Below are 56,724 nucleotides of genomic sequence, written 5' to 3'. Positions count from 1 at the left end.
ATGTACGGCATAAAAAATTGCGACACCATAAAAAAAGCGCGCCGCTATTTAGACGCCGCCGGCATCGACGTTGAATTCCATGACTACCGCGCCAGCGGGCTGAGCGATGCGCTGCTGTCGCAGCTTATCGATCAGTCAGGCTATCAGACGCTGCTTAATACCCGCGGTACCACCTGGCGCAAGCTGACGGATGCCGAACGCGAGGCCGTTGTTGATGCTGAGAGCGCCAAAGCGCTGATGCTGGCGCAGCCTGCCCTTATCAAGCGCCCCGTGCTGCGCGCGCCAGACGGCACGCAGCTGGTCGGCTTTAGCGAGACCGCTTACCACGCGTTTATCCAGGAGAAGTCATAATATGTTCTGTCCTGTAATCGAACTGGCGCAGCAGCTTATCCGCCGCCCCTCGCTCAGCCCGGATGACGCAGGCTGCCAGGCGCTGCTGATTGCGCGTCTGGAGGCAATTGGCTTTCAGGTTGAGCCGATGGTTATCGACGACACGCTCAACTTCTGGGCGACGCGCGGCCAGGGCGAAACCCTGGCGTTCGCCGGCCATACCGATGTGGTGCCGCCGGGCGACGCCAGCCGCTGGATCAATCCGCCTTTCGAACCCACGATCCGGGACGGCATGCTGTTTGGCCGCGGCGCGGCGGATATGAAAGGATCGCTGGCGGCGATGGTGGTCGCGGCGGAGCGCTTTGTCGCCGCGCATCCCAGCCATAAAGGCCGCCTGGCGTTTTTGATCACCTCCGACGAAGAGGCGAGCGCGAAAAACGGCACGGTAAAAGTGGTCGAGCGGTTAATGGCGCGCAACGAGCGTCTGGATTACTGCCTGGTGGGCGAGCCGTCCAGCACCGAAGTGGTGGGCGACGTGGTGAAAAACGGGCGTCGCGGCTCGATGACCGCGAACCTGACTATCCACGGCGTGCAGGGCCACGTTGCCTATCCGCATCTGGCGGATAATCCGGTGCATCGCGCCATGCCGGCGCTCAACGCGCTGGTCGCCACCGAGTGGGACAGCGGCAACGCCTTTTTCCCGCCGACCAGCATGCAGATCGCTAACGTGCAGGCCGGCAGCGGCAGCAACAACGTTATCCCCGGCGAATTCTTCGTGCAGTTCAACTTCCGCTTTAGCACCGAACTCACCGATCAAATGATTAAGGATCGCGTGGCGGCGCTGCTCGACAGCTATCAGCTGCGCTATACGCTGGAGTGGAACGTTTCTGGCCAGCCGTTCCTGACCTCGCGCGGCAAGCTGGTTGACGCCGTAGTCAGGGCGGTATCGCACTATAATGAAATCAAGCCGCAGCTGTTGACTACCGGCGGCACCTCAGACGGACGCTTTATCGCGCGGATGGGTGCGCAGGTGGTCGAGCTTGGCCCGGTGAATGCCACCATTCACAAAATCAATGAGTGCGTGAAGGCAGCCGATCTGCAGACGCTGAGCCGCATGTATCAGCGCATTATGGAACAGCTGGTCGCCTGATCGCGATCAAGAGGAGCAGGCAAATGGAATTTATCAAAGATTACTGGTGGATCCTTGTGATCCTGTTGCTGGTCGGCGTGTTGATGAACGTTTATAAAGATCTGAAGCGCATCGACCATAAAAAATTTATGGCGAACAAGCCCGACCTGCCGCCGCATCGCGACTTTAACGATAAATGGGACGATGAGGACGACTGGCCGAAGAAGAAGTAACGGGCCTTTTTAGTCGCGCCATCGTCCTGAAACGCCCTCGCCTGCGCGAGGGCGTTTTTACATCATCATAATGACATCGTCGTCGCCGGGTTTCGCGCCGCTCAGCGCCTCGTCGAAATAGCGCTTCGGCACGGTATAGTGCAGATGCTTCAGCGCCAGCGCCATGCTGCGGTCGTCGACCGCGTGCGGCAGATCCTCAACGATATCAAGCGTCACGTCGCCGCCCAGCGCGGTTAGCCGCTGCGCGGCCTGCTCGGCGTGCTGCATCGGAATCTGCTCGTCATACTCGCCGTGGATCAGATGAATGGTGGTGCGCGTCGAGGCGTGCTCCGGCAGCGTCGCATAGCGTCCGCTAAAAGCCACCACGCGGCCCGCCAGATCCGGCTGCGCCTTCACGCCCTCCAGCACCATGGTGCTGCCCTGCGAAAAGCCCACCAGCGCGGTCGCGTCGGCGCGCACGCCGCTTTGCTCCTGCCAGTGCCGCACCGAATCGACGAACTGCGGCAGCACGGCGTTAATCCGCTGCTGCTCGCTCTGGTCGTGCTGCGCGGTTTCGCTGAACCAGTAGTGGCCCGGCGACGGCGCGCCTACCGCCACCACCTGCGCCTGCGGGAACTCGCGCGCGAACCAGCTGCCCAGCTGCGCCATTGAGTGGGGATTGTCGCCGACGCCGTGATAGAGCAGGAACAGCTGTTGCGCTTCCGCGCTCGGCTGCTGAACAATTACATATTGCAGTGTCATAGTGACCTCCTCTAATCACTATACGCCGCCCTGCGCAGAGCGCTATTGGGAATATTTGAACAAGTCTGTGGATTTATTCTACTTGCCGACGCAGCCGGTCGGCGCGCGCGGCGTCCAGCGCGGTCAGGGCGGCACCCGCTTCAAGACGCAGCCGGGCGATCAGCGCCTTGCGCCCGGTCAGCCCCGCCTGCTGCGCCAGCGCGACCGGGTCCGCCTGGGGTTGCAGCGCGGCCTGCAGCAGCGGCGGTACAGAGGCGCAGGCGGCGAGCCGAGACAGCACCGGCAGGCTCGCCTCCAGCGGCCGCTGCGCCCAGGCGAATCCCGCCGTCAGCCAGGCATCTTCGTCGGTAAAGGTCAGCGGCGCGTCCGGTAGCCTGATCGGCTCGGCAATCTGCTGACGCAGCTGCGCCCAGTCGCGCGCCAGCCGCGCCGCGGCGCGCTGCTGTAACGCTCTGCCTGCGGGCGTCAGCGCCAGCATCGCCATCGCCGCATAGCAGCCGCTGCTCGCTTCGCGCTGCGTGCCGACACGCACCAGGCTAAAGCCGCAGGCGCGCCAGAAGGCCCACAGCGCCTCGGTGTAGCCGAAGCTGACGGAGAGAAAGTCCACATCCTGCTGCCTCTGCGCGGCGGCGACCAGTGCCTGGCCAATACCCTGCCTGCGCTGCTCTGCCGCCACGGCGATACGGCTGATGCGTCTCGATCGCAGGGTTGCCGCCTCGACGAAGCCGGCGTGCGCCGCCAGCGACTGCGCCACCAGACTGCCGCGCGGGCGTCGCCTGCCCGCCCAGACCGCCTGCGCCAGCTCAGGCGTTAACCCGCCCTCCTCCACCAGCCAGAGCGCGCCCTGCAGCGCAGGCGCTTCGCCGCTCAGCCACAGCGTCATGCCGGGTGCATCCATTAAGCGGCGCAGATCGAGCGGCGAGGTGCGGTAGTGAGCGCTCGCCAGTAGCCGATAAGCGGCGGCCGGCTGCACGGGATCGCGCTGCCAGACGTCGGCGGGCAGAGGGCGCGGCGCGCCAGGGAGGGAGAGCGGCGCGGGCGCGGCGTCTTCAAACAGCAGCGCCTGATTAAGCCAGGCTTCCAGCGGGTCCTGACGCGACCAGCGCAGCGGCTCGTCCAGCGTGAAGTAACGTACCTGTTCCAGCGTGGCGCAGAACTTCAGGATAAAGCCGCGGCCGGTGCCTTCGTAGCCCTGTACCGTGGTGGTCAGCAGCACGCGCGGAAAGCGCGCCACCAGCTGCGTGAGGATCGGTGCCGGGATCGCCGCCGCCTCGTCGACGATGAGCCAGTCGGCAGCAGGCAGATGCGGCTGGGCGAGAATGGCGTCGGGCGCCATAAAGTGAAAGTGATCTTGCGCAAAGCGCGACAGCACGTCGGTTGCGGCCTTCGCCGGGGCGGCGATCAGCGCGCGCGGGATCTGCTGTGCCAGCATGCCCGCCAGCGCCGATTTGCCGCGCCCGCGCGGCGCGGTCAGCACCGCGACGCCTGGCGGCATCGCCAGCAGCTGCTGAAGAATCGCCCGCTGCTGCTGCGGAGCGCGACACTGCCAGCGCGGCATCTGCGCCAGCGGCGCGATACGCGGTGGCGCATCCTGACGCAGCAGCGCCACGGCGGGATCGGCGAGCAGCCTCTGCTGCAGATGGCGGACAAAGTGCGGCGTCGGGAGAGGGTCGGCAACGTCAGCCCAGCGCAGGCTGTCCTCGTCGGGCTGTTGCGCCCAGCACGACCACGGCGGCGTCAGCAGCAGCAGCCAGCTTCCGGCGCGCAGCGTGCCCGCCAGCGCGGCAAACGCCTCGGCGTGGAAACCGCGGCGCGCGTCGAAAATAGCGTGGGTGAATTCGCGACCAAGCAGCGTGCGCAGCGCCGACGGCGCGCAGTGCGGCAGCCCCGCCATCGGCGCGTCGCCTACCACCAGCCAGTCCCCCGGCAGGGCGGCGCGCCACTCGGCGGCGCGCGCCAGAGACCACGCCGCGTCGCCGCTGATTGCGCAAAGCCGCCTGACGCCCGCCAGCTGCATCTGCTGGCTAAGCTGCTCAGGCGACATCAGTTAGCGGCGAAGGTGTTGCACTGTCCCGGATCGCCGCCGTCGAAGCCGCGTTTAAACCAGGTGTAGCGCTGCTCCGAGGTGCCGTGGGTAAAGCTGTCGGGTACCACGCGTCCCTGGCTGCGCTGCTGCAGACGGTCATCGCCGATCGCCTGCGCCGCGTTCAGCGCCTGCTGCAGGTCGCCGGTTTCCAGCCAGTTGTCTTTGCTGACGTAGTGGCCCCAGACGCCGGCGAAGCAGTCCGCCTGCAGCTCCATTTTCACCGAGAGCTGATTGATCTGCGTCTGGCTCGCTCCCTGCTGCATCTCACGCACTTTCGGCTCGATACCCAGCAGATTCTGCACGTGGTGTCCCACCTCATGCGCTACCACGTAGCCCTGCGCGAACTCGCCGCCCGCGCCGAGCTTGTTTTTCATTTCGTCATAGAAGGAGAGATCGATGTAGACGCGCCGATCGGCCGGGCAGTAGAACGGGCCCATCGCCGTCTGACCGGTGCCGCAGCGGGTCTGGGTCGCGCCGCGGTACATCACCAGCGTCGGCGCGCTGTACTCTTTGCCCATCTGCTGGAAAAGTTTGCTCCAGGTATCTTCGGTGGAGGCGAGAATGACGCGGGTAAATTTTGCCGCCTCGTCGTCATTGGCGCTGACGCGCTGCTGCTGCTGGCTGGTGGGGGCGACCCCGCCGCCGGTGAGCAGTCCCGTCAGGTCATAACCGTAATAGCCGGCAACCGCGACCACCACTAACAGAATAATGCCGCCCTTGCCGCGCGGGATACGAATCTGCCGTCCGCCGCTGTAGGCTGGGCTTTGATCCCGACGGTCTTCTACATTGTCGCTCTCGCGACGTCCTTGCCAGCGCATAATCTGCTCCTGATTGAGATAGTTTTCCGTGATTTTAGTTGCGCGGCGAGACAACTACCAGCCTTGCGGCCAAATGAAAAAAGGAGAGCCGCGGCTCTCCTCTCTCCTTCTGACAAGGGGTTAGCTTAGTCGAGCTTAACGCCCAGACGCTGCGCCACCTCTTCATAGGCCTCGATCAGGCCGCCGAGGCTCTGGCGAAAACGGTCTTTGTCCATTTTATCCATCGTCTCTTTATCCCACAGGCGCGCGCCATCCGGCGAAAACTCGTCGCCCAGCACCACTTCGCCTTTGAACAAGCCGAACTCCAGCTTGAAATCGACCAGGATCAGGCCCGCGTCGTCAAACAGCTTGCTCAGCACCTCGTTGGCTTTGAAGGTCAGCTCCTGCATGCGCGCCAGGTTCGCTTTGCTGACCCAGCCGAAGGTTTCGCAGTAGGATTCATTGACCATCGGATCGTGCTTCGCGTCATCTTTGAGGAACAGATCGAACAGCGGCGGATTGAGGATCATGCCCTCTTCCACGCCGAGACGTTTTACCAGCGAGCCAGCCGCGCGGTTGCGCACCACGCACTCCACCGGCACCATCTCCAGCTTTTTCACCAGCGCTTCGTTGTCGGAGAGCAGCGCTTCCATCTGGGTCGGAATGCCCGCTTCCTGCAGTTTGGTCATAATGAAATGGTTAAACTTGTTGTTTACCATTCCTTTGCGATCGAACTGCTCGATTCGGGCTCCGTCGCCTGCTGACGTATCGTTGCGGAACTCGAGTACCAGCAGATCCGGATTGTCGGTGCTGTATACGGTTTTCGCTTTACCGCGATACAACTCAGCTCGCTTTTGCATCTTGTTAACTCCAGACTTGAAAATTACGGGTGTTCTGCGACGGCGGGCCGCTGGGGGATTGCCGCGACGCAATCGTTTACTTCGCCGCGCGCTATTATGCCAGAGACGAAAAAAAAAGGCCGGAGAATCTCCGGCCCTGAGGCGATTTATTTGTTAAGGGCCGCCTGGAACACGGCCACCAGCGCATCGTTCTGCGACTGGGTGAGCACATGCCCTTTCGGATCGATAAACTGCAGGCTGCTGCGGTTATCGAGATCGCCGACCTGCACTTTATAGTCGCCGTTCGGCAGCTCTGGATCTTTCGCGCCGACCTCATCCCACGCGCCGCTGCCCGGCGACTTGTAGGTGACGTTCATGCTGCCCTGCGAGCGATTGCTGTCGGTGACTTCCATACCGACGCGCTGCATCGCCTGCGGCAGACGCTGCCAGGCAACGCTGAACGGCGTACGCAGCACCAGCATCGGCAGTCCGGTATCGTCCGCGCCGCTCTGTACGTCAATGCTGCCGCTGGCGCGACCGGCCGCTGCGTTTTCGCTGGCGACGTCAATTTTGTCCAGCCCGGCGCTGATGGCGTTAAGCATCTGCGCGGTATAGCGCTGGATCTGCACCGGCGCGGTAACCGCTTTATCCTGCTGCTGCAGCTCAAGCAGACGCACCGTCAGCACCTGCTGGTAGCTCTGCGACTGCACGCTGATCTCGTAGCGGCCGCGATACTGGTTATCTTCGTCGGCGCGATTCCACTGCACCCAGTCGGTGGTCAGCTGCTGACGCGCATCGTTGCGCTGCGCAATGGGGAAATTGTTCGACTCAACAACTTTGGTCACCTGCGACCAGACGGCGCCGCGGCTGTTTTCCAGCATCAGCACGCCGGTGTTGCCGGTGAACTGCGCGCGGGCGCCGTTTACCAGCGCCAGCGGCTGCGCCGGCGGGCGAATGTCGAGCTGCTTGCCGACGTTGCCGCTGGCGGCGGTGTGCGGCACGTCGTAGTCGCCGTGCGCCACCGGCAGGATCATACCGGCGGGTGCCTTCAGATCCTGCAGCTCGCTCGCCTGTAAATAGGACTCGTCACCGCTTACCTGACGTTTGTAACGCTGATCGCTAGAGCACGCCGTTAACAGCATCGCAGTAGACAGCGCCACGACGGTCGCAACCGTTGAGCGCTTTACAGAATGATTCATTGAAACTCCCTAACTTATCGCAAACCCGCTTTAATCAGCGCCTGTTCAACTTTTGGTATGGCCGCTGAACTCAGCGGCGTCATCGGCAGACGCAGCGTGTCGCTGGCGATTAATCCTAACTGTTTCGCCGCCCATTTTACCGGGATCGGATTGGGTTCACAGAAAAGCGTCTGGTGCAGATGCATCAGACGCTGATTCAGGCGACGCGCCTCGATGAAATTGCCCTGTTGCGCCAGCGCGCACAGCTCAGCCATTTCACGCGCCGCGATGTTGGCCGTGACCGAAATGACCCCCTTGCCGCCCAGCTGCATCAGGTCCAGCGCGCTGGCGTCGTCGCCGCTGACGATGATAAAGGCTTCATCGACCAGTGCTTGGATCTGACTAACGCGCGATAAGTTCCCGGTCGCCTCTTTGATTCCGATAATATTTTTAATTTCAGCCAGGCGCGCAACGGTTTCCGGCAGCATATCGCAGCCGGTGCGTGAGGGGACGTTATATAACATTTGTGGCAGCGCCGTGCTTTCCGCGATCGCTTTAAAGTGCTGGTAGAGCCCTTCCTGGGTCGGACGGTTGTAGTAGGGCGTCACGGTCAGACAGCCGACCACGCCGCTGTTTTCGAAACGTTTGGTGAGAGAGATGCCTTCTGCGGTGGCGTTGGCCCCGGTGCCGGCGATCACCGGGATACGCCCGTCCGCCAGCTCCAGCGTCAGCATCACCACGTCGCCATGCTCTTCATGGCTCAGGGTCGCGGATTCGCCGGTGGTGCCGACGGAGACGATCGCCGCGGTGCCGCTGGCGACGTGATAATCAATCAGTTTTTTCAGACTCGCACGGCAGACATTACCTTTGTCATCCATTGGCGTAACGAGTGCAACAATACTTCCCGTGAACATTGGCGATCCCCTCGACAAACAAGTGCTTCATGGTACGTTTTACTTCTGTTGAAAAGCAAGCAGGCCACGCCCCTCCTGCGCTTGTCAGCAGTTTTTTTTATGTTTACCTTATAGTTATTAGCGAATGAACAGGAAATCCCACTTTGCCGCAGTCTCAGCCCCACCATTTGGTGATCACCGCTCTGGGTGTTGACCGTCCGGGTATCGTCAATACTATTACCCGTCACGTCAGCAGCTGCGGATGCAATATCGAAGACAGCCGTCTCGCCATGCTCGGGGATGAGTTCACCTTTATTATGCTGCTCTCCGGCAGCTGGAACGCTATCGCGCTGATTGAGTCGACGCTGCCGCTGAAAGGCGCAGAGCTGGAGCTGCTGATTGTGATGAAGCGCACCCGCGCCAGAACGCGTCCGCCGATGCCGGCGACGGTGTGGGTGCAGGTTGAGGTGCCTGATTCGCCCCACCTAATTGAGCGCTTTACCGATCTGTTTGACAAACATGCGATGAACATCGCTGAACTGGGGTCGCGCATTAAGCCGGGTCAGGCGGATCAGACGCCGACGCTCTATATTCAAATCACGGCGCACAGCCCGGCGGGCGTCGGCGACTCTCAGTTTGAGCAGGCGTTTTACGCCCTGTGTCGCGAACTCAACGCCGACGGCACGCTGCGTTTCTACAGCCTGGCCGACGACGATGCGGCGACGCTGCAGGGTTCACGCTAAGCTGTAAATAAGCCGGGGCTATTCCTCCACATCACTGTTGTCTGGCTATGTGGCGCAATATCCCCTGATGGCGGCTTTTCGCCTGGCGCGGTTTGTCAGGCGGTCTGTCGCCCACAGCATAAAGAAAAAATGGAGAGTAGTGATGAATCCACTGAAAGCCGGTGATACCGCACCGAAATTTAGCTTGCCCGACCAGGATGGCGAACAGGTAAATTTAACCGACTTCCAGGGACAGCGCGTTCTGGTCTATTTCTACCCGAAAGCGATGACGCCGGGATGCACCGTGCAGGCCTGCGGCCTGCGCGACAATATGGATGAGCTGAAGAAAGCGGGCGTGGAAGTGCTCGGCATCAGCACCGACAAACCTGAAAAGCTGTCGCGCTTCGCCGAAAAAGAGCTGCTGAACTTTACCCTGCTCTCTGATGAAGATCATCAGGTCTGCTCGGCGTTCGGCGTCTGGGGTGAAAAGACCTTTATGGGCAAAACCTATGACGGCATTCACCGGATTAGTTTCCTGGTGGGCACCGACGGCACGATTGAAAAGGTATTCGACGACTTTAAAACCTCGAACCATCACGACATCGTGATGGATTACCTGAAGTCGGCGTAACGCGGCGCGGATGCGGCCTTGCGCCGCATCCCGCCTTCTCTCTTTTACGGCGTCAGGCTCTCTGACCGCCGCCCCTCCGCGACCCGCACGCAGTTGCGCCCGTCATGTTTCGCCTGATAGAGCGCGGCGTCAGCCTGCTTCAGGCTTTGCTCCAGCGGCTGCGCCTCATCCTGCCAGGCGGCTACTCCGACGGAAAGGGTAATGGCACCGACATCAGCTATCGACGCCTCGGCGATGCTGGCGCGTATACGTTCGGCAATGCGGCTCGCCTCATCAATCTCGGTCATCGGCAGCAGCATCAGGAACTCCTCTCCGCCGTTGCGACACACCACGTCGCTCTGACGCGCGCTGGCGCTCAGCGTCTTCGCGACCTGCTTAATTACGCGATCGCCAACGTCATGTCCCCAGCTATCGTTGACCCGCTTGAAGTGGTCGATATCAAGCGCCAGCACGGCGAACGGCTGACGCAGCGTATGATAGAAGTCGAGCACCGCGCTCAGGCCGCGCCGGTTAAGCAGCTGGGTGAGCGGATCGGTCTGCACCTCTGACTTCAGGCGGCCGATTTTGTCCTGCACCAGCCCGATGCCGGTCAGCAGCGCGCGTTTTACCTGCGCCGCCTCAAAATACCAGGCATGAATCGTGTCCAGCTCCATTGAGACGCCCGGCGCATCCATCTGACGCGCCTTACGCGCCAGCTGCCAGAGCGGCAGCGCGATCAGCCGCGCCAGCACCACCGCCACCAGCAGCGTCAGCAGCGCGAAAGGCACCGAGTGCTTCAGCACCTGCATCAGCAGACCAGAGAGCGGCTCCAGCGTAACGGCGGTCGGCTTCAGCGCCACCACCGTCCAGCCGGTGGTCGGCACCACGGCGTATCCGACAAGGCGCGGCGGCTCGCCCGCCGTCCGCAGCTGCAGCGAGCCGTTGGTGGTTTCACCGCGCCCGCTCAGCAGCGCGGGCAGGGTTTTGCCAACCAGCTGCCCGTTCTGGTGATAGAGCACCTGGCTGGTGCTGTCGAGCACGTAGACGCTGGTGCCGTCGCGATAGTACTGCTCGCCGAGCAGCGTATTTAAGATGCTTTTCTTTTTCAGGTAGATGGTGCCGCCCACGTAGCCGAGATAGCGGCCGTCGCGGCTCCAGATGGGCCAGGAGACAAAAATAATCAGGTTATTGGCCGCTGAGATGGTCGGCTTGCTGATGGCGGGCTGGCGCGAGCTGAGCGCCTCACGCGACGCATCGCTGGTCAGGTGCATGCCCTGCAGCATCAGGGATTCCGGTGAGATAGCCTTGACCACGCCGTTAGCGTCGACCACCGCTACCGAGTTAAAGCTGCTGGTCTGCTCGCGCAGGCGATCGACCTCCTGACGCAGCAGCGCGGGATCCTCAAAGTTTTCGCCGAGCAGCCTGGCGCTGTAGTGCAGCTGCGACTGCGCCAGCTGGAAAAAGATTTCGGTGGTGGAGGCGAGCTTGGTGGCGTAAGCGCGGTTCGCCTCCAGCGTGCTGTCGATCAGCGCCATACGCTGCACGCGCCAGGTAGCATAGAGCGCGTTGGTGAGCGTAACCACAATGCTGACGATGGCGAGCAACGCGATAAGCGTGCGTAGATCGGTTCGGGGACGCAGGCGCATTAACATAGCGCACCCGCCGTAAAAGATAAGTACATGCTGAAAGGCCTGAGAATGTCGTTTTTGTTGGAGGTTGTCTGCCCTGGTGAGGCAAGAGGCAAGTGTACACGCTGTCGCCCGCCTGAGCACCCCTCAAGCCCGACATTCTCAGAAACCGCCTGTTTACCCCTGGCGCTAATCGATCAGCCCCTGCTCATCGTAGAAGGGCCAGGGGCCAGAATAATCACCAATGGCGCACTGATGCGTCACCATGCCCTGCCCCGGCTGCCAGCGGTGCAGCAGAAAACCAGGCGGCTCCAGCACGAAATGGGCCGGGCCGTCGGGCTGCAGGTCAAAGGCCACCTGATGGGAGAGGCCCGGCGCGCACACCGCCAGGGTACCGGCAAAGCGCGTCTGCAGGCTGCGATGCAGATGGCCGCACAGCACCCGCTCTACCTGCGGATAGCGGGCGATCACCGCCGCCAGCGCGCCGGGGTCGCGCAGCCGCTGGCGATCCATATGGTCGATGCCGCAGATAAAAGGCGGATGATGCAGCATCACCAGCGTCGGCGCGGCGGGTTCGCGCGCCAGATGTTGCTCCAGCCACCTCAGCTGATGCGCATCGACCTCGCCCCAGGGCTGCCCCGGCACGCTGGAGTCGAGCGCAAGCAGCTGTAGCGGCCCGACCTTTAGCTGCCAGTTCAGGGTGACGCCGTGCTGAAGATAGAGGTGATCGGCAAACACCTCGCGCAGCGCCTGGCGATCGTCATGATTGCCCGGCATCAGGCGGAACGGCAGCTGCAGGCGGCGCAGCAGCTGCCGCAGCGTCTGATACTCCTCCACCGCGCCGAAATCGACCAGATCGCCCGTAATCACCACCATATCCGGCTGCGGTCGCAGCGCGTTAAGGGTCTCGATGGCGCGCAGCAGCGCCGCCTGGGTATCGACTTTTTTATAGGACAGGCGACCGTTCGCCTTGATATGCAGGTCGCTGATCTGCGCGATCAGCGTAGGGTTGTCGGACACGACGCTCTCCTTAATAACCGGTAAAATCCAGCGCGGCGCGCGGCGCCAGCGTCCAGGTGACGTGCTGCCCGGCATGCCAGGCCTCTCGCGCATGACGATCGACCTGAATCGGCGCGGCAAGCCCGATATCGATATGCAAACGCTGCGCGGCACCCAAAAAGGTGCTGCCGACGATATAGCCGTGGCGTGCGTAGCGGGTGTCGTCCGCCAGCAGAATATCCTCCGGGCGGCAGAACTGATGCGGCTCCCCCCGGGCGTCGGTTGCGATGCAGTTGATCGCCCCGACAAAGTCGGCAACGAAGCGCGTCGCCGGACGCTGATAAATCATCTGCGGCGTGTCGATCTGGGCGATGCGCCCCTGCTCCATCACCGCAATGCGATCACCGAGCGCCATCGCCTCCTGCTGATCGTGCGTGACATAGACGGCGGTAATCGCGAGCCTTTTCAGCAGCGCGCCGATCTCAAGCCTCAGACGCTCGCGCAGTTTGGCGTCGAGCGCCGCCAGCGGTTCATCAAACAGCAGCACTTTCGGCCGCGCGGCCAGCGCGCGCGCCAGCGCCACGCGCTGCTTCTGTCCGCCGGAAAGTTTGTCGATGGCGCGGTTCGCCAGCGCGCTGAGATCCACCAGCGCCAGCATCTCCTGCACGCGCGCCGCGCGCTCGCCGCGCGCCACGCCCTGTACCTTCAGGCCATATTCCACGTTCTGCGCCACGTTCATATTGGGAAACAGCGCGTAGTTCTGGAACACCATACCGACGTTGCGCTTCTCAATCGGCAGCGCGGTGACGTCGCGATCGTCAAACCAGACCTCGCCGCCCTCGTCGCTGCTTTCCAGCCCGCTGATAATGCGCAGCGTCGTGGTTTTGCCGCAGCCGGACGGCCCGAGCAGCACCAGGGTTTCGCCGGCGTGAACGGTAAGATCGAGGGGATGCAGCGCGGTATGTTGATGAAAGCGGCGCGCGCAGCGGCGCAGCGTGACGTTAACGGCAGCGTTATTCATGCCAGCTCCTTAACAGCGTTTCGCGTCGTCTGGCGCGCCAGCCAGTGATTGCAGGCGTTGAGCATCAGCAACAGCGGTAAAATCATGACGATAAAGATCAGCGTATAAGCCGATCCCACTTCCAGCCGCATCGAGGCGTAGCTGTCCGCCAGCCCGACCGGCAGGGTTTTGGTCAGCGGCGTGTGCAGCATCCAGGTAATATTGAACTCGCCTACCGACAGGGTAATTACCATAAACGCCCCCGCCAGAATGCCGTTGCGGCAGTTCGGCACCACCACGGTGAAGAAGCGGCGCCAGAAACCGGCACCGAGGCTGGCGGCCGCCTCTTCGAGGCGCGGCAGCTGAATCGCCTGCATCACCGCCAGCACCGGCCGGATCATAAAGGGCAGCGTAAAGAGCACATGGCCGATCAGAATAAACAGCCAGCTGTCACGCAGCGCGTCAAACCGGCCGTAAAGCAGAATAATCCCGAGCGCGGTCGCGAGGCCCGGCAGCGCCACCGGCAGCATCAGGCACTCCTCGATGCGGGCGGCCCAGCGCGGCGGCGCCTTGAGCAGCCCCCAGGCGGCAGGAATACCCGTCACCACGACGATCGCCAGACAGCAGAGCGCAATCAGCAGCGACAGCCAGAAGGTATCGGCGTAGAGCGCCCACACCTGCCCGACCCACTTCAGCGTCAGGCCGCTGCGCAGGCCAGCGAAGTAGTTTTCTGTCACGCCCGCCAGCATCGACAGCACCACCGGCACAATCATAAACAGCGCCGTCAGCGCGGTGATCCCGGCCTGCAAACAGAACAGCGTGCGACGCTTCATGATGATTTCTCTCCCGAATGGTGCGTTAAGGCGCGCGCCACTATCAGACCCAGCCAGGCGACCGCGCCCATCACCACCGACAGCGCTGCAGCGGTGGCGAAATTGGCGTAGTTGGTGAACTCGCCGTAAATGGTCAGCGGCAGCACGCTAAGGCTGGTGCCGAGGGTAAAGGCGGTGCCGAACGCACCCATGCTGGTGGCGAAGCAGAGCGCGCCGCTGGAGAGCAGCGCCGGCCTGAGTCCCGGCACGATAACGTCCCAGGTGATGCGCCACTGGCTGGCCCCGAGCGAGCGCGCCGCCTCTTCCAGCGAGCGATCCAGCTTTTCGCTGGCAGCCACCAGCGTGACGATGGCGCGCGGCAGCGAGAAGTAGAGATAGCCGATAAACAGGCCGCTGAGCGAATAGGCGAGCGTCCAGCGTTCGTGAAACAGGCTCATGCTCAACTGCGCCAGCAACCCCTGCCGCCCCACCAGCATTACCACCAGAAACCCCACGACCACGCCGGGAAAGGCGAGCGGAAAGGTCAGCAGCGCCAGCAGCGTGCCGCGCCCGGCGAAACGCTGACGCGCCAGAAAACAGCCAACCACGGCGGCGATCAGAAGGGTTATCAGCGTCACCGCCAGCGACAGCAGCAGGGTGTTGAGCAGGCTTTGCAGATAGTGCGGCTGGGCGATCGCCGTCCAGTAGCCGCTCTGCCCGGTGGTGCGATCCGGCGTCAGCCCAGTCTGCAGCAGGCGCGCGAAAGGCAGCAGCCAGAAGGCGGCGAAAAAGAGCAGCACAGGCAGCAGCATCCAGGGCCAGCGCGCGCCCTGATGCGCCCGACGGCGCAGGGCCGTCGGCGCGCCGCTGCGGGTTTCCAGCAGCGACATTAACGGATCTCACTCAGGTAGCGGGCGGAAAAGGCTTTCTGCACATCGGCCATCTGCTGATAATTCACCGTGGTCGCGCGGGCATAGTCGCTGTCAGGCAGGAATTTCGCCTTGGCCTCGGCGGAGATCGCCGACGGACGCACCGGGCGCAGGTAGGCGTTGGCCCAGATCGCCTGACCTTTATCCGAGAGCACATAATCGATCACTTTCCTGCCGTTGGCAGCGTGCGGCGCGTTCTTCACCAGGCTGATAACGTACGGCACCGTAACCGTCCCCTCCTGCGGGATCACGAAGGCGACGTTGGCGTGATCTTTATACTTTGCGCGGTAGGCGTTGAAGTCGTAGTCGAGCAGAATGGGGATCTCGCCTGAAATCAGGCGCGCGTAGGCGGTCTGCTTCGGCACGATCGGCTGGTTGGCCTGTAGCTTTTTGAACCAGTTCAGCGCCGGGGTGAAGTCCTGCAGCGATCCGCCTTTCGCCTGATTCACCGCCACGGCGGTGACGTAGCCAACAAAGGCGCTGGAGGGATCGAGATAGCCGACCATGCCCTTATATTCCGGCTTCAGCAGATCATCCCAGGAGGTCGGCAGCGGCGCGCCGCCCAGCGCATCGACATTGACCATAAAGCCCAGGGTGCCGGAGTGCAGCGCCACCCATTTCCCGTCAGGATCTTTCATGCCTGCCGGCACCTCGTCCCAGCGCGCCGGCTTATAGTCGGCGATAACGCCAGCGCCCGCCGCCTGAATGCCGAAGCTGACGCCGTAATAGACCACGTCGGCGACCGGATTGCCCTGCTCGGCGACCAGCTGCGCCAGCGCCTGGCCAGAGTTTTTATTGTCCTGCGGCACCTGGACGCCGGTGTCGTGGGCGATAGCTTTCAGCTGCGCTCCCCAGTCCGCCCACTCCGGCGGACAGTTGTAGCAGATGGCGCTTTCCGCCGCGTGGGCAGCCTGGCTCGCTATACCGCATACAACCAGCAGCGCCGCAGCGCTTAACATTTTCATTCTCTTGTGCGTTGACATGTGGATTCCCTGGAATTAACGAAGGTAGAGCGCGGTGCGGGCGCGATGCTTTCGCCCAGCCGCAGATGGTGCGCCAGCATGCGAAGCCCGCCGCTGGCGTGTTGTAACAGCATATCGATGGCGCAGGCACCGAGCAGATCGCTGGGCTGCACCACCGAGGCAAGCGAGGGCGTCAGATGCTCGCCGGTTTCAATGCCATCGAAGCCCATAACGGAAAGCTGCGTCGGCACCTGAACGCCCGCGCGCGCGGCGGCGCCCATCAGGCTGATGGCCAGCAGGTCGTTACTGCAGATCACCGCGGTCAGCGGATTAGCCCCCTGCAGGCGCGGTTGCAGCTGTTGAAAGTCGGAGCGCGTATGGCTCGGCATCTCGATCAGCGGAAAGGGTTTCAGACCCGCCTGCCGCATGGCGTCGCAGTAGCCGAGAAAACGCTGCTGCGCCCGATCGGACTGCCAGACAGGGCCGGTCACCATGCCGATATGGCCGTGCCCCAGCCCCAGCAGATGTTCGACCGCTTCGGCCATCGCGCGCCGGTTATCGACGCAGACGCTCGGCCAGCTGGCGCACTGCGGCACGTTGTGCGCCAGCACAAAGGGCATCTGCGCCGCGGCCAGCGTCGGCAGCACCGCGCTGCGGTCCGCGTCAGCCACCGTTAACACCAGCCCGGCGACGCGCTGACGCAGCATATGTTCGACGATTGCCGCCTCGCGCTCGGCCTGATAGTCGCTGGTGGCGACCAGCAGCCCGAAGCCGGCCAGCCGCGCCTGACGCTCCATCGCCTGCAGCTGATGAGCAAATACCGGATTGAGCAGCGAAGGCAGCAATACGCCAAGGGTGGTGGAGTGCTGGGTGCGCAGCTGTCGCGCGATATGGTTAGGGCGGAAGCCGAGCTGGTCCGACGCCGCCAGCACCCGCTGCAGCGTGCTCTCTTTCAGCAGATGGGGATCGGAGAAGGCGCGCGCCGCCGTGGCGCGCGAGACGCCCGCCAGTTTCGCTACGCTTATCAAATCGGTCATTTTCTTCCCCTGATACGCTGATGAGAACGATCTCACTGGCGCTCAAACTAAAGGGGTTGTATGACAGAACAATCGCAGCGGAATGACGAACAGATGACAGCGGCACGGGGCCGCTGTCGAGGGGGGTTACAGCATCAGGAAGGCGTAGCCTTCGTTCTGCAGCGTCGCCACCGTGGTGCCGCTGGAGATAGTGTGGGTCACGCGCTGATCGATCCAGTCGCGCTGCAGATTGTGAAAGGCCACCGACTGGTCGCAGATCGAGACCTGCACGCCCGCCTTCTTCAGCTCGTCGATCAGTTTAAGGTTAGGGTTATCCACGCCGTAGGCCTTATGGAACTGATCGTTATTCAGCGCCGCCGGCACCGCATCGCTGTTGATCGACACCACGAATTTCAGCTGATCCAGCGGCACGCCTGCGGCGTAATAGAGGTTGGTCACGCGGGCAACGCGCTCCAGACCGAGATTCGGCTGACGAATATCGCCCTCATTGCGGTTAATCTGGAAAACAATTTTATTGCTCAGGCCCGGCACGGTACCGGGTTTAAAAGCGGGCGTGTCGACGTAGTGAATTTTGCCAAAGCCTTCAATTGCAGGCGTACTCCAGAAATCTGCTGGCTGTGTCGGGGTACTGGCAAATTTGCCGCTCACCTTGTCATATAATTCCGGCAGCTGTAATACATTACCGCCAATAAAACCGGCTATCGCTGCCACCACAATATAGGCCGCTGGACGCATCGTTATTCTCCTGCTCGTTATTTTTAAAGTGTGATTACATCTGTAGCCATGCGTAACCCTGATTTTCCAGGGTTGAGACCGTCGTTGGACTGGAGAGCGCATGAACCACTGATTTATCGATCCAGTCGTTGGGGTAATGGTGGAAAGCCACCGACTGATCGCAGACGGAAACCTTCACGCCCAGCTTATCGAGCTGGCTGATCAGCTTGAGGTTGGGGTTATCTACGCCGTAAAACTGTTTGAAGTGGGCGTTATCCAGCATGGCAGGCGTTGCGTCGCCCGTTACCGAGACAACGAATTTCAGATCTTCCGCCGGCACGCCGGAGGCGACATAGAGGTTGACCACGCGCGCCACGCGCTCCAGGCCAAGGTTGACGTCGGTCATGGCGCCGTCGCTGCGGGTGATCTGGAAAACGATCTTATTACTCAGGCCCGCAACCGGCTTAAAGGCGGCATCCGGCTCGTAGTGGATCTTGCCGTAGCCGTCAACGGCGGGCGTGCTCCAGAAGCCGTCGGGATCGCTGGGTTTGGCGGCGAAATGGTTAACGACTTTTTGATAGAGCGCGCCGCTTTGGGTAACGCCCGCGCCAACAGCACCGCCAATAATGGCGATGAGCGCGTAAGATACAGCTGAACGCATAAATTATCTCCGGATAACAGCGTAGTGCTGGTTCACATCCCGAATTGGGTGAGCTATCTATACCACAGCCCCGCCGTGGCAAAAGGGCGCGGCGCTGACCGCCTGCGGTGCGTTAATTGCCAGGTGAACTATTCATTCTGCTAATTGATAAAGGCTTTCGATGGCGAAGCGCGCGCCTTTTAACATTGAAGTGGATCGATATTTATGCAGGGAGTGGCCTTAAATAAAATTAATTAGCCTGAAACTGATACCAGCTATTTATATTTACCGCAGAGGCTTCAGCGGCCATACCATAAAACTTATTGATTTTCGCTTTCGCGCCTTTTGCGCTGATAACGCGCTTTTTTCAGAGTAAGCCTGGAAAAAAACATGCCACATTCAGTTTTTTTGAGTAAATTTACATATCTTTAATTAAAAAGGGTGCTGAGGATCTCGCGCATTTATAATAATGAGCTGCCCTCTCCGGCTCGCTTAAAAAAGCGACGCCTGTTACGGCGCTGCTATACCGGCGTTTCCCTTTTATGAAATAAATGCGCGTTTGGTTTTTCAACGAAAGCGCACCCGCCCGTAACGTTCAATTTTTTGCTGCAAAAGCGTCGCTGTAGCGCAGATTAATAGCGGATCAGACCGTTTCTTTCTTTTAAAGCTCTGGTTAAGATAGGCGCGACGCGTCTTTTACCCTGAAAAAGCACATTGTATTTTCCAGGCCGCAGAGTTTCTCTACAGGATCCAGGCATGTTGAACCGGTTAAAGAAAACGCTACTCGCCGCGCTGCTTCCCACCCTGATGCTGATGCCGCACGCGTCCGCCTGGGCCGACGTCAGCGACTCGCTGCCCGATATGGGCACGACCGCAGGCTCGACGCTCTCTATTGGCCAGGAGATGCAGATGGGCGACTTTTACGTGCGTCAGCTGCGCGCCAGCGCGCCCTTGATCAACGACCCGCTGCTTAATGAGTACATCAATCAGCTCGGCCAGCGACTGGTTGCCCATGCCGATTCGGTAAAAACGCCCTTTCACTTCTTTCTGATCCAGAACGACGAGCTTAACGCCTTCGCCTTCTTCGGCGGCAACGTAGTGCTGCACGCCTCGCTGTTTCGCTTTACCGAGAATGAGAGCCAGCTGGCGTCGGTGATGGCGCATGAAATCTCCCACGTCACCCAGCGCCATCTGGCGCGCGCGATGGAAGATCAGAAGCGCAACGCACCGCTGACCTGGGTCGGCGCGCTGGGCTCGATTCTGCTGGCGATGGCCAGCCCACAGGCGGGTATGGCGGCGCTGACCGGTACGCTGGCAGGCACCCAGCAGGGCATTATCAGCTTCACCCAGGGCAACGAGCAGGAGGCGGATCGCATCGGCATTCAGGTGCTGCAGCGCGCCGGATTCGATCCCGAAGCGATGCCCAACTTTTTACAGAAGCTGGCCGATCAGAGCCGCTTCTCGTCGAAGCCGCCGGAGATCCTGCTGACGCATCCCCTGCCCGACAGCCGTCTGGCGGACGCGCGCAACCGCGCCAACCAGATGCGCCCGGTAATGGTGCAGTCCTCGCAGGATTACTACATGGCGAAAGTGCGCGCCCTCGGCATGTACGCCACCGGCCGTAACCAGCTGACCGACGAGCTGCTGGAGAGCTATAGCCACGGCAACAGCCGCGAACAGCAGGCGGCGCAGTACGGCAAAGCGGTGCAGTTTTTACAGGCGAAAAGTTTCGCCAGCGCGAAAAAGATCATCGAGCCGCTGCTGGCGAAGCAGCCCGACAACGTCTGGTATCTCGACATCATGACCGATATCGATATCGGTATGAATCAGCCGCAGCAGGCGATCGCCCGGCTTAACGCCGCGGGCGCGGCTAAAAACAGCCCGGTGGTACAGCTAAATCTGGCGAATGCTTACGTCGAGGCGAAACAGCCCGCTAACGCCAGCCGCATTCTGAATCGCTATACCTGGGCGCATCCAGACGATGTGAACGGCTGGGATCTGCTGGCGCAGGCGTCGGCGCAGCAGGGACTGAATGATGAAGAGATGTCGGCGCGCGCCGAAACGCTGGCGCTTAACGGTCAGCTCGATCAGGCGATTACTACGCTGAGCAGCGCCAGCGCGCAGGTGCCGGTCGGCAGCCTGAAGCAGGCGCGCTACGACGCGCGTATCGACCAGCTTCGTCAGCTGCAAACTCGCTTTAAACAGTACCAAAAAGGATAATCGAGCATGGTCACCCTTTATCACAACCCGCGCTGCAGCAAGAGCCGCGAAACCCTGGCGCTGCTGGAGGCGAACGGCGTTAAGCCAGAGATTGTCCGCTATCTTGAGACCCCGCCCGATCGCGAGACGCTGCAAATTCTGCTGCAAAAGCTCGGCATGAGCAGCGTCCGGCAGCTGATGCGCACCAAAGAGGAACTTTATAAAACCCTGCGGCTGGAAAACGCCGATGAAGCGCAGCTGCTTGACGCGCTGGCGGCACATCCGGCGCTGCTGGAGCGGCCGGTGGTGATTAACGGCGATCGGGCGCGCATCGGCCGACCGCCGGAAGCGGTGCTGGCGATCCTTTAAAGCCCGAGCGTCTCTTTTACGAAAGGAATGGTGAGTTTGCGCTGCGCGCTGATCGAGGCGTGATCGAGGCGATCCAGCGTTTCGAACAGGGTGCGCATTTCGCGATCGAGGCGTTTCAGCATAAAGCGCCCGACATCTTCCGGCAGTTCAAAGCCCCGCATACCGGCGCGCAGCTGCAGCGCCTGCAGTTTGTCTTCATCGCTCAGCGGCTGCAGACGATAGATCTGGCCCCAGTCGAGGCGCGACGCCAGGTCAGGCAGATTAAGGTTAAGCTGCCGCGGCGGCCGGTCGCCGGTAATCAGCAGCCGGGTTTTACCGGTTTCCAGGATGCGGTTATAGAGATCGAAGATCGCCATCTCCCACGCCTCTTCGCCGGCGATGCACTCGATATTGTCGATGCAGACCAGCGCCAGATGCTCCATGCCGTCCAGCACGTCCGGCACAAACCAGGTGCGCTTATCCAGCGGCACATAGCCGACCGCCTCACCGCGCGCCGACATTTCCGCGCACGCCGCGTGCAGCAAATGGCTGCGGCCACCGCCTTCGCGCGACCAGAAATAGAGATAGCTGCCGTGTTGCTGACTGAGGGCGCCTTTCAGCGCGGCGATAAGCGACGGATTTTCCCCCGGCCAGAAGCTGGCGAAGGTCTCGTCGTCCGGTAAGTAAAGTGGCAGTGACAGTTGTGCCGGCGTGTTCAGAAGCACCTCAAAGAGAACAGGCAAAAAACGGGGCAAGTCTACCACAGTTTTCGCCGGGTGAGGATAACGGGCATCCCTGCCCGCACCGACTCAGTGACCGCCCTTCTCTTCAGCGTCCAGCACCACCTCTTCCGGGCGCAGCAGCGAGATAACGCGGAAGATCAGCGCCAGCAGCACCCCCACCAGCGTTGCCAGCGCCATGCCTTTCAGTTCGGCGGCGCCGATATGTACTTTCGCGCCGCTGACCCCGATGATCAGGATAACGGAAGTGAGGATCAGGTTTTGCGCCTTGCTGTAGTCCACTTTGGATTCGATCAGCACGCGAATGCCCGATGCGCCGATAACGCCATAAAGCAGCAGCGACACGCCGCCCATGACCGGCACCGGGATCGCCTGAATCGCCGCCGCCAGCTTGCCGACGCAGGAGAGCAGAATCGCGATGATTGCCGCCCCGCCGATTACCCAGGTGCTGTAGACGCGGGTAATCGCCATCACGCCGATGTTTTCGCCGTAGGTGGTATTCGGCGTCGAACCGAAGAAGCCGGAGATCACGGTGGAAAGACCGTTAGCGAACATTGAGCGGTGCAGGCCGGGATCGCGGATCAGATCTTTTTTCACGATATTGGCGGTCACCACCAGATGCCCGACGTGCTCGGCGATCACCACCAGCGCGGCGGGCAGAATGGTCAGCATCGCCGCCCACTCAAAGCGCGGCGTATAGAAGGTCGGCAGCGCGAACCAGGGCGCGTTATAGACCGGCGTCCAGTCTACGATGCCCATAGCGAAGGAGAGCGCATAGCCCACGACCACCCCGACCAGTATCGGAATGATGGCGAGGAAGCCGCGAAACAGCACCGAGCCAAAAACGGTAACGGCCAGGGTGACCAGTGAAATAGTGATGGTGGTACCGTCAGCGCTGCTGCCTTCTGCCGGCAGCAGCCCCGCCATATTGGCCGCCACGCCCGCCAGCTCAAGACCGATCACCGCCACGATAGCGCCCATCGCCGCTGGCGGGAACATCACGTCGATCCAGCCGGTGCCGGCCTTTTTCACAATCAGCGCCACGATGCAGAACAGCAGGCCGCACAGAATAAAACCGCCCAGCGCCAGCTCATAGCCAAGCGGCAGCAGCAGCAGCACCGGCGAGATAAAGGCGAAGCTGGAGCCGAGATAGGCGGGAATCTTGCCCTTACAGATAAAGAGATAAAGCAGCGTGCCAACGCCGTTGAACAGCAGCACCGTCGCCGGGTTGATATGAAACAGAATGGGCACCAGCACCGTTGCGCCGAACATGGCGAACAGATGTTGCAGGCTGAGCGGTATGGTTTGCAGTAGCGGCGGACGTTCACTAACGCCGATGGCGCGTCGAGTCATCATTTATCCCCTTAAAATGGTCTGTTTTTGCCAAAAAAAAGCCGACTCTCTGGTCGGCTGATGCAGTTATTTAGTTCCGAAAATTTTGTCGCCGGCATCGCCCAGCCCCGGAATGATATAACCTTTTTCGTTTAAGCCCTGATCGACAGACGCGGTATAAAGCTCAACGTCCGGATGCGCTTTCTCCAGCGCGGCGATGCCTTCCGGCGCCGCCACCAGCACCAGCACCTTAATGCTGCTGCAGCCCGCTTTCTTCAGCAGATCGATCGTGGCGATCATCGAACCGCCGGTGGCCAGCATCGGATCGACCACCAGCGCCAGGCGCTCTTCAATGTTGGAGACCAGCTTCTGAAAATAGGGTACCGGCTCCAGCGTCTCTTCGTCGCGATAGACCCCGACTACGCTGATGCGCGCGCTCGGCACATGCTCCAGCACGCCTTCCATCATCCCCAGACCGGCGCGCAGAATCGGCACCACAGTGATTTTTTTACCTTTGATTTGATCGATTTCTACCGGGCCGTTCCAGCCTTCAATAGTAACGCGCTCGGTTTCCAGGTCGGCGGTGGCTTCATAGGTCAGCAGACTGCCAACTTCCGACGCCAGCTCGCGGAAGCGTTTGGTACTGATATCGTGCTCACGCATCAAGCCCAGTTTATGTTTGACCAGCGGGTGTTTGACTTCCACGATCTTCATTGGTGTTCTCCCGGAATGAGTTGAGCTAAAAAAAAATCGCGGGATTATACCGCCTTTTTGCAAGCGCGCCATATGTCGTTGCGCAATGAGGCGACGTTTCGATCCGTTATTCAAGGATTGATGAAAATCGTCCGGCGCGCAATTTGACCTGGCAATGGGACTCGCAAACGTTTGCCTGCGCTGTTAGAATTGCCGCGCTTTTTGTTAACCACCAACCGCAATCGCGTGGGGATTCCGCAGTGACCGACAAGACCTCTCTCAGCTACAAAGACGCCGGCGTTGATATCGATGCTGGTAATGCTCTGGTTGATCGTATTAAAGGCGTAGTGAAAAAGACTCGTCGCCCGGAAGTGATGGGTGGGCTCGGCGGTTTCGGCGCCCTTTGCGCGCTGCCGCAGAAATACCGCGAGCCGGTGCTGGTCTCCGGAACCGACGGCGTCGGCACCAAGCTGCGTCTGGCGATGGATCTGAAACGCCATGACGCTATCGGCATCGATCTGGTCGCCATGTGCGTGAACGATCTGGTGGTTCAGGGCGCGGAACCGCTGTTTTTCCTCGACTATTACGCCACCGGCAAGCTGGACGTCGAGACCGCCTCTGCCGTTATCACCGGCATCGCCGAGGGCTGCCTGCAGTCCGGCTGCGCGCTGGTAGGCGGCGAAACCGCGGAAATGCCGGGCATGTACCACGGCGAAGATTACGACGTGGCGGGATTCTGCGTCGGCGTGGTTGAGAAATCTGAAATTATCGACGGCTCAAAAGTGCAGGACGGCGACGTGCTGATCGCGCTCGGCTCCAGCGGCCCGCACTCCAACGGTTATTCGCTGGTGCGCAAAATCCTTGAGGTGAGCCAGACCGATCCGCTGACCAAACAGCTGGACGGCAGGCCGCTGGCGGATCACCTGCTGGAACCGACCCGCATCTACGTGAAAAACATTCTGAGCCTGATCGAGCAGGTCGATGTGCATGCCATTGCCCATCTGACCGGCGGCGGCTTCTGGGAAAACATTCCACGCGTGCTGCCGGATAATACCCAGGCGGTCATCGACGAGAAGAGCTGGGAGTGGCCGGTGGTGTTTGACTGGCTGCAGCAGGCGGGCAACGTCAGCCGTCATGAGATGTACCGCACCTTTAACTGCGGCGTTGGCATGGTAATCGCGCTGAGCGCCGCCGAGGCGGACAAGGCGGTTGAGCTGATGCGCGCCGCAGGCGAAAAAGCCTGGAAGATCGGCGTCATCAAGGCGTCAGATGCCGAAGAGCGCGTGGTTATCAACGCATGAAAAAGCTGGTTGTACTGATCTCCGGTAACGGAAGCAATCTTCAGTCCATCCTCGACGCCTGCGCAAGCGGGCGGATTAACGGCAGCGTCGCTGCCGTTTTCAGTAATAAATCGACCGCTTACGGCCTGACGCGCGCGCGCGAAGCGGGCGTGCCGGCCCACGCGCTGGCGGCCAGCGATTTTGCCGACCGCGAAGCGTTCGATCGTCAGCTGATGCGGGAGATCGACGCCTACGCGCCGGATCTGGTGGTGCTGGCGGGCTATATGCGCATCCTGAGCAGCGCCTTCGTCGCGCACTATCAGGATCGCCTGCTGAATATTCACCCCTCTCTGCTGCCGAAATATCCGGGCCTGCACACTCATCGTCAGGCGCTGGAGAATGGCGACGCCGAACATGGCACCTCGGTGCATTTCGTTACCGACGAGCTGGATGGCGGCCCGGTGATCCTGCAGGCCCGCGTGCCGGTCTTCCCCGACGACACCGAAGATGAGATCACCGCGCGCGTGCAGCATCAGGAGCATGCGATCTATCCGCTGGTGATTAGCTGGTTTGTCGAAGGTCGGTTAGCGATGCGTGAAGGTCGGGCCTGGCTGGATAATCAGCCGCTGCCGCCGCAGGGCTACGCGCACGACTAGCCGATGCCCGACGGCTCACTCAGTCACAACGCAGGCGACATCAACTGAAGAGCAAAGCGTCCCGCGACAGGGGCAAAAACGCCGGGCGCGTTTTTGCCCAACCCTGCGCGCTGGCCCGGCAACGGGCGCGCTTCAGGGACGGGGTGCATCGTCGCGCGGGCCGGACGCGCAGGAAGGCAATGGACTTTGCGAGCGGGTGACGACCTGGGTAAGCCCCCTCTGCTAGCCGTAGCGGCCGGTAATATAATCCTCGGTGCGCCGGTTGCGCGGCGAGGTAAAGATGCGATCCGTTTCATCAAACTCCACCACCGCCCCCTGATGCATAAAAGCGGTGTAGTCGGAGACGCGCGACGCCTGCTGCATATTGTGGGTAACCAGCACCAGCGTAAAGTGCTGCTTCAGCGTGGTCATCAGCTCCTCAATCACCAGCGTCGAGATAGGATCGAGCGCCGACGTCGGCTCGTCCAGCAGCAACACTTCCGGTTCAATCGCGATGGCGCGGGCGATCACCAGACGCTGCTGCTGGCCGCTGGAGAGCGTCAGCGCGTTCTGCCCCAGCTGATCTTTCACCTCGCCCCACAGCGCCGCAGCGCGCAGCGCGCGCTCGCACGCCTCGTTCAGCACCCGCCTGTCGCGCACGCCCTGCAGCCGCAGGCCGTAGACGACATTTTCATAGATCGACTTAGGAAAGGGATTGGGCCGCTGGAACACCATGCCGATGCGGCGGCGCAGCGCCGAGAGATCCTGCGACGGCTGCATAATAGCGTGGCTGCCCAGCAGGATCTCGCCCTCAATGCGACAGTTGTCTACCACGTCGTTCATGCGATTAAAGCAGCGCAGCAGCGTCGATTTGCCGCAGCCGGAAGGCCCGATCAGCGCGGTGATGCGCTTCTCAGGGATACGCAGCGAAATATCATGCAGCGCCTGACGATCGCCATACCATAACGAAAGGTGGTTTAGCGTCAGCGCCGTTTCGGTATCGGGCATCATAGTCATCATCTTTTATTGGGTCATCAGGCGATAGCGTTCGCGCAGCCGATGGCGCAGCGCCATCGCCAGCAGGTTGAGCGACAGAATAATTGTCACCAGCAGCAGCGCCGTAGCGTAGACCAGCGGGCGGTCCGCCTCGACGTTGGGACTCTGAAAGGCGAGATCGTAGATCTGGAAGCCGAGGTGCATAAATTTGCGGTCGAGATGCAGCCAGGGAAAAACCGCGTCAACCGGCAGCTCCGGCACCATCTTCACCACGCCCACCAGCATCAGCGGCGCGGTCTCTCCTGCGGCGCGCGCCACCGCCAGTATCAGGCCGGTGAGCATCGCCGGCAGCGCCATCGGCAGCACCACGTGCCACAGCGTCTCCGCCTGGGTGGCGCCCAGCGCCAGCGAGCCCTGACGCAGCGAGTCGGGGATGCGCGACAGCCCCTCTTCGGTGGCGACGATCACCACCGGCAGCGTCAGCAGCGCCAGCGTCAGCGACGCCCACAGTAGCCCCGGCGTGCCGAAGGTAGGATTGGGCAACGCGCGGGAAAAGAAGAGCTGATCGAGCGTGCCGCCGACCAGCCAGACGAAAAAGCCCAGCCCGAACACGCCATACACAATTGACGGCACGCCCGCCAGATTGACCACCGCAGTGCGCACCAGCCGCGTCAGGGCGTTGCGGCCGGCATATTCATGCAGCCAGATAGCGGCGATAACGCCGAACGGCATCACCACCAGCGACATCAGCAGCACCATCAGCACGGTGCCGAAAATCGCCGGAAACGCGCCGCTGTCGCTTTCACCATTTGCGGGCGAATCGCTGACGAAATGCCAGATCTGACGCAGCGCGTGGGTTAGCTTCTGCTGCGCGTTCATGGCGTTAGGACGCCAGGCTTCAACCACCTGTGCCAGCGGAATGGCGTGCTCGCGCCCCTGCGCGTCGCGCAGCATCAGCACGTCACGCTGGCTCTGGCGCTGTAAATCAGCCAGCTGGCTGCTGAGCAGGACGAAACGGCGCTGCAGCGCCGCCTGGTTGGCCTCAAACTCCGACAGCGCGCGCGTATCGAACTGCTGCTGCTGCCGCAGCCGATCGGCACGCGCGTCCAGCGCCGCCAGCTGATCGTTGAGCCGCGTCAGATCGACGTGGCGAATGCGGTTGATTTTATGCAGCAGTTCGCGCACCTGCCCCAGCCGCTGATGCAGCAGCGCATCGGGATCGCGCGCCGTCAGCGCCTCATTATCTTCGCGCAGGCCAGTAAACCAGCCGTAGGCGTTGCCGCCGCCGCGCCGCTGCAGCACCATGACCTCTTTTGGCTGGCTCACCCTCAGCGCTTCGCGCGCATAGATTACGCGGAAATCGGGCGCATCCCAGTCGCGGTTGCCGGTTTTAATCAGGTAGCGATGGAGATGGCTGACCGGCGGCGACGCCCCGCTCTCCGCCGCGGGGGCGGGAAAATGTGGCTGATGCTCAAGGGTTTCCCCCAGCAGCGCCGTTGTCTCCCCTTCCGGCTGCGTCAGCTGGTAGAGATCAACGCGCTGCGGCCAGAAGGCGCGCATGCCCTGCCAGGCCAGCAGCGCAATCAGCAGGGTAAAGGCCAGCAGGCAGACGGCGACCGCGCCTGCGGTCAGCCAGCGCCAGCGGTCGTTTTGTCGCATCGCCTTCATGCCTGGCCCTCGTGCTGGCTGTATCGCTGGCGCAGGCGCTGACGGATCAGTTCGGCCAGGGTGTTGATTATCAGGGTAAAGAGCAGCAGCACCAGCGCGCTGAGAAACAGAATCCGGTAGTGGGCGCTGCCTGCCGCGGCTTCCGGCATCTCGATGGCGATATTAGCGGAGAGCGCGCGCAGCCCGGAAAAGAGGCCACCCTGGCTCTGCGGCGTATTGCCGGTCGCCATCAGCACGATCATGGTTTCACCCAAAGCGCGGCCAAAACCGATCATCAGCGCGGCGAAAATTCCCGCCGACGCCCCCGGCAGCACCACGCGCGTCAGGGTCTGCCACGGCGTCGCGCCCAGCGCCAGCGACCCCTGCCCCAGCGCCGCGGGCACGCTGAACAGCGCATCTTCCGACAGCGTGAAGATCAGCGGCACCAGCGCGAAGCCCATCGCCAGTCCCGCCACCAGCAGGTTGCGCTGCTCATAGTGCGGCAGCCATTCCGCAGCGTCGCGCATCAGAAAGGTCGGGATAATCAGCGTGGCCAGCGTGACAATTAGCAGCAGCGGCAGCAGCAGCATCACCTCGCGTCCCGGCTGGCGCCAGCGCGGCGGCAGATGCCGGCTGAGTGCGCCGCAGATCAGCAGCGTCGCCGCCAGCGTCAGCGGCAGCAGCAAGACGCCGAGCAGCGCCTGGCTAATATGCGGTGCCAGCCAGAGTCCAGCGATAAGCCCGATCACCACGCTGGGCAGCGCGCCCATCATCTCAATCGCCGGCTTGACCCAGCGTCGCAGGCCCGGCGACATAAACCAGGCGGTATAGATCGCCGCCGCCAGCGCCAGCGGCGTGGCGAACAGCAGCGACAGCGCCGCCGCTTTCAGGGTGCCGGTGACCATCGGCATAAAGCTGAACTTGGCCTGATAGCTGTCTGCAGCGTTGGTGGACTGCCAGACCCAGTCCGGCGCGGGGTAGTTCTCATACCAGATTTTTTGCCAGAAGCTGCGCCAGCTCACGTCCGGCCAGGGGTTGTTAATGCGCAATAGCTGCCAGCTGCTGGCGCGCTCCAGCAGCAGCGCGTCGCCGCGCGGCGAAAACGCGGCATGCTCGACGCCCGCCGCCAGCTGGCGCTGCAGGATCGGGCCTGGCTGCTTGCTGGCGAAGAGCGCCAGCGCGCCGTCAGGCTCCAGGGTAGCGAAGACGCGGCGCTGCGGTTCCGTTACCACGGCGGCGGTCGGGCTGCTTCCGGCGAAGGTGCGGATTTCATGCAGCCGCGGCCCTTCCGCCCCGGCGATAGCGAACCACTGCGTTACGCCGCGTCCATCCTGAATCAATAAACTGCGCCCGCTCGCCAGCAGATGCAGGCTGCGCGGCGGCTGCGCCAGCGTCACGGTTTCGCGCAGCGTCGCGCGATCGTCGTCGAGCTGCCAGACGCGCAGCACATCGCCTTCGCTGGCATAGAGCAGATCGCCCTGCGGCGACAGCAGCAGATGGTCGGCATGGGCCTGCGGCAGATCCACGGCGCGCGGCGCCTGCTGAGGGGCCAGCGTCAGGACGCTGAGGCCCCTCTCGGTGACCAGAGCAATACGCCATCTGTTTTCGTTCAGCGTCGCCAGCGCCATCGCGTTCACCGCGCCGCCAGGGAGCCGCAGCGGCGTCTCGCCGAGCGGGAAGCGCCATTCGCCGTCGACGGGCTGCAGCAGCGTCAGCGCGCCCTGGGCGCTGAGCAACAGGGTGCGCCGGTCGGCGCTGCTGACCGCCCGCTCAGGCGCTGGACGCAGCATCAGCGGCGCTTCGGCGGGCTGCCCGTTAAGCGGAATAAAGCGCGCCGCGCCGTCGCGTCCGATACGCCAGCCGCGATCGCCCTGATTGCCGATTATCAGCGCCGGCTCGCTGTCCCACAGCTGCTGCGCCGCCTGCTGATGAAGGCCAGGCGCAGCGAACAGCGGCAGGACCACCCAAATCAACCAGAAAAAGAGCAGCAGCATCAGCAGCAAAATAGCGATGCCGCAGGATGTGACCAGACGCCGCGTAAAACGATCGATTGCGCGGCGACGGCGGTCGCTGAAGTTGACGGGAATATGCTTTAGGCTCATGCGGCTCTGAATGAGATCGGTATTAAGCCGCTATGTTGCCCGTAGCTGGTTGATAAGACAACTATTGGCGTTGGACAAGGTTGCCATACTCTCGCCATAATGTTGATGGACACTGGTTCTTTAAGTCCTGCGAACGCGATATGGAGTCAGAATGGGTCAGGAAAAGCTGTATATAGAAAAAGAATTAAGCTGGTTATCCTTCAACGAGCGCGTCTTACAGGAAGCGGCCGATAAAACTAACCCGCTGATCGAACGTATGCGTTTTCTGGGGATCTATTCCAATAACCTTGATGAGTTTTACAAGGTGCGCTTTGCCGACCTTAAGCGTCGTATTCTGATTGGCGAGGAGCAGGGGTCGCCTGGCCTGCCGCGCCATCTGCTGAAGAAAATTCAGCAGCGCGTCATGAAGTCGGAGCAGGAATTTGACGGTCTCTATAACGAACTGCTGCTGGAGCTGGCGCGCAACCAGATCTTTTTGATCAACGAACGCCAGCTTTCCGCCAATCAGCAGGTGTGGCTGCGTCACTATTTCAAACACGATTTGCGCCAGCACATTTCGCCGATTCTGATTAATCACGACACCGATCTCACCGAATTCCTGAAAGATGACTACACCTATCTGGCGGTGGAGATTATTCGCGGCGATGATATTCGCTATGCGCTGCTGGAGATCCCCTCCGATAAAGTTCCGCGCTTCATCAACCTGCCGGCTGAATCACCGCGCCGACGCAAGCCGATGATCCTGCTGGACAATATTCTGCGCTACTGTCTCGACGACATCTTTAAAGGCTTCTTCGATTACGACGCGCTGAATGCCTATTCGATGAAGATGACGCGCGATGCGGAATACGATCTGGTGACGGAGATGGAGTCGAGCCTGCTGGAGCTGATGTCCTCTAGCCTTAAGCAGCGTCTCACCGCCGAGCCGGTGCGTTTCGTTTATCAGCGCGATATGCCGGACGCCATGGTGGAGCTGCTGCGTAATAAGCTGACCATCTCCAACTACGACTCCATCGTGCCGGGCGGCCGCTACCATAACTTTAAAGACTTTATCGGCTTCCCGGACGTGGGCAAAAGCAACCTGGTCAACCGTCCGCTGCCGCAGATCCGCCATATCGGCTTCGACGGCTTCCGCAACGGCTTCGACGCCATTCGTGACCGCGACATCCTGCTCTACTACCCCTACCACACCTTTGAGCATGTGCTGGAGCTGCTGCGTCAGGCCTCTTTCGACCCGAGCGTGCTGGCGATTAAAATCAATATCTATCGCGTTGCGAAGCGCTCGCGCATTATGGATGCGATGATACACGCCGCCTATAACGGCAAGAAAGTCACCGTGGTAGTGGAGCTGCAGGCGCGCTTCGACGAAGAGGCCAATATTTCGTGGGCCAAGCGCTTAACCGAAGCGGGCGTACATGTGATTTTCTCCGCGCCGGGCCTGAAAATTCACGCCAAGCTGTTTCTTATCTCGCGCCGGGAAGGCGACGAAGTGGTGCGCTACGCCCATATCGGCACCGGCAACTTCAACGAGAAAACCGCGCGCCTCTACACCGACTATTCGCTGTTAACCGCCGATGCACGCATCACCAACGAAGTGCGCCGGGTATTCAACTTTATTGAAAACCCCTATCGCCCGGTGAGCTTCGAGCATCTGATGGTCTCGCCGCAGAACTCGCGTCAGATGCTTTATCAGCTGGTTGATGCAGAAATCGCCAATGCACAGCAGGGTCGTCCGTGTGGCATTACGCTGAAAATTAACAACCTGGTGGATAACGGTCTGGTCGATCGTCTCTACGCGGCGTCGGGCGCAGGCGTTAAGATTAATCTGCTGGTGCGCGGCATGTGCTCACTGATCCCTGACTTGCCCGGGATCAGTGAAAATATTCGCGTGATCAGTATCGTTGACCGCTATCTTGAGCACGATCGCGTCTATATTTTCGAAAACGGCGGCGACAAAAAAGTCTTCCTTTCTTCCGCCGACTGGATGACGCGCAACATCGATCACCGCATCGAAGTAGCGGTATCGATCCTCGATCCGCGCGTTAAGCAACGCATTCTGGACATTATCGCTATCCTGTTTAGTGATACGGTGAAAGCGCGTATCGTTGATAAAGAGTTGGGGAACCGCTATGTTCCGCGCGGCAATCGTCGTAAGGTCCGCTCTCAACTGGCGATTTATGATTACATCAAGAAACTGGAACAGCCTGAATAATCTATGCCCATTTCTCATAAAAGTACGCCGAGACCGCAAGAATTTGCGGCAATCGATCTTGGCTCAAACAGCTTTCATATGGTCATTGCGCGCGTGGTGGATGGCGCTCTGCAGGTGCTTGGCCGTCTGAAGCAGCGCGTGCATCTGGCTGACGGTCTCGACAGCAAAAATCGCCTGAGCGAAGAGGCGATAGAGCGCGGGCTGAGCTGCCTGGCGCTGTTTGCCGAGCGATTGCAGGGCTTCAGCGCGAGCAACGTCACCATTGTCGGCACCCATACGCTGCGCCAGGCGGTAAATGCAGAGGAGTTTCTGCAGCGCGCGGCTGAGGTGATCCCCTACCCTATCGAGGTCATTTCCGGCCATGAAGAGGCGCGGCTGATTTTTATGGGCGTCGAACATACGCAGCCGGAAAAAGGTCGCAAGCTGGTGATCGATATCGGCGGCGGCTCGACCGAACTGGTGATCGGCGAAAACTTCGAGCCGCAGCTGGTCGAAAGCCGACGCATGGGCTGCGTCAGTTTCGCCCAGCTCTATTTCCCTAACGGGGAGATCAGCCGCGAGAACTTCCGCCGCGCGCGCCTGGCGGCGACGCAGAAGCTGGAGACGCTGGCGTGGCAGTATCGCCTGCACGGCTGGCAGTATGCGCTCGGCGCGTCGGGCACCATTAAGGCGGCGTGCGAAGTGCTGCTGGCGATGGGCGAGAAAGAGAAGATGATCACGCCGGAGCGGCTAGATATGCTCTACGACGAGGTGATGAAGCATAAATCTTTCAGCGCGCTGAGCCTGCCGGGCCTCTCTGAAGAGCGTAAATCGGTGTTCGTGCCGGGTCTGGCGATTATCTGCGGCGTGTTTGACGCGCTGGCGATCCGCGAGCTGCGCCTCTCGGACGGCGCGCTGCGCGAAGGCGTGCTTTACGAGATGGAGGGCCGATTCCGCCATCAGGATATCCGCAGCCGAACGGCACAGAGCCTGGCGAACCATTACGCGATCGACAACGATCAGGCGCGTCGCGTGCTGGACACCACCGATCAGCTCTATCTGCAGTGGCGCGATCAAAATCCTAAGCTGGCGAATCCGCAGCTGGCGGCGCTGCTGAGGTGGGCGGCGATGCTGCACGAAGTGGGCCTCACCATCAACCACAGCGGTATGCAGCGCCACTCCGCCTATATTCTGCAAAACACCAACCTGCCTGGCTTTAACCAGGATCAGCAAACGCTGCTGGCGGCGCTGGTACGCTTTCACCGTAAAGCCGTCAAGGTCGAAGATCTGCCGCGCGTCATGCTGTTCAAGAAAAAACAGTTCCTGCCGCTACTGTTCCTGCTGCGCCTTGGCACCTTACTCAATAATCAGCGTCAGGCGACCACCCGTCCCGACTCGCTGAAGCTGACGACCGACGAAGGCCACTGGACGCTGACGTTCCCGGCGGGCTATTTCAGCCAGAACAACCTGGTGCAGCTCGATCTGGAGCGTGAACAAACCTACTGGAACGAAGTCACCGGCTGGAAGCTGATGCTGGAAGAAGAAGCCTGAGCAGATGGGCGCCTGCGCCCTTCTGTTCTCTGATAAAAGCGAATCATGATTAAAACTGAAAACTATTTTGCCGAAACCTATGGCCTGACGCCGACCCATTCTGAAGTACTGGCGGCGCTGCCCCATCTTAATCCCGGCAAAGCGCTCGATCTTGGCTGCGGCAACGGCCGCAACAGCCTGTTTCTGAGCCAGAACGGCTTTGACGTCACCGCCTGGGATCACAATCCCGCCAGCCTGGCGCGTCTTGAGCAGATTGCCGCTCAGGAAGGCATCACCAACATTCATATCGAGCAGCGCGATCTGAATCAGACGCGTTTCAACGGCGGCTACACCTTTGTGCTCTCCACCGTGGTGATGATGTTTCTGCAGCCGGAGACCATTCCGCAGCTGATCGCCGATATGCAGGCGAGCACGGTAAGAGACGGGCATAACCTGATTGTGGCGGCGATGAGCACTGACGATTATCCCTGCCCGCTCGCCTTCCCTTTTACCTTTAAATCGGGCGAGCTGAGCCACTACTACCGTAACTGGCATATCCTGAAATATAACGAACATGTTGGTCAGCTGCATAAGCGCGACGAACAGGGCAACCGTATCAGCTGCCGCTTCGCCACGCTGCTGGCGCAAAAAGCCAGCCTGTAAAGCGGGGCTGCGCATGCGGCCCCTTTCACCCTGCTCTTTTTTTAATCATTGATTGATTTCAACGCAGCATTATGACTAAATGTTGCTATCGCCCGACAGGGTCATTACAGGAAACATTTCGCGTGAACAGCGCCATCCCTTCCCGAAGACGTGCCAAAACCAGTTCCTTTACCCGGATCGTGTTACTGATTAGCTTTATTATTCTCTTTAGCCGCCTGATCTTTATCCTGCCCGCCGCTTTTGAACATCATCAGCAAAAAAAAGCTGCGCCGGATGCCACTCCGTTGAGCACCACTATTCGCGACAGCCGTTAACCTTTTATGTCCTCTGCCTCCTCCGGCTAAACGCAGCCTGAATAACCGCGTCTTTTTTTGCGTCCTTTTGCGAGGCGAAACGCTACACTTCGTGCTGTAACTTTCAGACACAAAGGACTCGTTATGTCTGTCTCGCATACTCAACGTTTAAGTGAAATTCGTCATCGCATTCTGACGCTGCTGCTCAGTGAGCCAGATCTGGTAGAGGCATTGCTGGAGAAATCCGGCGATCGCACTCCTGAACAGCAACGTGAAAATGCGGCGCACCAGGCTGCGCTGGAGCAGGATATCGCTCAGCTGCACGCAGCAGATTTAGCCGATATTCTTGAAGCGCTGCCGGAAGAGGCGCGCCAGGCGCTGTGGCGTCTGGTGCCCGTCGCGAAGCGCGGCCATGTGCTGGTTGAGGCGTCGGAAACCGTCTGGGACAGCCTGACGGAAGAGATGAGCGATCGCGATATCCTGCGCGCCATTGAACCGCTCGATATCGACGACCAGGTGTGGCTGGCGCGCTACCTGCCGCGCGATCTGACCGGCCGTCTGCTCGCCTCGCTGGAGCCAGGGCAGCGGGCGCGCGTGCTCAGCGTGGTCGATTTCGATCGCGATCGCGTCGGGCGCATTATGGATTTCAATATCCTGACGGTGCGCGCCGACGTTACGCTGGCCACGGTGCAGCGCTATCTGCGCCACCGAAAAAGCATGCCGGACGGCACAGACAAGATTTTCATCACCGATGATGACAACCTGCTGCTGGGCGAGCTGTCACTGACCGATATTTTGCTCAACAAGCCGAAAAAGCGCGTCGAAGAGGTGATGAACACCTCGCCTACCACCTTTCAGCTCAACGACAAAGCCGAAGACGCGGCGGGCGCCTTTGAGCGCTATAACCTTATCTCCGCCGCGGTTATCGACGCCAAAGGCAAACTGATTGGCCGCGTCACCATTGAGGACGTGATCGACCTGGTTAACGAAGAGAACGAGAGCAATATTCGCCGCATGGGCGGTATCAGCCAGGAAGAGGATGTGTTCGCGCCGGTGCGCAAAGCCGTGCGCCGACGCTGGGCCTGGCTGGCGATCAATCTCTGTACCGCCTTTATCGCATCGCGCGTGATCGGGCTGTTTGAAGATACCATCTCGCAGCTGGTGGCGCTGGCGACGCTGATGCCGATTGTCGCCGGCATCGGCGGCAATACCGGCAACCAGACCATTACCATGATCGTGCGCGCGCTGGCGCTGCATCAGGTCGAGCCAGGCAACTTTTCATTTCTGATTGGCCGCGAGCTGGGCGTAGCGCTGCTTAACGGCCTGTTCTGGGGCGGCACAATGGGGCTGATCACCTGGCTGATGTATGGCAATTTGCAGCTGGGCGGCGTGATGATGCTGGCGATGATGCTTAATCTGCTGCTGGCGGCGCTAATGGGCGTCTTGATCCCGCTGATTATGACCAAACTGAAGCGCGATCCGGCGGTTGGCTCCAACGTCCTGATTACCGCCATTACCGATACCGGCGGCTTCTTTATTTTCCTTGGCCTGGCGACGCTGTTTCTGCTCCATCACTGATTACCGGCGTCAGCAGCGGAGGCGATGCAGTGCGCATAGCGCTGCATCGCCTGCTGCAGGTTAAGCCGCAACGTCACCTGCGCCAGATCGCGCGTCCCGGCGGGGATAGCGTAGCTGCCGCGCTGCTCCAGCCATTCCAGCACGTCCGCCAGATGCCAGAGCGCGGTTTTGCCGTCATGTACCGGCTGCGGAAAGTGCGTACTGTGGTTCAGCATCAGCTTGCGCATATTCTGACGCGAAACGCCGATAATATCCGCCACGTCGGTCAGGCCAACAAAGTCAGGCGCCGCCTCAATAAGCTGCGCTTCCGGCACCGCGCGCTGCACATGCAGGATAGCGCTCAGCACCGCCCGCTTCGCGCTGGATGCCTCGCGGGTAAACTCCAGCGCCACTTTTCCCGGCACGCCCAGCCCGATGAGCGCATCGTCACATCCCGCTTCGATAAGCTGCTGCTGCAGTTGCTTTTCTGGCAAAAGCGGTTTCGGCAACTGAAAACGCAGCGTAAAGATATATTCCATGATTGCTCCTTAGTGCAGTTTGCGCAGCGCCGCCTCGATCTCTCTATCTGGATGCCGTCTTCTTTCCATTTGCCTGTACCTTACGCCGGACTTACCTGGTTGTCAATTGACAACCAGACCAGAAAATATGGTCTGTAAAGCAGCCAGCCTGAAGCTATTTTATTTGGGTAATCTCAGGGAAAATCATGGAAGAGGCGCCGCAAAAAATTTTATGCAGGCGCGTATGGCGCGCCCTACACTTGCTTAAAACCCAAGGAGATAAGCATGTTTAAACCCGATGATTTTGTGCAGTCTAAAACCGGCGGCCCGAAGATGCTGGTGCTGCGCGTGGAAGGCGAGACGTTATGGTGCGCGCGCGTTGATGACGCGACGAAAAAAGAGATTGAGGTCAAGGCAGACAGCGTTAACCTCTACCATGAAGAGGGCGATTTCGGCGTCTGCTGAGGCCTGCGCCGGGCAGTCAGCCCGGCGGATTGTCCTGCTGAACGTTCTGATTACCGATGCCGCCAATAAACGGCAGCCGCAGACGCAGCGGCGTAAAATCTACGCCCATATTCAGCCCGAGCACGTTCAGCTCAACGCCCTCTTCCGCACCGATGGTTACGCCAGCTACGCCCAGCACGGAAACCTGAATGCCGCGACCTGACGGCGGCAAGCCAACCGGACGCCACAGCGGACGATAATCCTTGCCGAGCGCGTTGGCGGGCATATCGAGTTTCAGTGCCGGCACTTCCCGTCCGATATGGGCGAGAAAGGTGTTGCTGTTCGGCCCCGGCCAGGCGTGATAGGTGTTTGGCCAGGGATAAGAGCGGATCGCCGCCTCAATGCGCGGGATCATCGCCTCTGCCGCCTCGCCGCGATGCTCCACCAGCAGGCGCGGTTTTGCGCCGTACCAGTAGCCATCTGGCAGATTACTGTTGCGCCGCACTTTATCGCCGCTGCCCCAGCTAATTACCTCATAGCGGCTGTAGCGCGTCTCGCCTGCGCGCTTGAAAATTATCCACGGATGCACCGCTACCGCCCCTTTCCAGCCGTAGGTCGGCGCGGCGTAGACCTGCACGATCGCCTGCGCCGCATAGCGCTGTGGATCGGGTGCCAGGCCGGATGAATCGCGCCTTGCCGACCACCAGCCGCCCTGACCGCCCGATTGTTCGCCACTGCGCGTCGCCTGCGCCAGGCTGGCCCCCAGCGACAGCAGGATCACCAGCAGAATGCAGAAACTGAATGCCTTGAGTGGCAGCATAGATATTTCCTGGAGTGAAAAGCGGAAAGAAAATCGCCAGCCTTTCTGACGAGAGGCTGGCGAGGAATTAATCAACGCGCTTCAGTGTAAGCGGAAAGGTTATTCCCACTCAATGGTCGCCGGCGGCTTGCCGCTGATATCGTATACCACGCGGGAGATACCGTTGACCTCGTTGATAATGCGGTTAGAGACGCGGCCGAGGAAATCATAGGGCAGATGCGCCCAGTGTGCGGTCATAAAGTCGATGGTCTCAACTGCGCGCAGCGAGACGACCCAGTCATACTTACGGCCGTCACCCATCACGCCCACGGAGCGCACCGGCAGGAAGACGGTGAACGCCTGGCTCACTTTGTTATAGAGATCCGCTTTACGCAGCTCTTCAATAAAGATCGCATCAGCGCGACGCAGCAGATCGCAATACTCTTTCTTCACTTCGCCCAGCACGCGCACGCCGAGGCCCGGCCCCGGGAACGGATGGCGATAGAGCATATCGTACGGCAGACCCAGCTCCAGGCCGATCTTGCGCACTTCATCTTTAAACAGCTCTTTCAGCGGCTCGACCAGGCCCAGCTTCATCTCTTTCGGCAGGCCGCCCACGTTGTGGTGAGACTTGATCACGTGCGCTTTGCCGGTCGCAGAAGCGGCAGACTCGATCACGTCAGGATAGATGGTGCCCTGCGCCAGCCATTTCACGTCGGTCAGCTTTGATGCTTCTTCATCAAACACTTCAACAAAAACGCGACCGATAATTTTACGTTTGGCTTCTGGATCGTTTTCGCCCGCCAGCGCGTCAAGGAAGCGCCCTTCCGCCGGAACGTGAACGATATTCAGACCGAAATGATCGCCGAACATATCCATCACCTGCTCCGCTTCATTCAGGCGCAGCAGACCATTGTCGACAAAGACGCAGGTCAGACGATCGCCAATGGCGCGGTGCAGCAGCATGGCGGTTACGGAGGAGTCGACGCCGCCGGACAGACCGAGAATCACTTTGTCGTTGCCTACCTGCACGCGCAGACGCTCAACCGCGTCTTCAATGATTTTTGCCGGCGTCCACAGCGCTTCACATTCGCAGATATCGAGCACGAAACGCTCCAGCATGCGCAGCCCCTGACGGGTATGGGTCACTTCCGGATGGAACTGCACGCCGTAAAAACGCTTCTCTTCGTTAGCCATAATGGCGAACGGACAGGTTTCGGTGCTGGCGACGGTAACGAAGTCGGACGGGATCGCGGTTACTTTATCGCCGTGGCTCATCCAGACGTCGAGCAGCGGCTTGCCTGCGGCGCTGATGGCATCTTCGATGTCGCGGATCAGCGCGCTTGGGGTCAGTACTTCTACCTGCGCATAGCCGAACTCGCGCTCGTTAGAGCCTTCAACCTTGCCGCCCAGCTGCATCGCCATGGTCTGCATGCCGTAGCAGACGCCGAGTACCGGTACGCCAGCATTAAAGACATATTCCGGCGCGCGCGGGCTGTTGAGTTCGGTGGTGCTTTCCGGGCCGCCGGAAAGAATGATGCCGTTCGGGTTGAACTGGCGGATCTGCTCTTCGGTGACATCCCATGCCCAGAGTTCGCAGTACACGCCCAGCTCGCGTACGCGGCGCGCGACCAGCTGCGTGTATTGAGAACCAAAATCGAGAATCAGAATGCGATGCTTATGAATATTTTCCGTCGTCATTGAGGCGTTTCCAGAACGGGTAACTTGATAATGAAAGCGCCCGGCTTATGCCGGGCGATAAATCTTACGGGATCAGGATCCCATACGGTAGTTCGGTGACTCTTTGGTGATGGTCACATCGTGTACGTGGCTTTCGTTGATGCCGGCGCCGCTGATGCGCACGAACTCTGCTTTGGTGCGCAGGTCGTCGATGGTCTGGCAGCCGGTCAGGCCCATACAGGAGCGCAGGCCGCCCATCTGCTGGTGAACGATCTCTTTCAGGCGGCCTTTATAGGCGACGCGACCTTCGATACCTTCCGGCACCAGCTTGTCAGCGGCGTTATCGCTCTGGAAGTAACGGTCGGAAGAGCCTTTAGACATCGCGCCCAGTGAACCCATGCCGCGGTAGGATTTGAACGAGCGGCCCTGGTAGAGTTCGATTTCGCCCGGCGATTCTTCCGTACCGGCCAGCATAGAACCGACCATAACGGCTGCCGCGCCAGCGGCGATAGCTTTGGCGATGTCGCCAGAGAAACGGATACCGCCGTCGGCGATAACCGGGATGCCGGTGCCTTCCAGCGCTTCGACCGCGTCAGAAACGGCGGTGATCTGCGGCACACCTACGCCGGTAACGATACGGGTAGTACAGATAGAGCCAGGGCCGATGCCGACTTTCACCGCGCTCACGCCCGCTTCCACCAGCGCCAGCGCGCCCGCGCCGGTCGCGACGTTGCCGCCGATAATCTCCAGGTCAGGATATTTTGCGCGGGTTTCGCGGATGCGCTGCAGCACACCTTCTGAGTGGCCGTGCGAGGAGTCGATCAGCAGTACGTCGACGCCTGCAGCGACCAGCGCATCGACGCGCTCTTCGTTGCCTGCGCCTGCACCCACTGCCGCGCCAACGCGCAGACGGCCCTGCGCATCTTTACAGGCGTTTGGCTTACGCTCGGCTTTCTGGAAATCTTTTACGGTGATCATGCCGAGCAGATGGAAGCTGTCATCCACCACCAGCGCTTTCTCAACGCGTTTTTCATGCATTCTCTGCAGGACGACGTCACGCGCTTCGCCCTCTTTCACCGTGACCAGACGTTCTTTCGGCGTCATCACCGCGGTAACCGGCTTCGTCAGATCGGTAACGAAGCGCACGTCGCGACCGGTAATAATACCGACCAGCTCGTTGCTTTCGTTTACAACCGGATAGCCAGCAAAGCCGTTGCGTTCGGTCAGGGCTTTGACTTCCGCCAGCGTCGTGGTCGGCAGAACGGTTTGCGGTTCAGTTACCACGCCGCTTTCATGTTTCTTCACCTTGCGAACTTCATCCGCCTGACGCTCAATCGACATGTTTTTGTGGATAAAGCCCAGACCGCCTTCCTGCGCCAGCGCAATTGCCAGACCCGCTTCGGTTACGGTATCCATAGCGGCGGAGAGCATCGGGATGTTCAGACGAATATTTTTCGTCAGCTGAGTGCTGAGATCGGCCGTGTTAGGCAGAACGGTGGAGTGAGCAGGAACGAGCAGAACGTCGTCGAAAGTAAGGGCTTCTTTAGCGATTCTTAGCATGGCAATATCTCAACCTGGGGTGAATGAGAACAGATAAAATATTGCCGCGGCATTATACAGGCCGTAATCGTTTGCCTCCAGCATTATTTTAGAAAAACTCTTGATCCTCGCTAGCAGCCATGTAGTATCGGTTAATTAACCCTCTGATTTACTATTTGATCTCTATCACATGTCGCTACCGCCCGTCGCCAATGTTTTTACCGTCAGCCGCCTGAATACCACGGTGCGCCAGCTCCTGGAACAGGAGATGGGATCGGTGTGGCTGAGCGCGGAGATCTCTAACTTTTCTCAGCCCGCGTCGGGCCACTGGTACTTTACGCTGAAGGATGACGGCGCCCAGGTGCGCTGCGCGATGTTCCGCAACAGCAACCGCCGCGTCACCTTCCGTCCGCAGCACGGCCAGCAAATTCTGGTGCGCGCCACCATTACGCTTTATGAGCCGCGCGGCGACTATCAGCTGATTATCGAAAGCATGCATCCGGCGGGCGAAGGCGCACTGCAGCAGCAGTTTGAGCTGCTGAAGGCGAAGCTGGCGAGCGAAGGCCTGTTCGACCAGCAGCATAAACAGCCCCTGCCCGCGCCGGCAAAACAGGTTGGGGTGATCACCTCGGCAACCGGCGCGGCGCTGCACGACGTGCTGCGCGTGCTGCACCGCCGCGATCCTTCGCTGCCGGTAATTATCTACCCTACGCCGGTTCAGGGCGCTGAAGCGCCAGCCGCTATCGTGCGCGCCATTGAGCTGGCGAACCAGCGTGGGGAGTGCGACGTGCTGATCGTTGGCCGCGGCGGCGGCTCGCTGGAAGATCTCTGGAGCTTTAACGAAGAGCGCGTCGCGCGCGCTATTTTTGCCAGCCGCATTCCCGTTGTCAGCGCCGTCGGCCATGAAACCGACGTCACCATCGCCGATTTCGTCGCCGACCTGCGCGCACCAACGCCCTCCGCCGCCGCTGAAATAGTGAGCAGAAATCAGACGGAACTGCTGCGACAGTTGCTTTCACAGCAACAACGGCTGGAAATGGCGATGGATTACTATCTGGCGCAGCAACAACGCCGCTTCTCCCGTCTCGATCACCGGCTGCAGCAGCAGCACCCGCAGCTCCGCCTGGCGCGTCAGCAGACCGCCCTGTTCCGCCTGCAGCAGCGGCTGAACGAGGCGATGGAAAATTGCCTGCGTCAGAGCCTGCGCCAGCAGGATCGTCTTTCTCAGCGTCTTGCCGCGCATCAGCCGCAGCCGCGTCTGTTTCAGGCGCAGCGCCAGCTGGAGCAGACGCGCTATCGCCTGCAGCAGAGCATGGAGAAGATGCTCAACCGCGACCGGCAGCGCTTTGCAACGCTCGCCGCGCAGCTGGAGGGAGTCAGTCCGCTGGCGACGCTGGCGCGCGGCTTCAGCGTTACCACCGATAGTGCCGGCCAGGTAGTGAAAAAAACCGCCCAGCTGAAGAGCGGCGATACCCTGCGCACGCGCCTTGACGACGGCTGGGTGGAAAGCCAGGTGACCAGCCTGCTGCCAGAAAAAAAACGCCGCCCTAAAACCGCTTCCTGAACAAAGACTATACTTTTTGGCACATTACTTGTGCCAAGGAGTCGGGTATGTCCTACAGCGTTATTCCTCCCTATATCTTGCGTAACATCGTGGCCCACGGTTCCAGTCATCAGCAGGACTACGCGCGCCGCACCCTGATGCACGTTCAGCACCTGATGGCGGAGAACTGGCAAAAGCCGGTCGCGCCGCAGACGGCGACGGGCGGTCACGTCGAGCGTGAAATCTATGATGCGAAAAACACCCAAAATCTGCCGGGCGATCTGGTGCGCAGCGAAGGCCAGCCTGATACCGGCGACATCGCCGCCCGGGAAGCCTGGGATTACCTTGGCGTAACCTACGACTTCTTCTGGCAGACCTATCAGCGCAACTCCCTCGACAATCAGGGGCTAAAGCTGCTCGGCACCGTGCACTACGGCAAGGCCTATCAAAACGCCTTCTGGAACGGTCAGCAGATGGTCTTCGGTGACGGCGACGGCGAAATCTTCAATCGCTTTACTATCGCCATCGACGTGGTGGCGCACGAGCTGGCGCACGGCGTTACCGAGACGGAAGCGGGACTGATCTATTTCGAGCAGGCGGGAGCGCTAAATGAGTCGCTCTCCGACGTTTTTGGCTCGCTGGTGAAGCAGTTCCATCTGAAGCAGAGCGCCGACAGCGCCGACTGGATTATCGGCGAAGGCCTGCTGGCGAGTGGCATCAACGGACGCGGACTGCGCTCTATGGCGGAGCCGGGTACCGCCTATGACGATCCGATGCTGGGCAAAGATCCGCAGCCTGCGCATATGGATAACTACATCAAGACGCGTGAAGATAACGGCGGCGTGCATCTGAATTCGGGTATTCCTAACCGCGCCTTTTACCTCGCGGCGAAAGCGCTGGGCGGCTATGCTTGGGAACAGGCAGGCCATGCCTGGTACGATACGGTATGCGACAAATCGCTGCCGCAGGATGCCGATTTCAGCACCTTCGCCCGGCTGACCATTCAGCATGGCGAACGCCGCTTTAATCGCTCCGTGGCGCAGTCTATTGAACAGGCATGGAAGGAGGTTGGCGTGCTATGAGTTCCTTTCCTGAACTGACCGACGATGCGGTCATTGAGGTCGAACGCGAGGGCGGACTGGCCTTTATTCCCGGCCTGCGCGGGGCGCGGCGTTTCGCGCTGGCTCAGCTGCCGCAGCCGCAAAAGCAGCGCGTCTGTCAGGTTCTGGAACAGGCGCTGCCGCTGGGCGAGCCTGAAGATAAAGCGCCGGAGATCGGCCGCAGCGATCAGCGCTACTTCCGCATACAGATCAGCTACGCCACGCACCGCGAGGTCGGCACTATCGTCTTGCTGATCCCTGAGCAGATCGCGCCCCCGGAGCTGGAAGCGCTGTGGCGCGACGGTGACGATCCCGCGCATTAAAAAAGGCCGCCACGCAGAGGGCGGCCTTGTAAAGGCGCTTCAGGCCTGTCCGTCCAACAGCCGGTTAAGGCGGGGATGCCTCCCCGCCTTCCGGTCGCTACTTACCAGATTCGTAAGCCATCGAAGCAGCCACCTCGCGCTGGTTGTCCCGGTAACGGATTTCGCACAGCGATTTTCGCGTCAGCCAGGTAAAGATTAAAAGTGTGAGACACACCAGTAATACGCAACAAACCAGCGTTAGCTGTGGCAATTTCATGGTCACTCCTCCTTGCGCAGAGCGCGGTAAGAGGCTACCCTGCTGTTGTTGGGACATTGGGCAGCCTCGTGGGTTAATGAAAATTAACTACGGGGCTTTCTCTTTTCTGCCTCACAACCAGCATGCCGATCGCTCAAGGCAGAAACCTCAAGCGCCGTCGCGATTATACCCTCTCCTCTTTTCTCCCCAACCCGCACGCGACGACTTAGCGACCCGCTTCTCATGCCTTTTTGCAACTGCCGCCACGCTTACAGCTTATTGTGCGCCAAATAAAAAACCCCACGCCGAAGCGCAGGGTTTAGTTAATAACGCTTAGCCATTACGGCAGCGCGTAGGCAATCACATAGTCACCGCGATCTGGCGACTGACGCGCCCCGCCTGCGGAGATCAGAATGTACTGCTTACCGTTCTTCGGTGAAACGTAGCTGATCGGGCCACCCTGGCTGCCTACCGGCAGACGGGCTTTCCATACCTCTTTACCGGTCGAGCTGTCGAAGGCGCGCAGATAGTAATCCTGGGTGCCGGCGATAAACACCAGTCCGCCCTGCGTCGCCAGCGTGCCGCCCAGCGTTGGCATGCCGATCGGCATCTGCGCGTGCATTTTAATACCGAACGGGCCGGTATCCTGTACCGTGCCGACCGGCACCTGCCAGACGATTTTACGCGTCTTCATATCGATCGCCGACAGCGTGCCGAACGGCGGCGCCTGACAAGGAATGCCCAGCGGCGACATAAAGCGGTTTTTGTTGACCGCGTACGGCGTGCCTTTCAGCGGGACTGCACCCATGCCGGTGTTGATCGCCTCGCCGCCGTTGCTGCCGCGAGAGATATTGCTGGTATCGGCGGGGATCATCTGCACCCACAGGCCGAGACGCATATCGTTAACGAACATGTACTGGTTGTTCGGGTCGAACGACATGCTGCCCCAGTTCATACCGCCGAGCGAACCGGGGAAGCTGAGCGATTTGTCGGTGTCCGGTACGGTGAACAGGCCGTTGTAGCGCATCGATTTAAAGGCGATGCGGCAGGCCAGCTGATCGAACGGCGTCGCGCCCCACATATCTGACTCGGTCAGCGTCTGATTGCCGATCTGCGGCATTTCAGTGGAATGGGGCTGCGTTTTGCTGTACTGCTCGTTCGGGATATGGCCCTGCGGCATCGGCAGCTCTTCGACTTTGGTCAGTGGCTTGCCGGTCTCGCGGTCCAGCACGAAAATCATGCCGGTTTTACCGCCGATCACCACCGCAGGTTTGGTGGTGCCATCCTTCATCGGGAAATCGACCAGGCTCGGCTGCATCGGCAGGTCGAAATCCCACAGATCGTTATGTACGGTCTGGTAGACCCACTTCTCTTTACCTGTGGTCGCATCCAGCGCCAGAACAGAGGCGCCATATTTATGATCCAGTTCGGTGCGGTTCGCGCCCCACAGATCCACAGAGGAGCTGCCCATCGGGATAAATACGGTATTCATCGCCGGATCGTAGGACATTGGCGCCCAGGAGTTCGGGGTGCTGCGTTTGTAGTTCTGGCCCGGCATCAGCACGGCGTTAGGATCGACATTGCCCGGGTCAAACGCCCAGCGCTGTTTGCCGGTGATCACATCGAAACCGCGCAGCACGCCGCCCGGCATATCGGTCTGGACGTTATCCGCGACGCGACCGCCGACGACCACCGTGGTGCCCGCCATCGTTGGCGCTGACGTCAGCTGATATTTCGGATCCTGCGCTTCGCCCAGGCCCTCTTTCAGGTTAACGATACCGTGGTTGCCGAAGTTTTCGCAGAACTCGCCGTTGTCAGCGTTAATCGCGATCAGACGCGCGTCGATGGTGTTCATCAGGATACGACGCTGGCAGGTGTCGCCCGCCGCCAGGCTAACAGCCGGTACCGGCGTGGAGCCAGGCTTGCTCGGCTGCGTCAGCGGTTTAGTGGCGTCAAAATAGGCCAGACCGCGGCAGCGCGGCCAGACTTCCGCCTGGGCGTTAATTTCACGTTTCCAGATCTGCTTGCCGCTGTCCGCCTCTACTGCAATTACATTGTTGTGCGGCGTACAGAGATAGAGCGTGTTGCCAATCTGCAGCGGCGTTTGCTGATCTTCCGCCCCGTTGCCGGTCGGGCTGATCGGCGTATCGCCGGTGCGGAAAGTCCATGCCACCTTAAGATCTTTCACGTTGTCACGGGTGATCTGATCAATAGCGGCAAAACGGTCGCCGCCTGGCGTGCGGCCATAGTTATTCCAGTCCTGCTGCGGTTTGCTCTTATCGACCGGGATCAGCGGCAGTTCTTTGCCGGTAAAGGCCACGGTGGGATGCGGCTGGAACATCTGCACCAGCGTACCGACCATGCCAACGGCGATGAGAGCGGAAAGCGCATAAGAGACTTTCGCCAGCGAGGATTTGCCTTCGCGCTTACGCAGCGCAGGCCAGGTCAGAAATGCCAGCAGCATCAGACCCGACGGCACCATCATGCGCGATACCAGCGGCCAGAACGACCAGCCCGCGTCCGCCAGCGCCCAAATCAGCGTGCCGACGAAGACCAGAATAAACAGCACGACGGCTGAAGACTTGCGGCGGAAGAACTGGATCGCCGACAGCAGCGTTACAATGCCTGCAATCAGGAAATACCAGCTACCGCCCAGCGAGACCAGCTTGCCGCCGCCAATAGCAAAGAACAGTCCAGTTGCCAGCAGCACCAGCCCCAGCAAAATCGACCAGATACCCAATCCTTTGCCGGATCGGGATGTTGTTTCAGCCATAACACTTACTCTCCTGAAAAAATAAAGCCACCGCGCCTCAGCCTTCTGAAGCGTGACGACGTCTGATGCGTCGGATATCGCTTTACTTTAATTCGTAACGGTACGGACCTGTGTCCGGGATGCAGGCATTGTGAGCAGGAGGCAGGTAGATTTGTTTACTCCCGTCGCAATACGGGACAGGATTGTACCACCTGGTACATTATGAGGTGAACATCTATAACGTTGCGTACACGCAGCAATAGCATTTTTGCTACAAATTCTGCATTGAGCTGCTCAATTTGCACTCATCCTCGTGCTGCCCGGCGTGTCGCGCAAAAGTAAGCACAGGTGTTAACGCCACGGCATCTTTTTGCGGCGTCCGAAAACAACAAAGGGACCTTTCGGTCCCTTTGGTTTAACGCTTGTTCTTTTTCAGATGCGAGAGCAGACGCTTACGCTTGCGCTGCTGCGTCGGCGTTAACAGGTTGCGCTTGCCTGCAAAGGGGTTGTCGCCCTCTTTGAACTGAATGCGAATCGGCGTGCCCATTACGTTAAGCGAACGACGGAAGTAGTTCATCAGATAGCGCTTGTAGGAGTCCGGCAGATCTTTCACCTGATTGCCGTGGATCACTACGATCGGCGGGTTATAACCACCGGCATGCGCATACTTCAGCTTCACGCGGCGACCACGCACCAGCGGTGGCTGATGATCTTCGGCCGCCATATTCATGATGCGCGTCAGCATGGAGGTATTAACGCGTTTGGTCGAGCAGTCGTAGGCTTCGGTAACGGATTCAAACAGGTTGCCGACGCCGCTGCCGTGCAGCGCAGAGATAAAGTGGACGCGGGCAAAGTCGATAAAGCCGAGACGGTAGTCCAGCGTCTCTTTGACCTGATCCTTGATCTCCTGCGTCAGGCCATCCCACTTGTTCACCACGATCACCAGCGAACGACCGCTGTTAAGAATAAAGCCGAGCAGCGACAGATCCTGATCGGAGATGCCTTCGCGCGCGTCGATTACCAGCAGCACCACGTTGGCATCTTCAATCGCCTGAAGCGTTTTAATCACGGAAAACTTTTCGACCGTATCGGTGATTTTGCCGCGCTTGCGCACGCCTGCGGTGTCGATCAGGATATATTCGCGGTCATCACGCTCCATCGGAATATAGATGCTGTCGCGCGTGGTGCCCGGCATATCGTAGACCACAACGCGATCTTCGCCGAGAATACGGTTGGTCAGCGTGGACTTACCGACATTAGGACGGCCAACGATAGCCAGCTTAATCGGCAGGCCGGTGGGATCGAACGCCTCTTCCTCTTCTTCCTGCGTTTCGCCGTTCTCTTCTGCCGCCAGCGCCGCCCAGTAGGCTTCGTTTTCGTCTTCTTCAGTGACTTCACGCGGATCGACTTCGTCCATCCACGGCAGCAGCGCGGTTTCCAGCAGGCTGGTTACGCCACGACCATGGGAAGCCGCGATGGCGTGAATCTCTCCCAGACCCAGCGAGTAGAAATCGACTACTGCGGAATCGGGATCGAGGCCGTCGGTTTTATTCGCCACCAGGAACGTCGGCTTCTGGCGCGAACGGATATGGTTAGCGATTTGCTTGTCCGCTGGCATCACGCCCGCGCGCGCATCCACCATAAACAGCACAACATCGGCCTCTTCAATCGCCAGCAGCGACTGTTCAGCCATACGCGTTTCGACGCCTTCTTCAGTGCCGTCGATACCGCCGGTATCAATAACAATAAATTCGCGCCCTTCCACTTCGGCGCGACCATATTTGCGATCGCGTGTCAGTCCAGGAAAATCCGCCACCAGCGCATCACGAGTGCGCGTTAAGCGGTTAAACAGCGTGGATTTCCCCACATTGGGACGCCCAACCAGCGCGACCACAGGTATCATAACAGTGCCTCAATAAAAAAATTAATCGCCCGAATGGCGTGATTATAACGGTTTTAACCGCCGGGTTCAGGCTGAAGGCGCTAAGAATATCATGCCTGACTAAAAACGAAACGGCTCCTGACGCGTCAGGAGCCGTTAGACGGAAGGCAAATCCCGGTGGCGTATTAACGCGTAATCGCGTAAACCTCGCCGCCTTTAGCCTGAATGATCAGCTTATCGCTGGCGACAACCGGCTCGGTCTGGAAGCCATCGCTGTCGACTTTCTGCTGCGCCACGAAACGACCGTCTGAGGTGTTGAGCCAGTGCAGATAGCCTTCGCTGTCGCCCACCACCAGATAGCCGTTATAGAGCACCGGCGCCGTCAGGTTGCGGTGCAGCAGGTCGCTCTGACGCCAGATGGCGACGCCGCCGTCGGCGTTAAGCGCGATCACGCGGTCATCCTGATCCACCAGATAGATGCGACCAGCATCGACAATCAGATCTTTCACCCCGCCGATTTCACGCTTCCACAGGATCTGGCCGGAGCGCAGATCGAGCGCGGTCAGGTTGCCGTTGTAGGCCAGCGCATAAACCACGCCGTTGACGATAACCGGCGTGGTGTCGACGTCGTTCAGGCGATCGATTTCGGTAGCGCCGCTCGGCTGGGAGATACGCTGCTGCCAGATAAGCTGGCCCTGATTCATGATAACCGCGCTGACGCGGCCGTTATCGCCGCCGACAATCGCGCCGCCGAAGGCCACCGCAGGCGCAGACTCGCCGCGCAGCGACAGTGCTGGCATATCGAGGTTAACGCTCCACTTCACCGCGCCGCTGTTCTGATCCAGCCCCTGCAACATACCGTTGCTGGTATGCACCAGCACCAGGCCATCGCTTACCACCGGGCGGGAGAGTGCTTCGCCAGCGACCTGCGTCTGCCAGGCGATGCTGCCGTCGCTGCTGTTCAGGGCGAACAGCTGACCGCGCTCGCTGCCGATATAGAGATGCTCGCCCGCAGCGGTCACGCCGCCGGAGAGCAGCGCCGAGATATTTTTCGAGAAGAAGCCGGTTTTCTCAGAGAGATCGACCTTCCATTTTTCTTTGCCGTTGGAGGCGTCCAGCGCTTTAACCACGCCGAAACGATCCGCCGCAAATACGGTGTTGTCCTGCCATGCCGGATGCAGGTTAGAGTAGAAGTCGCCAATGCCGTCACCGACCGACGTGCTCCACACTTCCTGAGGGGTGAACTGGTTTTCCACCTTTGGCAGCGGGGCCATTTTCACTACATCTTCTTCGCCGCTGAACAGCGAACAACCGCTGAGCAAAGTGACTGAAATCAGTCCTGGCAGCAGGTATTTACGTAATTCCATGCGCTCTCTCTTGACTGGCTTAGCTTAAGTTATTCATCTTCATCTGCATCATTTGCTTCAGCGCCGGAGAAGCGTCTGACTCGACGCCTTTGCTCCACGCATCGCGCGCGCCCTGCTTGTCGCCTTTGCTCAGCAGCGCTTCGCCGCGGATATCCGCCACAATGGCTGTCCAGCCATCGCCCTTGACAGCGTCGAGGGTTTTAAGAGCGGCGTCCGCCTGATTCTGTTGCAGTTGAATGCGCGCCAGTCGCAGGTTGATAACCGCCTGCAAATTGGCATCTTTGGTATTCTTCAGACCGTTTTCCAGCAGGGAAGACGCCTTGTCCAGCTGGTTGGCGTCGACATACTGCTTCGCCGCGTCCATCGCTGCCAGTGCGCCATAGGTGTTGCTGTTTTCGCTGACGAATTTCGCTACCGCATCCAGCGTCGCTGGCTGATCGGCTTTCATAGCGGTGGTCACTTGCTGATACTGTGCAGAAAGCGCTTTCGACGAGCCCTCTTCGTGACTGGCCCAGTAGCGCCAGCCGCCGAGCGCGGCAATACCGATAATCACGCCGACCGCCAGCGCCTTGCCGTTACTGGCAAAAAAGCGACGTACCGCGTCAACCTGCTCGTTTTCGTTGCTATAGACTTCCACGCGATCCCTCTCCTTTCTCTGGTTGGTGCCGTGCTACGCTTACTTTAACAGCGTGCGCAGTGCAGCAGCAGCCTCTGTCTGCGCCAGCGTTTGCTGATCGCCGCTGCGCAGATCTTTGATAACTACCTGACCGGCTTTCACTTCATCTTCGCCCACGACCAGCGCGATGCGCGCGCCCCACTTGTCGGCGCGAGCAAACTGCTTCTTGAAGTTGCCGCCGCCGAAGTTAGTCATCAGCTTCAGTTCCGGCGCTTCGTCGCGCAGTTTTTCCGCCAGCTGCATCGCAGCGGACTGAACGCCCTGGCCCGAAGCGATAACATAGACATCAACAACGCGCGTCGGTTCAAATTCAGGATTCACCGCCTGCACCAGCAGCACCAGACGCTCCATGCCCATAGCGAAACCGACCGCTGGCGTCGCGCGACCGCCCAGCTGCTCTACCAGGCCGTCGTAGCGACCGCCGCCGCACACGGTGCCCTGCGCGCCGAGGCTCTCCGTTACCCATTCAAAAACGGTGCGGTTGTAGTAGTCGAGGCCGCGCACCAGACGCTGATTGACGCGATAGGCGATGCCGGCATCGTCCAGCAGGGCGCACAGCCCCTGGAAATGCTCGCGCGATTCGTCGTCGAGATGATCCATCAGCTGCGGCGCATCGTTAAGCAGCGTCTGCACGTCAGGATTTTTGCTGTCGAGCACGCGCAGCGGGTTGGTGTACATGCGGCGCTTGCTGTCTTCGTCCAGCGTCTCTTTATGCTGCTCAAGGAAAGCCACCAGCGCTTCGCGATAGTTAGCGCGCGCCTCCAGCGAACCGATAGAGTTAAGCTCCAGGCGCACATGATCGGCGATGCCCAGCGCTTTCCACCAGCGAGCGGTCAGCATAATCAGCTCGGCGTCCACGTCCGGGCCCTGCAGGCCGAACACCTCGGCACCCATCTGGTGGAACTGACGATAGCGCCCCTTCTGCGGACGCTCGTAGCGGAACATCGGTCCCATATACCACAGACGCTGCTCCTGATTGTAGAGCAGGCCATGTTCGATGCCGGCGCGCACGCAGCCTGCGGTTCCTTCGGGACGCAGCGTCAGGCTTTCGCCGTTGCGGTCGTCAAAGGTGTACATCTCTTTTTCGACCACATCGGTTACTTCGCCGATGGCGCGTTTAAACAGCGGAGTCTGCTCGACGATCGGCATGCGAATTTCGCTGTAGCCGTAGCTGGCCAGCACCTGCCTGAGCGTACCTTCAATGCGTTGCCAGATAGCGGTATCCGCCGGCAGGTAATCGTTCATGCCGCGGATAGCTTGAATATTCTTCGCCACGTTAAAATCTCTTAATGCAAAAAAACCTGTCCGGCATCATACCTTATGAGGATGAAACCGCACAGGTTCATTGAACAAAGTCGCGCTGCGCGCGCCGACGCTTAGTTTTCCAGCTGCTGCACGTTGATGCGACGATTCTCGTCCAGCATGGTCGCTTTGGCGCGGATGCGCGCTTCCAGCTGATCGATCATATCATCGTTATCGAGACGTTCGCGCTGGCGCACGCCATCCTCGTAGAAGCCGCTTTTCTTGTTGCCGCCGGTAACGCCCAGCGTCGATACCGTCGCTTCGCCGGGGCCGTTAACCACGCAGCCGATGATAGAGACATCCATCGGCGTGATAATGTCTTCGAGGCGCTGCTCAAGGGCGTTTACCGTGCCGATAACGTCAAACTCCTGACGCGAACAGGTCGGGCAGGCGATAAAGTTGATACCACGCGAGCGAATGCGCAGCGACTTCAGAATATCGAAGCCAACTTTCACCTCTTCTACCGGATCGGCCGCCAGCGAGATACGCAGCGTGTCGCCAATCCCTTCAGAGAGCAGCAGCCCCAGGCCGATGGCCGATTTCACCGCGCCCGCGCGCGCGCCGCCCGCTTCGGTAATGCCGAGGTGCAGCGGCTGATCGATCTGCTTCGCCAGCAGACGGTAAGATTCGACCGCCAGGAAGACGTCGGATGCTTTTACGCTTACCTTGAACTGATCGAAGTTCAGGCGATCGAGATGATCGACGTGGCGCATAGCGGATTCCAGCAGCGCCTGCGGCGTCGGCTCGCCATACTTTTCCTGCAGATCTTTTTCCAGCGAACCGGCGTTTACGCCGATACGGATGGGAATATTATGGTCGCGCGCGCAATCCACCACCTGGCGGATACGTTCGTTGTTGCCGATGTTGCCTGGGTTGATACGCAGGCAGTCGACGCCATATTCGGCGACTTTCAGCGCAATACGGTAGTCAAAATGGATATCCGCCACCAGCGGCACATTGACGCGCTGCTTGATCAGCTTAAAGGCTTCGGCGGCATCCATGGTCGGCACGGAAACGCGGACGATATCAACGCCGACGCGCTCAAGCGCTTTGATCTGATTGACCGTAGCGTCGACGTCGGTTGTACGAGTATTGGTCATCGACTGAACGGCGATAGGCGCGCCGTCGCCGACAGGCACCTTGCCGACATAAATCCGGGTCGATTTACGACGGATAATGGGTGCTTCGTTATGCATATTCTTTCTCCACAATTGCCCGGGGCGCGATGCAGCGTTATTGCGCACCCAACGTCAGGCGAGCAACCTGGTTATTACGGATAAAACGACTTAAATCAACCGGCTGGTTCTGATATTGCACCTGCACCGCTGAGGGTGCGCCAATTTTCAGACGATAGGGCGCAGTGCCGGAGAGGCTGAGTTTACCACCGCTGCGTTGCATTCCGCTGAACAGTTTTTTACCGGTCGCGTCACTGACTTCCAGCCAGCAGTCGGCGTTGAAGTTCATCACCACGGTATTGGGATCGGCGGCGGCTTCGCCAACGGCTGCGCCGCTGGTCGGCAGCTGGCCGGCGGTAGAGGTTGGGCTGGCCGCATTATCTACCGGCGCCTGAGCGGGTGACACCACGGCGCTGTTCGCCGAGGTGGCAGCCGGCGCGGCGCTGTTGCCAGCGCTCTGCGTCGGTGCGGTGCTGGTCGGCTGGCTGGCAGCCGGTGCCGCCGCGCTGCTCTCCACGCCGTTGGTTTCGTCTGGCGCGGCAGGCGCCGCCGTTTCGTCGCTGGCGTCGTTGCTGCCACCGTCGAGCGGAATAGACTGGCTGGCGTCGCCGCTGCTGCCGTTTTGATCGGCCATTGAGACCAGATCCTCCTGCGACGCCTTATGGTTTTGCCACCACCACGCGCCGGTCAGGCCGACCACCACAAAGAGCACCAGCCAGGTGAAAATCATCAGCCAGCCGTCGCGTTTCTTGCGGCGTTTGCCCAGCGAGAAGTGCTGCATCGGTTCGATTTTGGCCGCACGCACCGGCGTCTGCTTCGCCATCATCGGCAGCAGTTCCTCTTCAGGAATGTGCACCAGACGGGCATAGGAGCGAATATATCCACGCAAAAAGGTCGACGCCAGATCGGCAGGCGCTTTGTCCTCTTCGATATCGCGTACGGTCGTAAGTTTCAGGCACAGGCGTTCAGCTACATTTTGCTGCGTCAGCCCCATTTGCTCACGGGCCAGACGCAGGCGTTCGCCTGTGGAATGTACTGCAGAGTTGTCTTGAGTGGCTTCAGTATTCATTAGCAAAATAACGCTGGTACTGTATCGATTGTGGAAAACTTCGCGCCAACCGGTCGCCATAACGTGTAACGTCAGCAGCGTTTCCCTGTTGCGCGGCGAAACGTATCTGTAACTCTAAGCTGCGCGCCGTAGCAGGCAGATATTGCTGATAAAGCTCTATTAACAGTAGAGCACGCGCCGGAGAGAGGAGACGTTGTTTTTCCGCCTCATCCAGCAATGCGTCGCCTTTCGCGCGATCCGCCTCCAGCGCCCGACTCAGCGCCGCTCGCGCGGCCAGCGCGTCATCAGCCTGAAGATAACAATATCCCGACAGTTCCCACGCATCGATGCGCGCTTCATTTTCCGATGCGCTCATCGCCCGCTTAAACTGTTGATGCGCTTCGTCATACTGCCCTAAAGCGCAGAGAAACGCACCGTAATTGTTAGCCACAAAGCCATTTGCCGGTGCCAGCCGCTGCGCCTGCTGGTAGCTGCGCGCCGCCTCATCGCGACGGCCCTGTTTCTCCGCCAGGCGCGCCAGCGCCAGGGCCACTCGATAGTCACGCGGCGCGGCGGCCTGCGCCCGCTGGAAGTTACGGCGCGCGGCGGCGTAATCCGCCGCCGCCAGATAGTGCATTCCCAGCGCCAGCCGCGTATCCGCCGCGGCGGAATGGGGCTTCTGGCTGACACACCCGGTTACAACAATCAGGGCCAGCAGGCTGGCCGGTAATCCTTTACCCATTTCGTTCTCCTGGTCGCGAAAGAGATTGCCTGGCAGTAGCCTGCCACGCGTCGCGATCGGGTCAAACGGTGGGTTGCTGGTTTCAGAGCGCCTTCACAGATATGGCTTCGCCCGCCATTTTTTTACGCATCGTACGCTTGGTGCGGTCAATCACATCGCCCGCCAGCTGTCCGCAGGCAGCATCGATATCGTCGCCGCGCGTTTTACGCACGATGGTGGTAAAGCCATACTCCATCAGGACTTTAGCAAAGCGGTCAACCCGGCTGTTAGAGCTACGGCCGTAAGGCGCGCCCGGGAAGGGGTTCCAGGGGATCAGGTTGATCTTGCTCGGCGTATCCTTCAGCAGCGCCGCCAGCTCGTGCGCATCGTCGGTGCTGTCGTTAACGTGGTCCAGCATGACATACTCAATGGTGACGCGCCCCTGATTGGCGTTCGACTTCGCCAGATAGCGCTTCACCGCGCCGAGGAACATCTCGATATTGTACTTTTTGTTAATCGGCACGATATCGTCGCGCAGCTTATCGTTTGGCGCATGCAGCGAAATTGCCAGCGCAACGTCAATCATATCGCCGAGCTTATCCAGCGCCGGTACCACGCCTGACGTCGACAGGGTGACGCGACGCTTCGACAGGCCGAAACCGAAATCGTCCAGCATAATCTCCATCGCCGGCACGACGTTGTTAAGGTTGAGCAGCGGCTCGCCCATGCCCATCATCACCACGTTGGTGATAGGACGCTGACCGGTAACTTTGGCAGCGCCGATAATTTTCGCCGCGCGCCATACCTGGCCGATGATCTCGGAGACGCGCAGATTGCGGTTGAAGCCCTGCTGCGCCGTGGAGCAGAATTTGCACTCCAGCGCACAGCCGACCTGCGAGGAGACGCAGAGCGTGGCGCGGTCATCTTCCGGGATATAGACGGTTTCCACCAGCTGATCGCCGACGCGGATCGCCCACTTAATGGTGCCGTCGCTGGAGCGCATCTCTTCCGCCACTTCCGGCGCGCGAATTTCCGCAATCTGGCTCAGCTTGCCGCGCAGCACCTTATTGATGTCGGTCATCTGCTCGAAATCGTCGCAGCAGTAGTGGTACATCCACTTCATCACCTGATCGGC

General features: G+C 60.2%; 53 protein-coding genes and 1 pseudogene (2 of these 54 only partly in view). 18 read left to right on the top strand and 36 right to left on the bottom strand.

Annotated elements, in window-relative coordinates; translation table 11 throughout:
• The 3 genes in view from LB453_RS07680 to LB453_RS07670 are tightly spaced (at most 23 nt apart) and all read left to right on the top strand, a layout consistent with a single transcriptional unit that may run on beyond the window.
• Nucleotides 1–351, top strand: partial view of an ArsC family reductase gene (locus LB453_RS07680; protein ID WP_103794311.1) — the 3' portion only. 18 nt of this gene lie to the left of the window's left edge; 351 of the gene's 369 nt are visible here — the last part of the coding sequence; its start codon lies beyond the left edge, outside the window; its stop codon occupies nt 349–351.
• 1 nt (nt 352) lies between these two features.
• Nucleotides 353–1,480, top strand: coding sequence for a succinyl-diaminopimelate desuccinylase (gene dapE, locus LB453_RS07675; protein WP_103794312.1), 1,128 nt, complete (start codon nt 353–355; stop codon nt 1,478–1,480).
• Between the two features lie 23 nt (nt 1,481–1,503).
• The gene (locus LB453_RS07670; protein ID WP_103794313.1) at nt 1,504–1,692 is read left to right on the top strand and encodes a YpfN family protein; all 189 of its coding nucleotides are present in this window, start codon (nt 1,504–1,506) and stop codon (nt 1,690–1,692) included.
• Nucleotides 1,693–1,749: 57 nt separating this feature from the next.
• Here LB453_RS07670 and ypfH read toward each other — a convergent pair whose 3' ends face one another.
• The 6 genes from ypfH to dapA form a co-directional block, all read right to left on the bottom strand.
• Nucleotides 1,750–2,433 (bottom strand): esterase, encoded by a 684-nt coding sequence (gene ypfH, locus LB453_RS07665; protein ID WP_103794314.1) that lies wholly within the window; start codon nt 2,431–2,433, stop codon nt 1,750–1,752.
• A 73-nt stretch (nt 2,434–2,506) separates the two neighbouring features.
• Entirely contained in the window at nt 2,507–4,477 is a 1,971-nt protein-coding gene (locus LB453_RS07660) for a tRNA(Met) cytidine acetyltransferase TmcA (protein ID WP_103794315.1), read from the bottom strand.
• A complete protein-coding gene (locus LB453_RS07655; protein WP_103794448.1) occupies nt 4,477–5,337 on the bottom strand; it encodes a neutral zinc metallopeptidase in 861 nt (286 codons plus the stop codon). Before LB453_RS07655 ends, LB453_RS07660 begins: the two co-directional genes overlap by 1 nt.
• A gap of 125 nt (nt 5,338–5,462) precedes the next feature.
• The gene (gene purC, locus LB453_RS07650) at nt 5,463–6,176 is read right to left on the bottom strand and encodes a phosphoribosylaminoimidazolesuccinocarboxamide synthase (protein ID WP_103794316.1); all 714 of its coding nucleotides are present in this window, start codon (nt 6,174–6,176) and stop codon (nt 5,463–5,465) included.
• Nucleotides 6,177–6,322: 146 nt separating this feature from the next.
• A complete protein-coding gene (gene bamC / locus LB453_RS07645) occupies nt 6,323–7,354 on the bottom strand; it encodes an outer membrane protein assembly factor BamC (RefSeq protein WP_103794317.1) in 1,032 nt (343 codons plus the stop codon).
• Nucleotides 7,355–7,368: 14 nt separating this feature from the next.
• Nucleotides 7,369–8,247: a 4-hydroxy-tetrahydrodipicolinate synthase gene (gene dapA, locus LB453_RS07640; protein WP_103794318.1), complete on the bottom strand. Its 879-nt coding sequence runs from the start codon at nt 8,245–8,247 to the stop codon at nt 7,369–7,371.
• A 143-nt stretch (nt 8,248–8,390) separates the two neighbouring features.
• Here dapA and LB453_RS07635 point away from each other — a divergent pair, with 143 nt between their 5' ends.
• On the top strand, nt 8,391–8,969 hold the full coding sequence (locus LB453_RS07635) for a glycine cleavage system transcriptional repressor (protein ID WP_103794319.1): 579 nt from the start codon (nt 8,391–8,393) through the stop codon (nt 8,967–8,969).
• A gap of 142 nt (nt 8,970–9,111) precedes the next feature.
• On the top strand, nt 9,112–9,579 hold the full coding sequence (gene bcp, locus LB453_RS07630; protein ID WP_103794320.1) for a thioredoxin-dependent thiol peroxidase: 468 nt from the start codon (nt 9,112–9,114) through the stop codon (nt 9,577–9,579).
• Nucleotides 9,580–9,623: 44 nt separating this feature from the next.
• On the opposite strand, the gene LB453_RS07625 is transcribed toward bcp, so the two are convergent.
• The 9 genes from LB453_RS07625 to LB453_RS07585 all read right to left on the bottom strand — a co-directional run bounded on the left by LB453_RS07625 (nt 9,624) and on the right by LB453_RS07585 (nt 18,300).
• The gene (locus tag LB453_RS07625) at nt 9,624–11,210 is read right to left on the bottom strand and encodes a sensor domain-containing diguanylate cyclase (protein WP_103794321.1); all 1,587 of its coding nucleotides are present in this window, start codon (nt 11,208–11,210) and stop codon (nt 9,624–9,626) included.
• Nucleotides 11,211–11,375: 165 nt separating this feature from the next.
• The gene (locus LB453_RS07620) at nt 11,376–12,206 is read right to left on the bottom strand and encodes a phosphodiesterase (RefSeq protein ID WP_103794322.1); all 831 of its coding nucleotides are present in this window, start codon (nt 12,204–12,206) and stop codon (nt 11,376–11,378) included.
• A gap of 10 nt (nt 12,207–12,216) precedes the next feature.
• A complete protein-coding gene (locus LB453_RS07615) occupies nt 12,217–13,206 on the bottom strand; it encodes an ABC transporter ATP-binding protein (RefSeq protein ID WP_103794323.1) in 990 nt (329 codons plus the stop codon).
• Nucleotides 13,203–14,018 (bottom strand): ABC transporter permease, encoded by an 816-nt coding sequence (locus LB453_RS07610; protein WP_103794324.1) that lies wholly within the window; start codon nt 14,016–14,018, stop codon nt 13,203–13,205. Before LB453_RS07610 ends, LB453_RS07615 begins: the two co-directional genes overlap by 4 nt.
• The gene (locus LB453_RS07605) at nt 14,015–14,887 is read right to left on the bottom strand and encodes an ABC transporter permease (protein WP_103794325.1); all 873 of its coding nucleotides are present in this window, start codon (nt 14,885–14,887) and stop codon (nt 14,015–14,017) included. Before LB453_RS07605 ends, LB453_RS07610 begins: the two co-directional genes overlap by 4 nt.
• Entirely contained in the window at nt 14,887–15,891 is a 1,005-nt protein-coding gene (locus LB453_RS07600; protein ID WP_411970193.1) for an ABC transporter substrate-binding protein, read from the bottom strand. The genes LB453_RS07605 and LB453_RS07600 overlap by 1 nt, the downstream gene beginning before the upstream one ends.
• Nucleotides 15,888–16,925 (bottom strand): substrate-binding domain-containing protein, encoded by a 1,038-nt coding sequence (locus LB453_RS07595; RefSeq protein ID WP_103794327.1) that lies wholly within the window; start codon nt 16,923–16,925, stop codon nt 15,888–15,890. The genes LB453_RS07600 and LB453_RS07595 overlap by 4 nt, the downstream gene beginning before the upstream one ends.
• A gap of 126 nt (nt 16,926–17,051) precedes the next feature.
• Nucleotides 17,052–17,660 (bottom strand): DsrE family protein, encoded by a 609-nt coding sequence (locus LB453_RS07590; RefSeq protein ID WP_103794328.1) that lies wholly within the window; start codon nt 17,658–17,660, stop codon nt 17,052–17,054.
• Between the two features lie 34 nt (nt 17,661–17,694).
• The gene (locus tag LB453_RS07585; protein WP_103794329.1) at nt 17,695–18,300 is read right to left on the bottom strand and encodes a DsrE family protein; all 606 of its coding nucleotides are present in this window, start codon (nt 18,298–18,300) and stop codon (nt 17,695–17,697) included.
• Between the two features lie 735 nt (nt 18,301–19,035).
• Between LB453_RS07585 and LB453_RS07580 the strand changes: the two genes are divergently transcribed.
• Nucleotides 19,036–20,499, top strand: coding sequence for a tetratricopeptide repeat protein (locus LB453_RS07580; RefSeq protein WP_103794330.1), 1,464 nt, complete (start codon nt 19,036–19,038; stop codon nt 20,497–20,499).
• Nucleotides 20,500–20,505: 6 nt separating this feature from the next.
• Nucleotides 20,506–20,847: an arsenate reductase (glutaredoxin) gene (gene arsC / locus LB453_RS07575; protein WP_103794331.1), complete on the top strand. Its 342-nt coding sequence runs from the start codon at nt 20,506–20,508 to the stop codon at nt 20,845–20,847.
• Here the strand turns inward: arsC and hda are convergent.
• The 3 genes from hda to upp all read right to left on the bottom strand — a co-directional run bounded on the left by hda (nt 20,844) and on the right by upp (nt 23,612).
• Nucleotides 20,844–21,545, bottom strand: coding sequence for a DnaA inactivator Hda (gene hda / locus LB453_RS07570; RefSeq protein WP_224481766.1), 702 nt, complete (start codon nt 21,543–21,545; stop codon nt 20,844–20,846). The genes arsC and hda overlap by 4 nt on opposite strands.
• 90 nt (nt 21,546–21,635) lie before the next feature.
• Nucleotides 21,636–22,919 carry a uracil permease gene (gene uraA / locus LB453_RS07565; protein ID WP_103794332.1) on the bottom strand — a complete coding sequence of 428 codons (1,284 nt, stop codon included), beginning with the start codon at nt 22,917–22,919 and terminating at the stop codon, nt 21,636–21,638.
• A 66-nt stretch (nt 22,920–22,985) separates the two neighbouring features.
• Entirely contained in the window at nt 22,986–23,612 is a 627-nt protein-coding gene (gene upp / locus LB453_RS07560; protein ID WP_103794333.1) for a uracil phosphoribosyltransferase, read from the bottom strand.
• A 239-nt stretch (nt 23,613–23,851) separates the two neighbouring features.
• On the opposite strand from upp, the gene purM reads away from it, so the two are divergent.
• Nucleotides 23,852–24,892: a phosphoribosylformylglycinamidine cyclo-ligase gene (purM, locus tag LB453_RS07555; protein WP_103794334.1), complete on the top strand. Its 1,041-nt coding sequence runs from the start codon at nt 23,852–23,854 to the stop codon at nt 24,890–24,892.
• Nucleotides 24,889–25,527 carry a phosphoribosylglycinamide formyltransferase gene (gene purN, locus LB453_RS07550; protein ID WP_103794335.1) on the top strand — a complete coding sequence of 213 codons (639 nt, stop codon included), beginning with the start codon at nt 24,889–24,891 and terminating at the stop codon, nt 25,525–25,527. Before purM ends, purN begins: the two co-directional genes overlap by 4 nt.
• Before the next feature lie 222 nt (nt 25,528–25,749).
• On the opposite strand, the gene pstB is transcribed toward purN, so the two are convergent.
• From pstB to LB453_RS07535, 3 genes are read right to left on the bottom strand one after another with little or no spacing between them, the layout of a single operon-like run.
• On the bottom strand, nt 25,750–26,517 hold the full coding sequence (gene pstB, locus LB453_RS07545) for a phosphate ABC transporter ATP-binding protein PstB (RefSeq protein ID WP_103794336.1): 768 nt from the start codon (nt 26,515–26,517) through the stop codon (nt 25,750–25,752).
• Nucleotides 26,518–26,529: 12 nt separating this feature from the next.
• Nucleotides 26,530–28,170, bottom strand: a complete 1,641-nt coding sequence (pstA, locus tag LB453_RS07540) for a phosphate ABC transporter permease PstA (protein WP_103794337.1) — start codon at nt 28,168–28,170, stop codon at nt 26,530–26,532.
• Complete coding sequence (locus LB453_RS07535) at nt 28,167–30,251, bottom strand: ABC transporter permease subunit (RefSeq protein WP_103794338.1); 2,085 nt, start codon at nt 30,249–30,251, stop codon at nt 28,167–28,169. The genes pstA and LB453_RS07535 overlap by 4 nt, the downstream gene beginning before the upstream one ends.
• Before the next feature lie 151 nt (nt 30,252–30,402).
• On the opposite strand from LB453_RS07535, the gene ppk1 reads away from it, so the two are divergent.
• The 5 genes from ppk1 to mgtE all read left to right on the top strand — a co-directional run bounded on the left by ppk1 (nt 30,403) and on the right by mgtE (nt 36,506).
• On the top strand, nt 30,403–32,463 hold the full coding sequence (gene ppk1, locus LB453_RS07530) for a polyphosphate kinase 1 (RefSeq protein WP_103794339.1): 2,061 nt from the start codon (nt 30,403–30,405) through the stop codon (nt 32,461–32,463).
• Between the two features lie 3 nt (nt 32,464–32,466).
• Entirely contained in the window at nt 32,467–33,993 is a 1,527-nt protein-coding gene (ppx, locus tag LB453_RS07525; RefSeq protein ID WP_103794340.1) for an exopolyphosphatase, read from the top strand.
• A gap of 45 nt (nt 33,994–34,038) precedes the next feature.
• On the top strand, nt 34,039–34,635 hold the full coding sequence (gene tehB, locus LB453_RS07520; protein ID WP_199187285.1) for a tellurite resistance methyltransferase TehB: 597 nt from the start codon (nt 34,039–34,041) through the stop codon (nt 34,633–34,635).
• 122 nt (nt 34,636–34,757) lie between these two features.
• Nucleotides 34,758–34,949 (top strand): YfgG family protein, encoded by a 192-nt coding sequence (locus tag LB453_RS07515; protein WP_103794342.1) that lies wholly within the window; start codon nt 34,758–34,760, stop codon nt 34,947–34,949.
• A gap of 123 nt (nt 34,950–35,072) precedes the next feature.
• Complete coding sequence (mgtE, locus tag LB453_RS07510; protein WP_224481681.1) at nt 35,073–36,506, top strand: magnesium transporter; 1,434 nt, start codon at nt 35,073–35,075, stop codon at nt 36,504–36,506.
• Here mgtE and LB453_RS07505 read toward each other — a convergent pair.
• On the bottom strand, nt 36,500–37,024 hold the full coding sequence (locus tag LB453_RS07505; protein WP_103794344.1) for a helix-turn-helix transcriptional regulator: 525 nt from the start codon (nt 37,022–37,024) through the stop codon (nt 36,500–36,502). The two genes, mgtE and LB453_RS07505, sit on opposite strands and share 7 nt — an antisense overlap.
• Nucleotides 37,025–37,288: 264 nt before the next feature.
• Between LB453_RS07505 and LB453_RS07500 the strand changes: the two genes are divergently transcribed.
• Nucleotides 37,289–37,468: a hypothetical protein gene (locus tag LB453_RS07500; RefSeq protein ID WP_033753879.1), complete on the top strand. Its 180-nt coding sequence runs from the start codon at nt 37,289–37,291 to the stop codon at nt 37,466–37,468.
• Between the two features lie 16 nt (nt 37,469–37,484).
• Here the strand turns inward: LB453_RS07500 and LB453_RS07495 are convergent, their stop codons facing one another.
• The 3 genes from LB453_RS07495 to guaB all read right to left on the bottom strand — a co-directional run bounded on the left by LB453_RS07495 (nt 37,485) and on the right by guaB (nt 41,486).
• On the bottom strand, nt 37,485–38,267 hold the full coding sequence (locus LB453_RS07495; RefSeq protein WP_103794345.1) for a DUF3750 domain-containing protein: 783 nt from the start codon (nt 38,265–38,267) through the stop codon (nt 37,485–37,487).
• Between the two features lie 99 nt (nt 38,268–38,366).
• Complete coding sequence (guaA, locus tag LB453_RS07490) at nt 38,367–39,947, bottom strand: glutamine-hydrolyzing GMP synthase (RefSeq protein ID WP_103794346.1); 1,581 nt, start codon at nt 39,945–39,947, stop codon at nt 38,367–38,369.
• A gap of 72 nt (nt 39,948–40,019) precedes the next feature.
• Nucleotides 40,020–41,486 carry an IMP dehydrogenase gene (gene guaB / locus LB453_RS07485; protein WP_103794347.1) on the bottom strand — a complete coding sequence of 489 codons (1,467 nt, stop codon included), beginning with the start codon at nt 41,484–41,486 and terminating at the stop codon, nt 40,020–40,022.
• Between the two features lie 169 nt (nt 41,487–41,655).
• Between guaB and xseA the strand changes: the two genes are divergently transcribed.
• The 3 genes from xseA to LB453_RS07470 are packed head-to-tail and all read left to right on the top strand — an operon-like array spanning nt 41,656 to nt 44,431.
• Entirely contained in the window at nt 41,656–43,029 is a 1,374-nt protein-coding gene (gene xseA / locus LB453_RS07480; RefSeq protein ID WP_103794348.1) for an exodeoxyribonuclease VII large subunit, read from the top strand.
• 47 nt (nt 43,030–43,076) lie between these two features.
• Nucleotides 43,077–44,090 (top strand): M4 family metallopeptidase, encoded by a 1,014-nt coding sequence (locus LB453_RS07475; protein ID WP_103794349.1) that lies wholly within the window; start codon nt 43,077–43,079, stop codon nt 44,088–44,090.
• On the top strand, nt 44,087–44,431 hold the full coding sequence (locus LB453_RS07470; RefSeq protein ID WP_103794350.1) for a protealysin inhibitor emfourin: 345 nt from the start codon (nt 44,087–44,089) through the stop codon (nt 44,429–44,431). Before LB453_RS07475 ends, LB453_RS07470 begins: the two co-directional genes overlap by 4 nt.
• Nucleotides 44,432–44,532: 101 nt before the next feature.
• Here the strand turns inward: LB453_RS07470 and LB453_RS07465 are convergent, their stop codons facing one another.
• The 11 genes and pseudogenes from LB453_RS07465 to LB453_RS07415 all read right to left on the bottom strand — a co-directional run.
• Nucleotides 44,533–44,643: a DUF5431 family protein gene (locus tag LB453_RS07465; protein WP_411970220.1), complete on the bottom strand. Its 111-nt coding sequence runs from the start codon at nt 44,641–44,643 to the stop codon at nt 44,533–44,535.
• Nucleotides 44,592–44,744, bottom strand: a pseudogene (locus LB453_RS23415) (Hok/Gef family protein); the annotation flags it as partial. The pseudogene LB453_RS23415 and the gene LB453_RS07465, both read right to left, overlap by 52 nt.
• Before the next feature lie 262 nt (nt 44,745–45,006).
• Nucleotides 45,007–47,439: a glucose/quinate/shikimate family membrane-bound PQQ-dependent dehydrogenase gene (locus LB453_RS07455; RefSeq protein ID WP_103794351.1), complete on the bottom strand. Its 2,433-nt coding sequence runs from the start codon at nt 47,437–47,439 to the stop codon at nt 45,007–45,009.
• A 394-nt stretch (nt 47,440–47,833) separates the two neighbouring features.
• Complete coding sequence (der, locus tag LB453_RS07450) at nt 47,834–49,321, bottom strand: ribosome biogenesis GTPase Der (RefSeq protein ID WP_103794352.1); 1,488 nt, start codon at nt 49,319–49,321, stop codon at nt 47,834–47,836.
• Nucleotides 49,322–49,485: 164 nt separating this feature from the next.
• The gene (gene bamB, locus LB453_RS07445; RefSeq protein WP_103794353.1) at nt 49,486–50,667 is read right to left on the bottom strand and encodes an outer membrane protein assembly factor BamB; all 1,182 of its coding nucleotides are present in this window, start codon (nt 50,665–50,667) and stop codon (nt 49,486–49,488) included.
• Between the two features lie 19 nt (nt 50,668–50,686).
• Nucleotides 50,687–51,304 carry a YfgM family protein gene (locus LB453_RS07440; RefSeq protein ID WP_033753904.1) on the bottom strand — a complete coding sequence of 206 codons (618 nt, stop codon included), beginning with the start codon at nt 51,302–51,304 and terminating at the stop codon, nt 50,687–50,689.
• Nucleotides 51,305–51,343: 39 nt separating this feature from the next.
• Entirely contained in the window at nt 51,344–52,618 is a 1,275-nt protein-coding gene (gene hisS / locus LB453_RS07435; protein ID WP_103794354.1) for a histidine--tRNA ligase, read from the bottom strand.
• A 101-nt stretch (nt 52,619–52,719) separates the two neighbouring features.
• Nucleotides 52,720–53,841 carry a flavodoxin-dependent (E)-4-hydroxy-3-methylbut-2-enyl-diphosphate synthase gene (ispG, locus tag LB453_RS07430; RefSeq protein WP_103794355.1) on the bottom strand — a complete coding sequence of 374 codons (1,122 nt, stop codon included), beginning with the start codon at nt 53,839–53,841 and terminating at the stop codon, nt 52,720–52,722.
• 37 nt (nt 53,842–53,878) lie between these two features.
• Entirely contained in the window at nt 53,879–54,889 is a 1,011-nt protein-coding gene (gene rodZ, locus LB453_RS07425) for a cytoskeleton protein RodZ (RefSeq protein ID WP_103794356.1), read from the bottom strand.
• The gene (gene pilW / locus LB453_RS07420) at nt 54,879–55,610 is read right to left on the bottom strand and encodes a type IV pilus biogenesis/stability protein PilW (protein WP_103794357.1); all 732 of its coding nucleotides are present in this window, start codon (nt 55,608–55,610) and stop codon (nt 54,879–54,881) included. Before pilW ends, rodZ begins: the two co-directional genes overlap by 11 nt.
• Before the next feature lie 82 nt (nt 55,611–55,692).
• Nucleotides 55,693–56,724, bottom strand: the 3' portion of a protein-coding gene (locus LB453_RS07415) for a bifunctional tRNA (adenosine(37)-C2)-methyltransferase TrmG/ribosomal RNA large subunit methyltransferase RlmN (RefSeq protein ID WP_033753922.1). Its footprint extends 138 nt past the window's final position; the window shows 1,032 of its 1,170 coding nt (coding positions 139–1,170); its start codon lies beyond the right edge, outside the window; it ends in the stop codon at nt 55,693–55,695.

It is taken from the genome of Pantoea agglomerans, assembly GCF_020149765.1.
Taxonomy (GTDB): domain Bacteria; phylum Pseudomonadota; class Gammaproteobacteria; order Enterobacterales; family Enterobacteriaceae; genus Pantoea; species Pantoea alvi.
The sequence above is the reverse complement of the archived record's forward strand: the minus strand, read 5'-3'. Positions and strand labels throughout refer to the sequence as shown.

What these genes read in the sequence shown, in the direction of transcription:
- der (WP_103794352.1), bottom strand. Translation starts at nt 49,321, where the DNA reads ATGATACCTGTGGTCGCGCTGGTTGGGCGTCCCAATGTGGGGAAATCC.
- ppx (WP_103794340.1), top strand. Translation starts at nt 32,467, where the DNA reads ATGCCCATTTCTCATAAAAGTACGCCGAGACCGCAAGAATTTGCGGCA.
- dapA (WP_103794318.1), bottom strand. Translation starts at nt 8,247, where the DNA reads ATGTTCACGGGAAGTATTGTTGCACTCGTTACGCCAATGGATGACAAA.
- LB453_RS07580 (WP_103794330.1), top strand. Translation starts at nt 19,036, where the DNA reads ATGTTGAACCGGTTAAAGAAAACGCTACTCGCCGCGCTGCTTCCCACC.
- LB453_RS07605 (WP_103794325.1), bottom strand. Translation starts at nt 14,887, where the DNA reads ATGTCGCTGCTGGAAACCCGCAGCGGCGCGCCGACGGCCCTGCGCCGT.
- mgtE (WP_224481681.1), top strand. Translation starts at nt 35,073, where the DNA reads ATGTCTGTCTCGCATACTCAACGTTTAAGTGAAATTCGTCATCGCATT.
- pilW (WP_103794357.1), bottom strand. Translation starts at nt 55,610, where the DNA reads ATGGGTAAAGGATTACCGGCCAGCCTGCTGGCCCTGATTGTTGTAACC.
- LB453_RS07455 (WP_103794351.1), bottom strand. Translation starts at nt 47,439, where the DNA reads ATGGCTGAAACAACATCCCGATCCGGCAAAGGATTGGGTATCTGGTCG.
- purC (WP_103794316.1), bottom strand. Translation starts at nt 6,176, where the DNA reads ATGCAAAAGCGAGCTGAGTTGTATCGCGGTAAAGCGAAAACCGTATAC.
- ypfH (WP_103794314.1), bottom strand. Translation starts at nt 2,433, where the DNA reads ATGACACTGCAATATGTAATTGTTCAGCAGCCGAGCGCGGAAGCGCAA.
- LB453_RS07610 (WP_103794324.1), bottom strand. Translation starts at nt 14,018, where the DNA reads ATGAAGCGTCGCACGCTGTTCTGTTTGCAGGCCGGGATCACCGCGCTG.
- LB453_RS07495 (WP_103794345.1), bottom strand. Translation starts at nt 38,267, where the DNA reads ATGCTGCCACTCAAGGCATTCAGTTTCTGCATTCTGCTGGTGATCCTG.
- LB453_RS07585 (WP_103794329.1), bottom strand. Translation starts at nt 18,300, where the DNA reads ATGCGTTCAGCTGTATCTTACGCGCTCATCGCCATTATTGGCGGTGCT.
- pstB (WP_103794336.1), bottom strand. Translation starts at nt 26,517, where the DNA reads ATGATGCCCGATACCGAAACGGCGCTGACGCTAAACCACCTTTCGTTA.
- guaA (WP_103794346.1), bottom strand. Translation starts at nt 39,947, where the DNA reads ATGACGACGGAAAATATTCATAAGCATCGCATTCTGATTCTCGATTTT.
- uraA (WP_103794332.1), bottom strand. Translation starts at nt 22,919, where the DNA reads ATGACTCGACGCGCCATCGGCGTTAGTGAACGTCCGCCGCTACTGCAA.
- xseA (WP_103794348.1), top strand. Translation starts at nt 41,656, where the DNA reads ATGTCGCTACCGCCCGTCGCCAATGTTTTTACCGTCAGCCGCCTGAAT.
- dapE (WP_103794312.1), top strand. Translation starts at nt 353, where the DNA reads ATGTTCTGTCCTGTAATCGAACTGGCGCAGCAGCTTATCCGCCGCCCC.
- LB453_RS07500 (WP_033753879.1), top strand. Translation starts at nt 37,289, where the DNA reads ATGTTTAAACCCGATGATTTTGTGCAGTCTAAAACCGGCGGCCCGAAG.
- rodZ (WP_103794356.1), bottom strand. Translation starts at nt 54,889, where the DNA reads ATGAATACTGAAGCCACTCAAGACAACTCTGCAGTACATTCCACAGGC.
- ispG (WP_103794355.1), bottom strand. Translation starts at nt 53,841, where the DNA reads ATGCATAACGAAGCACCCATTATCCGTCGTAAATCGACCCGGATTTAT.
- LB453_RS07670 (WP_103794313.1), top strand. Translation starts at nt 1,504, where the DNA reads ATGGAATTTATCAAAGATTACTGGTGGATCCTTGTGATCCTGTTGCTG.
- bcp (WP_103794320.1), top strand. Translation starts at nt 9,112, where the DNA reads ATGAATCCACTGAAAGCCGGTGATACCGCACCGAAATTTAGCTTGCCC.
- upp (WP_103794333.1), bottom strand. Translation starts at nt 23,612, where the DNA reads ATGAAGATCGTGGAAGTCAAACACCCGCTGGTCAAACATAAACTGGGC.
- LB453_RS07655 (WP_103794448.1), bottom strand. Translation starts at nt 5,337, where the DNA reads ATGCGCTGGCAAGGACGTCGCGAGAGCGACAATGTAGAAGACCGTCGG.
- LB453_RS07505 (WP_103794344.1), bottom strand. Translation starts at nt 37,024, where the DNA reads ATGGAATATATCTTTACGCTGCGTTTTCAGTTGCCGAAACCGCTTTTG.
- LB453_RS07600 (WP_411970193.1), bottom strand. Translation starts at nt 15,891, where the DNA reads ATGAAAATGTTAAGCGCTGCGGCGCTGCTGGTTGTATGCGGTATAGCG.
- purN (WP_103794335.1), top strand. Translation starts at nt 24,889, where the DNA reads ATGAAAAAGCTGGTTGTACTGATCTCCGGTAACGGAAGCAATCTTCAG.
- LB453_RS07590 (WP_103794328.1), bottom strand. Translation starts at nt 17,660, where the DNA reads ATGCGTCCAGCGGCCTATATTGTGGTGGCAGCGATAGCCGGTTTTATT.
- LB453_RS07475 (WP_103794349.1), top strand. Translation starts at nt 43,077, where the DNA reads ATGTCCTACAGCGTTATTCCTCCCTATATCTTGCGTAACATCGTGGCC.
- LB453_RS07660 (WP_103794315.1), bottom strand. Translation starts at nt 4,477, where the DNA reads ATGTCGCCTGAGCAGCTTAGCCAGCAGATGCAGCTGGCGGGCGTCAGG.
- LB453_RS07615 (WP_103794323.1), bottom strand. Translation starts at nt 13,206, where the DNA reads ATGAATAACGCTGCCGTTAACGTCACGCTGCGCCGCTGCGCGCGCCGC.
- LB453_RS07470 (WP_103794350.1), top strand. Translation starts at nt 44,087, where the DNA reads ATGAGTTCCTTTCCTGAACTGACCGACGATGCGGTCATTGAGGTCGAA.
- ppk1 (WP_103794339.1), top strand. Translation starts at nt 30,403, where the DNA reads ATGGGTCAGGAAAAGCTGTATATAGAAAAAGAATTAAGCTGGTTATCC.
- LB453_RS07625 (WP_103794321.1), bottom strand. Translation starts at nt 11,210, where the DNA reads ATGTTAATGCGCCTGCGTCCCCGAACCGATCTACGCACGCTTATCGCG.
- LB453_RS07595 (WP_103794327.1), bottom strand. Translation starts at nt 16,925, where the DNA reads ATGACCGATTTGATAAGCGTAGCGAAACTGGCGGGCGTCTCGCGCGCC.
- pstA (WP_103794337.1), bottom strand. Translation starts at nt 28,170, where the DNA reads ATGAAGGCGATGCGACAAAACGACCGCTGGCGCTGGCTGACCGCAGGC.
- tehB (WP_199187285.1), top strand. Translation starts at nt 34,039, where the DNA reads ATGATTAAAACTGAAAACTATTTTGCCGAAACCTATGGCCTGACGCCG.
- bamC (WP_103794317.1), bottom strand. Translation starts at nt 7,354, where the DNA reads ATGAATCATTCTGTAAAGCGCTCAACGGTTGCGACCGTCGTGGCGCTG.
- arsC (WP_103794331.1), top strand. Translation starts at nt 20,506, where the DNA reads ATGGTCACCCTTTATCACAACCCGCGCTGCAGCAAGAGCCGCGAAACC.
- bamB (WP_103794353.1), bottom strand. Translation starts at nt 50,667, where the DNA reads ATGGAATTACGTAAATACCTGCTGCCAGGACTGATTTCAGTCACTTTG.
- guaB (WP_103794347.1), bottom strand. Translation starts at nt 41,486, where the DNA reads ATGCTAAGAATCGCTAAAGAAGCCCTTACTTTCGACGACGTTCTGCTC.
- LB453_RS07535 (WP_103794338.1), bottom strand. Translation starts at nt 30,251, where the DNA reads ATGAGCCTAAAGCATATTCCCGTCAACTTCAGCGACCGCCGTCGCCGC.